Annotated in this window: 52 protein-coding genes and 2 pseudogenes (1 of these 54 running past the window's edge); 32 read left to right on the top strand and 22 right to left on the bottom strand. The window is 60.6% G+C overall.

The genetic code is table 11. The features are described from left to right. The 24 genes from AC2FLX_RS05070 to AC2FLX_RS04955 form a co-directional block, all read left to right on the top strand. A protein-coding gene (locus AC2FLX_RS05070) for a hypothetical protein (protein ID WP_040610017.1) crosses the window boundary here: on the top strand, positions 1-150 show its 3' portion. 336 nt of this gene lie to the left of the window's left edge; the window shows 150 of its 486 coding nt (coding positions 337-486); its start codon lies beyond the left edge, outside the window; the stop codon is at positions 148-150. Positions 151-189: 39 nt separating this feature from the next. Continuing rightward, entirely contained in the window at positions 190-1,128 is a 939-nt protein-coding gene (locus tag AC2FLX_RS05065) for an ArdC family protein (RefSeq protein ID WP_496809945.1), read from the top strand. 23 nt (positions 1,129-1,151) lie between these two features. Beyond that, entirely contained in the window at positions 1,152-1,361 is a 210-nt protein-coding gene (locus AC2FLX_RS05060) for a DUF6330 family protein (protein WP_496807612.1), read from the top strand. Between the two features lie 87 nt (positions 1,362-1,448). Continuing rightward, entirely contained in the window at positions 1,449-1,838 is a 390-nt protein-coding gene (locus AC2FLX_RS05055; protein WP_496807611.1) for a DUF3768 domain-containing protein, read from the top strand. A gap of 158 nt (positions 1,839-1,996) precedes the next feature. Beyond that, positions 1,997-3,979: a ParB/RepB/Spo0J family partition protein gene (locus tag AC2FLX_RS05050; protein ID WP_496807610.1), complete on the top strand. Its 1,983-nt coding sequence runs from the start codon at positions 1,997-1,999 to the stop codon at positions 3,977-3,979. A gap of 75 nt (positions 3,980-4,054) precedes the next feature. Then, entirely contained in the window at positions 4,055-4,648 is a 594-nt protein-coding gene (locus AC2FLX_RS05045; RefSeq protein ID WP_037911611.1) for a hypothetical protein, read from the top strand. Next, positions 4,648-5,304 (top strand): DUF6927 domain-containing protein, encoded by a 657-nt coding sequence (locus AC2FLX_RS05040; RefSeq protein WP_496807609.1) that lies wholly within the window; start codon positions 4,648-4,650, stop codon positions 5,302-5,304. The genes AC2FLX_RS05045 and AC2FLX_RS05040 overlap by 1 nt, the downstream gene beginning before the upstream one ends. A 918-nt stretch (positions 5,305-6,222) precedes the next feature. Further along, complete coding sequence (locus AC2FLX_RS05035; protein WP_496807625.1) at positions 6,223-10,485, top strand: strawberry notch-like NTP hydrolase domain-containing protein; 4,263 nt, start codon at positions 6,223-6,225, stop codon at positions 10,483-10,485. Between the two features lie 126 nt (positions 10,486-10,611). Then, positions 10,612-10,998 (top strand): DUF6878 family protein, encoded by a 387-nt coding sequence (locus AC2FLX_RS05030; protein ID WP_496807608.1) that lies wholly within the window; start codon positions 10,612-10,614, stop codon positions 10,996-10,998. 1 nt (position 10,999) lies between these two features. Further along, positions 11,000-11,461, top strand: a complete 462-nt coding sequence (locus AC2FLX_RS05025) for a DUF6915 family protein (RefSeq protein WP_496807607.1) — start codon at positions 11,000-11,002, stop codon at positions 11,459-11,461. Positions 11,462-11,560: 99 nt separating this feature from the next. Beyond that, positions 11,561-11,881, top strand: coding sequence for a hypothetical protein (locus tag AC2FLX_RS05020; RefSeq protein WP_496807606.1), 321 nt, complete (start codon positions 11,561-11,563; stop codon positions 11,879-11,881). Positions 11,882-11,988: 107 nt separating this feature from the next. After that, complete coding sequence (locus tag AC2FLX_RS05015) at positions 11,989-12,717, top strand: DUF736 family protein (protein WP_496807605.1); 729 nt, start codon at positions 11,989-11,991, stop codon at positions 12,715-12,717. Between the two features lie 154 nt (positions 12,718-12,871). After that, on the top strand, positions 12,872-13,408 hold the full coding sequence (locus tag AC2FLX_RS05010) for a hypothetical protein (RefSeq protein WP_496807604.1): 537 nt from the start codon (positions 12,872-12,874) through the stop codon (positions 13,406-13,408). Positions 13,409-13,556: 148 nt separating this feature from the next. Next, positions 13,557-14,138 carry a rhomboid family intramembrane serine protease gene (locus tag AC2FLX_RS05005; RefSeq protein ID WP_496807624.1) on the top strand — a complete coding sequence of 194 codons (582 nt, stop codon included), beginning with the start codon at positions 13,557-13,559 and terminating at the stop codon, positions 14,136-14,138. Between the two features lie 534 nt (positions 14,139-14,672). Further along, entirely contained in the window at positions 14,673-15,263 is a 591-nt protein-coding gene (locus AC2FLX_RS05000; protein WP_417281127.1) for a hypothetical protein, read from the top strand. Continuing rightward, positions 15,263-16,333 carry a helix-turn-helix domain-containing protein gene (locus AC2FLX_RS04995; RefSeq protein WP_288960400.1) on the top strand — a complete coding sequence of 357 codons (1,071 nt, stop codon included), beginning with the start codon at positions 15,263-15,265 and terminating at the stop codon, positions 16,331-16,333. Before AC2FLX_RS05000 ends, AC2FLX_RS04995 begins: the two co-directional genes overlap by 1 nt. Positions 16,334-16,394: 61 nt before the next feature. Beyond that, positions 16,395-17,105, top strand: a complete 711-nt coding sequence (locus tag AC2FLX_RS04990; RefSeq protein WP_496875387.1) for a toll/interleukin-1 receptor domain-containing protein — start codon at positions 16,395-16,397, stop codon at positions 17,103-17,105. A gap of 850 nt (positions 17,106-17,955) precedes the next feature. After that, positions 17,956-18,885, top strand: a complete 930-nt coding sequence (locus AC2FLX_RS04985; RefSeq protein WP_496807602.1) for a DUF2493 domain-containing protein — start codon at positions 17,956-17,958, stop codon at positions 18,883-18,885. 132 nt (positions 18,886-19,017) lie between these two features. Then, positions 19,018-20,034, top strand: a complete 1,017-nt coding sequence (locus AC2FLX_RS04980; RefSeq protein WP_241389327.1) for a nucleotidyltransferase family protein — start codon at positions 19,018-19,020, stop codon at positions 20,032-20,034. A gap of 539 nt (positions 20,035-20,573) precedes the next feature. Beyond that, positions 20,574-20,780: a hypothetical protein gene (locus tag AC2FLX_RS04975; RefSeq protein WP_007120662.1), complete on the top strand. Its 207-nt coding sequence runs from the start codon at positions 20,574-20,576 to the stop codon at positions 20,778-20,780. Positions 20,781-21,342: 562 nt separating this feature from the next. Then, positions 21,343-21,936 (top strand): helix-turn-helix domain-containing protein, encoded by a 594-nt coding sequence (locus tag AC2FLX_RS04970; RefSeq protein ID WP_496807601.1) that lies wholly within the window; start codon positions 21,343-21,345, stop codon positions 21,934-21,936. Continuing rightward, entirely contained in the window at positions 21,923-24,256 is a 2,334-nt protein-coding gene (locus tag AC2FLX_RS04965) for a relaxase/mobilization nuclease domain-containing protein (protein ID WP_496807600.1), read from the top strand. The genes AC2FLX_RS04970 and AC2FLX_RS04965 overlap by 14 nt, the downstream gene beginning before the upstream one ends. An 8-nt stretch (positions 24,257-24,264) precedes the next feature. Further along, on the top strand, positions 24,265-26,265 hold the full coding sequence (locus AC2FLX_RS04960; protein WP_496807623.1) for a type IV secretory system conjugative DNA transfer family protein: 2,001 nt from the start codon (positions 24,265-24,267) through the stop codon (positions 26,263-26,265). Positions 26,266-26,692: 427 nt separating this feature from the next. Further along, positions 26,693-27,007 carry an META domain-containing protein gene (locus AC2FLX_RS04955; protein ID WP_496807599.1) on the top strand — a complete coding sequence of 105 codons (315 nt, stop codon included), beginning with the start codon at positions 26,693-26,695 and terminating at the stop codon, positions 27,005-27,007. Positions 27,008-27,065: 58 nt separating this feature from the next. Here the strand turns inward: AC2FLX_RS04955 and AC2FLX_RS04950 are convergent, their stop codons facing one another. Beyond that, positions 27,066-28,742: an alpha/beta hydrolase gene (locus AC2FLX_RS04950; RefSeq protein WP_496807598.1), complete on the bottom strand. Its 1,677-nt coding sequence runs from the start codon at positions 28,740-28,742 to the stop codon at positions 27,066-27,068. 235 nt (positions 28,743-28,977) lie between these two features. On the opposite strand from AC2FLX_RS04950, the gene AC2FLX_RS04945 reads away from it, so the two are divergent. Beyond that, positions 28,978-30,027, top strand: a complete 1,050-nt coding sequence (locus AC2FLX_RS04945) for an alpha/beta hydrolase (protein ID WP_496807597.1) — start codon at positions 28,978-28,980, stop codon at positions 30,025-30,027. Positions 30,028-30,546: 519 nt separating this feature from the next. On the opposite strand, the gene AC2FLX_RS04940 is transcribed toward AC2FLX_RS04945, so the two are convergent. Together AC2FLX_RS04940 and AC2FLX_RS04935 are read right to left on the bottom strand one after the other, a co-directional pair. Further along, the gene (locus AC2FLX_RS04940; RefSeq protein WP_496807595.1) at positions 30,547-32,181 is read right to left on the bottom strand and encodes a M81 family metallopeptidase; all 1,635 of its coding nucleotides are present in this window, start codon (positions 32,179-32,181) and stop codon (positions 30,547-30,549) included. 71 nt (positions 32,182-32,252) lie between these two features. Further along, positions 32,253-33,599: a metal-dependent hydrolase family protein gene (locus AC2FLX_RS04935; protein ID WP_496807594.1), complete on the bottom strand. Its 1,347-nt coding sequence runs from the start codon at positions 33,597-33,599 to the stop codon at positions 32,253-32,255. Positions 33,600-34,062: 463 nt separating this feature from the next. Between AC2FLX_RS04935 and AC2FLX_RS04930 the strand changes: the two genes are divergently transcribed. Beyond that, positions 34,063-35,034, top strand: coding sequence for a helix-turn-helix domain-containing protein (locus AC2FLX_RS04930; protein ID WP_496807593.1), 972 nt, complete (start codon positions 34,063-34,065; stop codon positions 35,032-35,034). A 163-nt stretch (positions 35,035-35,197) separates the two neighbouring features. Here AC2FLX_RS04930 and AC2FLX_RS04925 read toward each other — a convergent pair whose 3' ends face one another. Both AC2FLX_RS04925 and AC2FLX_RS04920 read right to left on the bottom strand, forming a co-directional pair. Further along, entirely contained in the window at positions 35,198-35,572 is a 375-nt protein-coding gene (locus AC2FLX_RS04925) for a potassium channel family protein (protein ID WP_137702221.1), read from the bottom strand. A 69-nt stretch (positions 35,573-35,641) separates the two neighbouring features. After that, positions 35,642-36,196 (bottom strand): annotated as a pseudogene (locus tag AC2FLX_RS04920) (integrase core domain-containing protein); the annotation flags it as partial. A gap of 291 nt (positions 36,197-36,487) precedes the next feature. Here AC2FLX_RS04920 and AC2FLX_RS04915 point away from each other — a divergent pair. Beyond that, positions 36,488-36,964, top strand: a complete 477-nt coding sequence (locus AC2FLX_RS04915) for a hypothetical protein (protein ID WP_496807592.1) — start codon at positions 36,488-36,490, stop codon at positions 36,962-36,964. 165 nt (positions 36,965-37,129) lie between these two features. On the opposite strand, the gene AC2FLX_RS04910 is transcribed toward AC2FLX_RS04915, so the two are convergent. The 3 genes and pseudogenes from AC2FLX_RS04910 to AC2FLX_RS04900 all read right to left on the bottom strand — a co-directional run bounded on the left by AC2FLX_RS04910 (position 37,130) and on the right by AC2FLX_RS04900 (position 39,597). After that, complete coding sequence (locus AC2FLX_RS04910; RefSeq protein ID WP_496807622.1) at positions 37,130-38,167, bottom strand: alpha/beta hydrolase; 1,038 nt, start codon at positions 38,165-38,167, stop codon at positions 37,130-37,132. A 171-nt stretch (positions 38,168-38,338) separates the two neighbouring features. After that, positions 38,339-38,513: pseudogene (locus AC2FLX_RS04905) on the bottom strand (IS3 family transposase); the annotation flags it as partial. 64 nt (positions 38,514-38,577) lie between these two features. Next, entirely contained in the window at positions 38,578-39,597 is a 1,020-nt protein-coding gene (locus AC2FLX_RS04900; protein WP_274837732.1) for an AraC family transcriptional regulator, read from the bottom strand. Between the two features lie 175 nt (positions 39,598-39,772). Here AC2FLX_RS04900 and bla point away from each other — a divergent pair, with 175 nt between their 5' ends. From bla to AC2FLX_RS04875, 5 genes are all read left to right on the top strand, one after another. After that, complete coding sequence (bla, locus tag AC2FLX_RS04895; RefSeq protein ID WP_274837731.1) at positions 39,773-40,807, top strand: class A beta-lactamase; 1,035 nt, start codon at positions 39,773-39,775, stop codon at positions 40,805-40,807. Between the two features lie 112 nt (positions 40,808-40,919). Next, positions 40,920-42,425: a serine hydrolase domain-containing protein gene (locus tag AC2FLX_RS04890; protein WP_496875386.1), complete on the top strand. Its 1,506-nt coding sequence runs from the start codon at positions 40,920-40,922 to the stop codon at positions 42,423-42,425. 100 nt (positions 42,426-42,525) lie between these two features. After that, positions 42,526-44,289, top strand: coding sequence for an amidohydrolase family protein (locus AC2FLX_RS04885; RefSeq protein WP_496807590.1), 1,764 nt, complete (start codon positions 42,526-42,528; stop codon positions 44,287-44,289). Positions 44,290-44,752: 463 nt separating this feature from the next. Further along, positions 44,753-45,196 carry a DUF2541 family protein gene (locus AC2FLX_RS04880; protein WP_496807589.1) on the top strand — a complete coding sequence of 148 codons (444 nt, stop codon included), beginning with the start codon at positions 44,753-44,755 and terminating at the stop codon, positions 45,194-45,196. Between the two features lie 5 nt (positions 45,197-45,201). Then, positions 45,202-46,476: an MFS transporter gene (locus tag AC2FLX_RS04875; RefSeq protein WP_496807588.1), complete on the top strand. Its 1,275-nt coding sequence runs from the start codon at positions 45,202-45,204 to the stop codon at positions 46,474-46,476. Between the two features lie 340 nt (positions 46,477-46,816). On the opposite strand, the gene AC2FLX_RS04870 is transcribed toward AC2FLX_RS04875, so the two are convergent. The 14 genes from AC2FLX_RS04870 to AC2FLX_RS04805 all read right to left on the bottom strand — a co-directional run. Further along, positions 46,817-47,893 carry a TrbL/VirB6 family protein gene (locus AC2FLX_RS04870; RefSeq protein ID WP_496807587.1) on the bottom strand — a complete coding sequence of 359 codons (1,077 nt, stop codon included), beginning with the start codon at positions 47,891-47,893 and terminating at the stop codon, positions 46,817-46,819. Positions 47,894-47,905: 12 nt separating this feature from the next. After that, a complete protein-coding gene (locus AC2FLX_RS04865; RefSeq protein WP_496807586.1) occupies positions 47,906-48,319 on the bottom strand; it encodes a hypothetical protein in 414 nt (137 codons plus the stop codon). Then, entirely contained in the window at positions 48,316-48,510 is a 195-nt protein-coding gene (locus tag AC2FLX_RS04860) for a DUF4177 domain-containing protein (protein ID WP_012187154.1), read from the bottom strand. Before AC2FLX_RS04860 ends, AC2FLX_RS04865 begins: the two co-directional genes overlap by 4 nt. Then, entirely contained in the window at positions 48,507-49,493 is a 987-nt protein-coding gene (locus AC2FLX_RS04855) for an ATPase, T2SS/T4P/T4SS family (protein ID WP_138578398.1), read from the bottom strand. Before AC2FLX_RS04855 ends, AC2FLX_RS04860 begins: the two co-directional genes overlap by 4 nt. Positions 49,494-49,497: 4 nt before the next feature. Further along, a complete protein-coding gene (locus AC2FLX_RS04850) occupies positions 49,498-50,877 on the bottom strand; it encodes a TraB/TrbI/VirB10 family type IV secretion system protein (RefSeq protein WP_496807621.1) in 1,380 nt (459 codons plus the stop codon). Then, positions 50,874-51,569 carry a TrbG/VirB9 family P-type conjugative transfer protein gene (locus AC2FLX_RS04845; RefSeq protein ID WP_496807585.1) on the bottom strand — a complete coding sequence of 232 codons (696 nt, stop codon included), beginning with the start codon at positions 51,567-51,569 and terminating at the stop codon, positions 50,874-50,876. The genes AC2FLX_RS04850 and AC2FLX_RS04845 overlap by 4 nt, the downstream gene beginning before the upstream one ends. Before the next feature lie 2 nt (positions 51,570-51,571). Continuing rightward, entirely contained in the window at positions 51,572-52,225 is a 654-nt protein-coding gene (locus AC2FLX_RS04840; RefSeq protein WP_496807620.1) for a VirB8 family type IV secretion system protein, read from the bottom strand. A gap of 17 nt (positions 52,226-52,242) precedes the next feature. Next, on the bottom strand, positions 52,243-53,052 hold the full coding sequence (locus AC2FLX_RS04835) for a type IV secretion system protein (RefSeq protein ID WP_496807584.1): 810 nt from the start codon (positions 53,050-53,052) through the stop codon (positions 52,243-52,245). Continuing rightward, on the bottom strand, positions 53,049-54,206 hold the full coding sequence (locus tag AC2FLX_RS04830; RefSeq protein ID WP_496807583.1) for a lytic transglycosylase domain-containing protein: 1,158 nt from the start codon (positions 54,204-54,206) through the stop codon (positions 53,049-53,051). The genes AC2FLX_RS04835 and AC2FLX_RS04830 overlap by 4 nt, the downstream gene beginning before the upstream one ends. Continuing rightward, a complete protein-coding gene (locus AC2FLX_RS04825) occupies positions 54,196-54,363 on the bottom strand; it encodes a hypothetical protein (protein ID WP_496807582.1) in 168 nt (55 codons plus the stop codon). Before AC2FLX_RS04825 ends, AC2FLX_RS04830 begins: the two co-directional genes overlap by 11 nt. Continuing rightward, positions 54,360-56,723: a VirB4 family type IV secretion/conjugal transfer ATPase gene (locus AC2FLX_RS04820; protein WP_496807581.1), complete on the bottom strand. Its 2,364-nt coding sequence runs from the start codon at positions 56,721-56,723 to the stop codon at positions 54,360-54,362. The genes AC2FLX_RS04825 and AC2FLX_RS04820 overlap by 4 nt, the downstream gene beginning before the upstream one ends. After that, a complete protein-coding gene (locus AC2FLX_RS04815; RefSeq protein WP_008327373.1) occupies positions 56,713-56,991 on the bottom strand; it encodes a VirB3 family type IV secretion system protein in 279 nt (92 codons plus the stop codon). Before AC2FLX_RS04815 ends, AC2FLX_RS04820 begins: the two co-directional genes overlap by 11 nt. Beyond that, positions 56,984-57,277, bottom strand: coding sequence for a TrbC/VirB2 family protein (locus tag AC2FLX_RS04810; protein ID WP_496807580.1), 294 nt, complete (start codon positions 57,275-57,277; stop codon positions 56,984-56,986). The genes AC2FLX_RS04815 and AC2FLX_RS04810 overlap by 8 nt, the downstream gene beginning before the upstream one ends. Further along, positions 57,274-57,671, bottom strand: a 398-nt coding sequence (locus AC2FLX_RS04805) for a lytic transglycosylase domain-containing protein (RefSeq protein WP_496875385.1), incomplete at its 5' end; no start/stop codon positions are given. The genes AC2FLX_RS04805 and AC2FLX_RS04810, both read right to left, overlap by 4 nt.

Below are 57,671 nucleotides of genomic sequence, written 5' to 3'. Positions count from 1 at the left end.
GCGAACTTGCCGCGGGTGGCGCGGGACAGATCTGTCGACCCTGACCATTCAGGTGCCGGCCAGTCTGTCTCGCTGACCACCTACATCGACATGGTCGAAGCCCTCGGTGCCAGGATCGCCAACGATCCGCGGCCCTGTCGGTCAATCTGATCCCCAATCTTCTCACCACCACACGAAAGGACGCCCGCCATGGCCCGATCCCGCACGCCCAAATTCGATGCCTCCGAGGTCATCACGAACGAAATCATCCGCATCATCGAGCGCGGCGTCCTGCCGTGGCGCAAGCCCTGGACCGCAGGTGGCAGTTCTCGCCCCCTGCGCGTGGGCGGGGAACCCTACCAGGGGGTCAACAACTTCCTGCTGACCATGCGCACCGTCATGGCGGGCCATAGCTCGCCCTTCTGGATGACGCTGCCGCAGGCCAATGCGTTGGACGCGAAGGTGCGCAAGGGCGAGAAGTCCTCTGTCGTAGTCTACTACGGTCAAAGCCGGAAAGACGCCGGCGGCGAGGACGACCGCAGCGACGGCGATGATCACTCCGAGGAAGCCCGTATCTTCCGCTTCCAGAAATCCTACCGCGTGTTCAACGCTTGCCAGATCGAGGGTCTGCCCGACAGTTTCTACCCCGACCCGGAGCCAGTGCCTGAACATCCACCCTCCGAACCCATCCCGCATATGCAGGTGTTTTTCGACGCCATCGACATCACGACCGTCTTCACGGGGACGGAAGCATACTACCTGCCGCCCGTGGACAAGGTGTTCATGCCGTCGATCGCGCGTTTCGAGAACCCGCGGAATTTCTACGGGGTCTGGGCGCATGAGCTCGCCCATGCCACCAAGGCGCGCCATCGACTGAACCGCGACTACGGTCTGTCACGTTTCGGCAACACGGCCTATGCCCGCGAAGAGATCGTCGCCGAGCTGACCTCGGTGTTCCTTGGCCAGACGCTCGGCTTTACCGCCCATACGCTCGAGATGAACGCGGCGTATCTCTACAATTGGCTGCGCGTTCTGCGCTCGGACAAGGGCGCCATCTTCAAGCACGCCGCGGACGCGCAGCGCGCCTGCGACTACCTGATCGCACGGTCGGAGGCGGGAAGGGCAGGGCGCAGCGCCGAGGCCGCCTGACCACAGGGAGAACGGAGAAGCCCATGTCACGCAAGGAGCCCAAGACGCTGCGGGTGGCCTGCTTCGAAGATGGCCGCCGCAAGATCATCACCTTCAAACGCGGTGCCTATTGGTGGAGCCCATCCGAGGGCGCCTATCCACTCTCGGCAGCGCTCGAGACCATCAAGGAACAGGGCGGCTGGATCGAAACCATCCCCAACCCGAATTACAGACCCAAGGGGCTGTTCGGATAGGGCGCCTTCGGCCTCGATTCATCCGCCGTGCGGAAAAGGAAAAGTGAGCTTCGGATTGGGTGTTTCAACTTCTCAAAGGAGAACCCCATGTCCATGACCGCACAACCCCAAACAGACCGCCCTGATCCGAGTGTGATCGCGGCGCAGAACGACGCGTTTCGCAGGCTCGCATGCCTTGGAGTACCGCTCGCGCAGCCCATCCAGGGCCGAATGCATGTCACCCGCGCGCTTATGGAGGCCGGTGACGGCTTCATGGCCGAGGCGGTGAAGGCCACCGGTGAGTTTGCCACGTTCGAGCCTGAGAATGATCCCGAGGGCTGGCACGATTTCGGGGCGGTCGAGATCCGGGGAGAGACCGTGTTCTGGAAGATTGATCTCTATGAAGCAGACTCGGACTTCCGCTACGGGGCTGAGACCCCGGACAATCCTGCCACCACCATGCGCGTTTTGACCATCATGCTGGCGCGCGACTGGTAGAAGGGCAGGGGACGCCTCCCCCTGACATCTCAGACGATGAAGGCCCGCTGCCCCCAAAAAGGCAAAGCGGGCCTTTTGTCGTGGTGATCCCCGAAGCCGGGGATTGGTCACGCGCATGAACGCGCGGGCCGCTCCAAATCCATCGAGAAGGATATCCCATGACCGCAAGCTTCAAACCCGTCTCCGTCGCCATCGGCGATCTGGTCCCGCATCCCGCCAATGTGCGCAGCAATTCGCCGGAAACCTACGACCCCGAGAACATCGCACACCTGAAAGCCAGCATCGCCATGCTGGGACTGCTCCAACCGCTGCTGGTCCAGAAGCTCGACGGCAAATACGCCGTGCTGGCGGGTGGGCGTCGTCACGCCGCGCTGAAGGAGCTGATCTCGGACAAGGCCGCAAAGGGGTTCACCACGAAGACCAAGGTCGATTGCCGCCTCGTGCCGGATGATTGTGACGTCACCACGGCGCTGTCGCTCGCCGAGAACATCACGCAAGCGCCGATGAATGCCATCGACGAGTTCGAGGCCTTCGCGCGGATGATGGAGGTCGACGGCCAGACGCCTGGGACCATCGCGAAGACATTCGGCACGACCGTCGCCGCCGTGAAGGGTCGGTTGCGCTATGGCCTGATTCACCCCGACATCCGCGCGGCTGCCCGGGCCAAGACGATCACGCTCGACACGATGAAGGCCTTTGCGGAGCATCCGAGCCAGGAGGTGCAGCGCGAGGTCTTCGAGGCACTCACCAAAGAAGACAGCTATCTGCAGGCCTATACTGTCCGTCAGGCGCTCAAGTCCCGCGGCGTGCAGGTCAGCGACGATATCGGGGCCTTCGTGCGTGAAGACTACGAGGCGAGGGGCGGCGCTGTCGCAGCTGACCTTCTGGAAGAGCATTCGGTGCTCGAGGATGCGGCGCTGGTCGAGACCATCCTGCTCGAGAAACTTGGGGCTGCCGCTGAGGAGGCCTGCGCAAAACTTGGCTTTGCCTGGGCCGATGCGATGGTCCGCTATGATTACGCGACCATGGCGGACTATGGCCGCGTCTATCCCGGCCCAATCGAGCCGGATGAGGCTGCCCAGAAGCGCATCGACGAGATCACCGCCGCGCTCGAGCAACTCCAGCTCGAGATGGAGGATGAAGGGCTTGAGGACGACGCATACAACGCCCTCTACGACCGTGTGGACACGCTGGAGGAGGAAGCTCGCGACCTGCAAGAGGCCTATAGCGCCGAGGACCTCGCCCGCGCCGGCGTGATCGCGTCCTGGTCGAGTGGGAAGGTGATGCTTCATGTGGGCCTTGTGCGCCCGGAGGACACCGTGAAAGACGAGGGCAAGCGCGGCGCCTCGAGTACCCTGACCGGTGAGGAGACTCCGGACGCCGGCGAGATCAACTACCCGGCCTCGCTGGCCGAGGATCTCAAGACCGAGCGGGCAATGGCCCTTGGCGCCGCGATGGCGCTGCACCCCGAGACCACGCTCGATCTGACGCTCTTCAAGCTGGTCAGTGACGTTCTGGGCACCGGCATGAGCGTCACTCAGGCGATCAAGGTCGAGGCCCGCAAGGAATACCGCAGCCATGCCAAGATGGACGAGATCGACGAGACCTCGCTTGAGCAGGTGGCGGCGGCGCATGATGCGCTGGACCTCTCCTGGCTCGATGACACCCGGTCCCCTGCCGATCAGTTCGCGGCGTTTCGGGCGCTGGACGCCGGCGAGAAGGCCAAGCTCGTGGCCTATGCGACCGCCAGCACGACGCAGTCCTGTTTCGCGCGGGACCGGCAGCGTGACAGCCTGATGCATGACTTCGAGATCGAGATCATGCCCGATATCCGCGCCCACTGGACGCCGAACGCGGCGCTGTTCAATCGCTTCAAGAAGGCCTGGCTCCTGAAGGTCCTCGGCGACGATCTGGGCCTCGCCCAGGAGGCGGTGACGCTGGCCTCATCGAGCAAGAAGGAGATCGTCGCCTTCTGCGACAAGCTCTTCGCCGAGCCTTTCGCCACGCTCACCGACGCACAGCGTGCCGCCGTGGCCGCCTGGTGCCCGCCGATGATGCAGACCGCCGGTGTCGTCTGTGACGAGACGGCGCCCGCTGCGGAAACCGCCGAGCCTGACAGCGAGGTCGCGCAAGCGGCCTGAGCCATCACACGACCCGCGCGTGGATCTTGCACCCGCGCGGGTCGACCCTTCCACACCCAACGGAAAGACATCCCCATGGCTATTCTCAAGTTCTCTGCCTCCGCAGTTGCGGCGCAGATTGCGCATGCGCGCGCCTGCAAAACCTTCCTGCCCAACTGGAACGGGCCCGTGGACAGGCCGGCCCTGATCCTCATCGTCGGCAACGGCGTGCATCTGCGCTCGAACGGCATCGACGGCACAACCACCCGCATCGTCACGACCGAGCAGGCCGATCCCTCCTTCGCCTTCGCCGATGGCATGAACCCGTTTCGGGATACCGACTGGATGGCGCAGCGCCGCATGGCGTTTCGCGATCTGACCGGTCAGTTCTACACCGACATCCTGGATGACGTGCAGGTGCTCATCGACCGAGGGCGGGGTGCGATCCGGCTCGCCACCGATGGCCACAGCATCCGCGTCTTCGTACGCCGGGCCTCGGACTATCTCATCGGCGGGACCTACGAAGTGCCCTCGGGCCTCGGCGGCACCTTCCGGGTCATCCTCAAGGATGCCTGCGACACCTTCGCGATCGTGCAGAACTGCGGCAATTGCGAGGATTTCGACGCCATGCAGCCCTACCGCGTGCCGCTCGATGCCCTGATGGAAATCGATGACCGGAGGGTGGCGTGATGGGTTGGCTCTTCTACACCGATCGCCGCGTCCAGACCTACACGGACGAGAAAGCGGAGATTGCCCGGCTCTGTACCTTTGAGGGCGACACGCGCAAAACCGAACTGGTCAAGGCCTGCAAGGTCGGCTCCACCTGGTATGCGGCGGCAAGGGTCACCAATCTCGACGGCACCCCTGTCGAAGACTCGACCTATATGACCGATGCGGATGGCTCTGTCACTTTCGGGGCTGTCTTCCTCACCCGATACGATGACGGCTGCTGGGGCTACAAGGACATGGAGGAAAGCGCTGGCCCGAACGCGTCGCGCGCGCCCCTTGCGCTGATCGAGCTTCTCTCCGACCTGAAAGACCCGGACAGCTACGCCCAGGACTGGCGCCAGCGCTGCCGGGACTGGGCGTCGATCCCGGACTACGAGGAAGGCGACAAGATCAAGCTCGCAGCGCCTGTGACGCTCACCGATGGTAGCACCTGCCAGATTGTCACCGCGACCCACTACAGGCGCGGGCGTCAAAAGCGCCGCTGCTACCGCATCGAGGAAACCGGCGGCCTCGTGCGCCTGTCGAAAGCCTCGCTTGCCGGCTCGGAGCTGCTCAGCTCTGCAAAGGGCGAGGCCAGTCCTGTGCTGGCGGAGTATCTCGCGGGGCGGGACGCTTAGGGGCGCACTGCGAGGAGTGCGCGTACAGTCTCGATTTCTAGCACCCAGTTGCTGGTCGTTTCGTTGCGCCATCTTATGCAGCGGATGATCCGATCAAAATCATCCTGAAGGGCGCGCGGAAAAACAGGCTCATGGTGTGCGATTCTGTTGCGGAGCCTCCTCACGGCTTCAATGTCAGACCTTAATTCAGATCGGCGCTGGTTGGCAGCGACACCACGAGGCGCGTCCGGAAACACTGCGTAGAAATGATCGTCCCACAGTCTGCCTTGGTGCCTGTTTGTCAGCATCTTCTCCCAAAACACGAACTTCAGTTCGGCGACTACCTTTCCGGCAGTGGGTTGCTGTGCTGCGCAGCCTTCGAGGTCTCGTTTGGGGCTGTATGCCGGACCGCGCGGGTTCGGCAACGAACGGATGAAGCCTTGTGTCCAAGGCCATGTTCCTCCGTGGACAGCTTCGATTGCTTCCACGATCGCGTTTCGCAGCGCAACTTCCAAAACATGGAGTGGAACCATGAACGCGGCTGATACTTGAAGATTCCAGTGGTATAGGTGGAGAGCCCGCGTCCTATCATTGCCGGTTTCGCGCAGATAGGTCGCAAACCTAGGTGCGGATAAGACGTTCGGAAGGTGGTGTTCTTCATCAGCCGTGAACGGTGGATACATTGACAGTAAAGACTTTCGGTGCCATATAGAGCATGAGCTTTGAGACTGCGGGCACTATGCCTCCCCTCATTGCACAAAGAAAGCAAAAGCCCGTCGCATTGCGGCGGGTTTTTCAGTTTTCTAAACCAACTCCGACAAACCGTTTGATTGGCCGGTCGGCGATTGGATGCCTCTTGGTCTGACCTCATCACCCCGAAAAGCGAAAGTGGGCTTTTTGTCCTTTGGAACTCAGACCCTGATCCAAAGGAAAACCCCCATGACCAAGCCCAATCCGGCAAACCCGCCTTTCCCAATCTCCGACGCTGATCTCGCCTCTGCGCTAGCGCAAATCGGCGCGGAGATCGACTACCAACCCCTGCGCAGTTCAGCGCTCGCGCGCATCATGCGCGAGACGTTTCATGGCAGCGATGCCAGCGGCGCGTGGGACTGGCGCATGGCCTACGATCTGATGCAGGCGGCGGCTGTGCAGGCGCTGCTACGTGGCGACAACAGTGAGGATGATTACTCCGCCGCAAAACTCCTTGCGTCACGTCTCCTGACGGAAACGCGCCGGTCAGAGCAACAGATCCGGCTGCAGCAGTTTTCCACGCCGTTGCCTTTCGCGGCAATGGCCGTGCGGGCGGCAGCCATTCGCAAGGGCGAGACCGTTCTGGAACCCTCGGCTGGCACCGGCGCCTTGGCCGCTTTCGCCGCCCGGGCCGGTGCCACGCTTTTGCTCAATGAAATAGACCCCTTTCGCCAGAGCCTATTGCGCGCGGTCTTTGGCGGCGATGTGACGGGCCATGACGGTGAGCATATTGACGATCTGCTGCAGACGCCGGTTCTGCCCGACGTCGTGGTGATGAATCCGCCCTTCGCTTCCTCGGTCGATCGCTCGCGAGACAAGCACATCGCCGCCAAGCATCTCATTGCGGCAGCGAAGCGTCTCGCGCCCGGTGGGCGGCTGGTGGCGATCATGCCGCCAGGATTCACGCCCGAACGCGATACCGCGCATTGGTCCCGCGCCTGCGGTCTCCTGACGCCGCGCTTGGCGCTGACGATGCCGGGGCAGGTCTACCGCAAGCTCGGGACCTCTGTCGAAACTCAGCTGATAGTCTTCGAAAAGGTGCAGGAGGACGGCGAGATGATCCGCGCCAGTGTCCGGGACTTGGATGAAGCCCTTCCTTTTATCGACGCCGTGGCCGCGACCCGGCTCGAGATACGCCCCGGCCAATGGGCTGAAGCAATCCCTCATGCTCGAGCAACCGTTCCATCATCTGCCCCGCGCAAGACCGTCGCTGCGCCTGTCGCCGCCTCCAAACCACGGGCCAATGCCGTCCGCCCGCTCTGCTTCACAAGCTTCGATGTCCCGCGCGACAACACCCCCGTCTCGGACATCTATGCGCGCTACCGCCCGCAACGAATCGAGATTGCAGGCACGCAGGAACATCCCACACCGTTGGTCGAGAGCATCGCCATGGCCTCTGTCGCGCCACCCGTGCCTTCGGGTGGCGCCAGTGCGGAATTGCGCCTGCCCGCGCGACTAATCGAGGAGGGGCACCTCTCGGAGGCGCAGCTCGAGACCATCATCATGGCGCATGATGCCCATGGGCGCGACCTGCCGGGGCGTTTTACGATCGATGACGACCAGACCAAGCTGACGCGCTCCGATGATGACCCGGAGGCCCGAGCCTATCGCCTTGGCTACTTTCTCGGAGACGGCACCGGCTGCGGCAAGGGCCGCGAATGCGCGGGGCTCATTCTCGTGAACTGGCTGGCCGGGCGCAGGAAGGCCATCTGGGTCTCCAAATCCGCCACGCTCATCGAGGATGCCATTCGCGACTGGACCGATCTTGGCGGGTCGCCCGCCGACATCCAGCCGCTTTCCAAATGGAAACCGGACCAGCCCATCACCGTGACCTGTGGCATCCTTTTTGTCACCTACGCCACGCTGCGCTCGGCGGGCAAATGCGGCACCACGCGACTGAGCCAGATCCTCGCCTGGATGGGCGAAGACTTTGAAGGCGTCCTCGCTTTTGATGAGGCCCATGCGATGCAGAACGCTGCCGGGTCAGAGCAGGGCAGGGGGGTCAAACCCTCCCAGCAGGGCCTTGCGGGCCTCCAGCTGCAATTGGCCGCTCCGCGCGCCCGCGTCTTCTATATTTCAGCCACGGGCGCCACGAGCGTCCACAACCTCGCCTATGCCGCACGACTGGGGCTCTGGGGGCAGGGCCCCGAATATCCCTTCCCGAGCCGCGAAGGTTTCGTCTCGGCGATGGAGGCAGGCGGTGTCGCCGCCATGGAGGTGGTCGCGCGCGATCTCAAGACGCTCGGGCTCTACACGGCCCGCGCCCTCAGCTTCGATGGGGTGGAGTATGACGTGCTCGAACACGCGCTCACCCCGGCCCAGATCGAGATCTACGATGCTTATGCGACCGCGTTTCGGACGATCCACCACAATCTCGAGGCCGCGCTGACCGCGACCGGTGTCAACGATGCCTCGGGGGAGACCAATGCCTCGGCCGCACGCGCCTCGGCCAAGTCCCGCTTTGAGAGCACGAAGCAGCGCTTCTTCAACCATCTCCTGATGGGCATGAAAGCCCCGACCATCATCCGTGCCATCGAAGACGACCTGGCAGTGGGCAACGCTTGCGTCATCCAGGTGGTCTCCACAGGCGAAAGCCTTCTGAAACGCCGGCTTGAGACGATGGACCCGGCGGACGAGCTGGTCGAGGGCGCGCTAACGCCGCGCGACTACGTCCTAGGATACCTCGAACAGGCTTTCCCGATCCACGCGCAAAAGCTGGTCGAGATCGACGGCACTATGGTGGCCGAGCCGCTCAGGGACGAGACCGGCGCGCTCGTTGTCTCGCGCGAGGCGCTCGCCCTACGAGATGCGGCCATGATGGAGTTGATGACGCTCGCCCCGATCCCCTCGGCGCTGGACCAGATCCTCTGGGCTTTCGGTGACGATGCCGTGGCGGAAGTGACCGGACGCTCGATCCGACCTCTCAAGGCGGACGATGGCCACCTCTTCATCGAGAAGCGCGCCGCCAGCAGCAATTCCTCCGAGACCCAAGCGTTCATGGACGGCGAGAAGAATATCCTGATCTTTTCCGATGCAGGTGGGACGGGCCGGTCCTACCACGCGGCGCAAACGGCGAAAAACCAGAAACGGCGGCGGCACTACCTCTTGGAGCCAGGCTGGCGTGCGGATGCGGCCATCCAGGGGCTCGGCCGCACGCATCGCTCTGCCCAGGTCAGCGCGCCCTACTTCCGGGTCTGCACCTCGGATGTGCATGGCGAAAAGCGCTTTACCTCGACGATTGCCAAACGCCTCGACCAGCTGGGGGCCTTGACCAAGGGCCAGCGCGAAACCGGCTCGCAAGGCATGTTCCGCGAGGAGGACAATCTCGAAAGCCCGATCGCGCGGGCGGCATTGCGCGGGTATTTCGCCGATCTTGCCGTCGGGCGAGCCGAGGCGATGAGCTACGAGAGCTTCACCGACTGGACGGCCCTGCGGCTGATCGACAAGGACGGGGTGCTGCTCGAAGAGCTTCCGCCGATCCAGCGGTTTCTGAACCGGGTGCTGGCCCTTCCCATCCACATGCAGAACGCGCTCTTTGTCGAGTTCATGCGCCGGATCGCCGATCAGACCGAGCGGGCGCGGGCCGCAGGCACGCTCGATCTCGGCGTCGAAACCCTGCGAGGCGAAAGGATCGAACAGGTCTCCACCGAAGATCTCTGGACCTGCCCGAAATCCGGCGCCGTGACGCGGATCATCGGGCTCGAGGTCACCGACCCGGTCCGTGTGCTGTCAGCGGATGACGCCCTGTCGCGCAATCCCGACAAGCTCCCCATGGTCAATCGCGCCTCCGGCCGCGCGGCGCTCATCTCGGCGCGGCCCATGCAGATGTATGACGAGGACGTCGTCACGCTGATGCGCAAGGCGGTGCGGCCAAACGGGTCGAGCTACCTGGAGGAGGCGCGGTTCGGGTCTTCTGCCTGGGAAGAGATCAGCAAGCCTGAGTTTGCGCGGCTTTGGGATGCCGAGGCTGCGTCCCTGCCAAAAACCACCACGACCAAGCTCTATCTGCTGACCGGGCTTCTGCTACCGATCTGGAAGGACATCCCGACCACCAATGAGCGCATCTATCGGGTCACGCCGGATGGGGCGACCGCCATGATCGGGCGCACGCTGAGCGAAGAAGGGGCGGCCGCGCTGCGCTCCCGCTTCCTCGTCTCCAACCCGCAAACACCGCAGGAGATGATGACCGTCGCTCTTGGCACTACAGCGCCTGTCGATATTGGCCGGGGTCTGACCCTGACCCGTCGCCGTGTCGCAGGCGAGATGCGCCTCGAGCTGGGCGGTGCGGATCGGGGTATGATCGAAAGCCTCAAAGCGCTTGGCTGTTTCACCGAGATCATCGCCTTCCAGTTGCGGGTGTTCCTCCCGCATGGGGACGGTGTCGACACGGTCAGCATTCTGGCACGGATCGTGGGGCAGGGAACCCCCAGAGCGGCGGACCAAGCCGCCTGAAAAGTCAAAGAGGGCTTTGGGTCGGGCGTCGCGGATCGGGATTTGACCGGTCTGCGCGTTCCTGGTGCGCGGGCAGGCCAATGGCACGCCTGCGCGCGCCCCAAATTCAGACAAGAGAACAGACCCATGACCAATCCCCAGATCGACTATGCCGCAATGGCGGCTCAGTGGCGCGCCGAGCGCGAAACCACCCTGAAAGCAACCCGAGTGGAACTGATCGCGCAATTGCGCGCGCTTGGCATCAGCGAGGTCACTGCCGAATACGAAGGTTATGGCGACTCCGGCAATGTCGAGGATGTGACCGTGCAGCCTGCGGAGGTCAAACTGACGGAACCGCTTGCGACAGAGGTGGGCGATTTCGCCTGGTCGCTCGCCTATCACCATCATCCTGGGTTCGAGAACAACGAAGGCGGCTATGGCACGCTGACCTGGGACATCGCAGCCGACAGCATCATGCTCGATCATGCGGACCGCTACGTTGAATGCTCGCACAGCTATGACGAGGGACTGTGAGATGGCACATCCGCTTCATCACGCTGAAAGCTCTGCCCAGAAATTCGGCGGGGTGCCGTCTGACTATCAGGCTGTGCACGATTGGTTTGACGCCTCGAAAGAGCACCTCGCGCTCTTCACGCACCGCGCCTTGCGTCACCATGCCCAAGGCCTGTTCGAAGCGGAGCGTGTCTTCGGCTTGACCCTGACCAATAGCGCGGGTCGGGACATTCCCGTGCGCTGGATCGGCGAGCAGCATGTCCGCGAAGACTGCCAGGGCCGTATCCCGAGCATGGCGGACTGGCTGCGGCGGATCCAGCCCGAGCCATGGATGGCCAATGGCCACATCGACCGACATTCCGGCGATGAGCCCTGCGGCGACCCAAGGGCCGCCTGGGCATCTGAAGTCGCCGCCGGCAGAACGGTTCTTGGTTTGAAAGATTGGATGGCGGCGCGCGCGACACAAGCCACGCAAGGTGCCTGACAGCCTCGGCCGTTTGCCAAACAAATGCTGCAGTGAAGCCCGGTTTGACGACCGGGCTTCCTGCGTAGTTTCCCCACCATTCTTCGTAAGGAGGTTCGCATGACACTCGATGACATCAAGGCGGCCGTCGATGCCGGCCAGACCGTGCACTGGGCCAATACCGGCTACGTTGTCCACAAGGACCGGCTCGGTCAGTACCTGATCAGCTTTCTGCCGAACGGCAGCTGCATCGGTCTGACCGACCGGGAAGGGCACCGGTTGAATGGCAAAGAGGCGGAGTTCTTCATCGCGCAATCGAAGGACGCTGCGGAAAATCCGGGCCGCCAATCAAGATCAGACGGGCAGGAGAGGGGCGCAGCACCCGGGGGCGCGGCGGCACACCTACTCAGACGGCATCGCGAAGCCGGGGGCGGGGCATAAAGGGAAAGCAAGCTTTCTGATTTGTGATCCCTCAAGGGGTCGAGAAAGCAATCCCGGATGCGCTGGCAAGGACGTCAGGCACCGGCCAATCCAAAAGGAACCATCCCATGTTCGCAGGAAACCTCACCCGCAATGCCGAAACCGCAGCCGCCGAGTACACCGGCATGATCCACTCGTCACGCTTTGACATCGCCATCCAGCTTGAGGCACGGGCCAAGATGTCCGCGCGCAGTCCGGATTACGACGTGACAGCAGTCAACAAATCGGGCCGCAAGGTCCGCATCGGCACGGCCTGGAACGAGACGGGCAATACCAGCGGAAACCCCTACATCTCGATGCAGATCGATGTGGGCCTCGGCCCGTTCCGGGTCAACGCGGTGCAGACGAAAGAGGCGCGCGCGGCCCAGAGCGGCGAATTCGAGATCATCCCGTTGGTCTCGAACGGTCTGATGAAATCCGGCTCGATCTCGGGCGAGCTCACCGCCATGGACGCTGACAACGCCTTCACCGGCTACATCGCCAATATGATGTTCGATCTGGAGTTCATGCTGATCGAGAACAGCTACAAGTCCGAGGAGACCCACCCAGACTACCGCATCGAGGTCAGCTCGCCCCGGGGCACGCCGATCCGCGTTGGCTCGGCGTGGATGGCCAAGAGCAGCCGCACGGGCAATGACTACCTTTCGCTGCTGATCAACACGCCCGATGGCGACCTGCGTGTCAACGCCGTCCAGAACGAAGAACAGCGCGGTGGCCAGACTTTCTCGATCATTCCGTTCATCGACAGCGGTGATCAAGCGCAAGACGCGGGCGCGGGGCTGTCGCTGGTTGCCTGATCAGCGCGCGAGGTGAGACGATCTGAACCGAAAGGGGAGCCGTGGAATCACGGTTCCCCTTTTTCCATGTCTGGCTGCACGAAGCACGCATCTGCTTGCGATCTGCTGAATATGATATACGATAATATATTATTGAATGTGCGAGGGTAGGCACATGGTGGCGAGACTGGGAAAAGCTCCGTGGTTCGAGAGCTTTGATGTAGACGCCGAGGTTGGAGGGCTTCTTGCTCATATCGAGCGTTGCACCGGATTTGCGCTGCCTGAACGACAGCGTGATGTCATCATGACCCATGCAAGGGCAAAGCTCGACAGGACAAGGCAGGCATATCTGGAGGCCAAGGCGGCGGGAAAGCCGGTGTCCACATCGCGCCGCGCCTATCTGACCGACCTGCAGGACACGATCTTCATGGCGATCCCGGAAGAGAACCTCGCGCGGATGCCCCTGAGCGATCAGGTTCTCAACGATCCATCATTTTACGCGGACGCCATGCACAATGCCGCCGCAATCAGCGGGGAAGAGCTCTTCATGGCGCTGTCCTCTTCGCTGAAGGACATGACCGTTCAAGACGCCCAGGCCTTTGTCTCAAAGCTCTGGCACGGCGCGATTGACGACAATGCCCGCAAATATGCCGAAGCGTTGAAGCGCCCCGAGCGTGAAATCATGCCGCTGCGGCCTGGGAACACCGTGTAAGATCGGAGCCATTCTCTTGGCTTGAGCCCTACCGAGGTTGGCCGCCGCGAATCCCCTTTCCCGGAGGTGGCACCCTGTGCAGCGCGCGAAAGCCGTTGAAGGCGCTGTGGGGACGACTACTGTCGCCAACATGATGAACCGGGATCACATGCGCGTCTTCTTCCGGCGCACCGCGGCGCTTGCCGCTTTTGTCGCGCTGCTCTGGGCGATCCAAGTCGTCAATTGGATCACCGGCTACGGCCTGAACCCGGCCTTCGGCCTGATCCCCAGGCACGGCAGCGGGTTGGATGGTGTCATCGCTATGCCCCTCCTGCATGGGAGCTTCTCGCACCTGATGGCCAATACGCCGCCGCTTCTGGTGATGGGTGGGCTGCTGGTGGCAACGACCACGCGAGGCTTGCTGTCGGTGAACGCCGTGGTGATCGGCCTAGGGGGCGGTCTCGTGTGGTTGTTCGGCGGCTCGGCGATCCATATCGGTGCGTCGGGGCTGATCTTCGGCTGGTTTGGCTTCCTCATCGCGCGCGGTCTTGTGGATCGCTCTCCGATCACGCTGGGCGCGGCGCTGGTGGTCGGTGTCCTCTATGGCTCTATTCTCTGGGGCCTTCTTCCGGGCCAACCCGGCGTGTCGTGGGAGGCGCATCTCTTCGGCGCTATCGCGGGCGCGGGCGCTGCGTTCCTAATCCGAACGCATGTACATGCGCCGCGCCTCGGCGGCGTCGATCTGGACTGAAGCGGTACGCCAGACGTGGTCGGCCCTCTCCGGACATTCGTTTGAGTGGCTTTTGCCGCGGTGCGGAATCCCCTGTTCTGCCATTCACACTGTTGCTCAACACGGCGGTGCAGCTTCACCCCGACACGAATGGCCGGGAGGTCTTGCAGGTGAAATTATCCACTAACCAGATCGCACTTCGGCCCCGAGGGAGCCCCTGTTCGGTCTATCGTTCGAACGGGGCGCTTCCCCGGGACCCTGCGCATTCCGCGGAAGGCTTCCGCCGGATCAGGGTCATCGGTTTGCTCTCCCACTGAACTCCCTGCGCCCGGTCGGAGGAGACTTCGCTCGCCTCCCCAAAACCCCCTCCATCGAGTGCGACTCGCACGGACAAAAGCGGAGCACTCAACTTGCCCGCCCTCTGGACACCCCAAGGCGCCTCCCGGCGGGGACCTTTGCCCCGAGGCTCAAGGAGGAAATCAACCAGTGAATAATTTGCTGTTGCATTTGTAAATGTCGACCGCTACAAAGTGATCAAACAATCGAGGCTTGAGCATGCCGATCCCCAGTGAAGTTTCAGTCCGTCCCATCTTGAACGAAATCCGCGAACCCATCATCTCAGCCATTCGAAGCGCTTGGGACGATTGGCTGTCCAGCGATTTCAACGGCGTGTGGCGTTGTAAACGTAGCCGCGCCAACTTTGTGTGGGAGCAGATCATTGAACGTGTGAACAGCGACCTGTTGGGACACGACGCGGTACACGTTATTGACGGGCATGAAACGATGAAGTTTCTTGTCCACGACAAAGTGCTTTTCAGATTCAAGAAGGCCGACGAAACGGGCCGCTCGTCAAACGTCGCCACGCAACTCGCTCTGGCATTTCACGATCATGATCAGGATTTGTTCAATCTTCCAGAGGTTCAACGCGTTGAGATTGTATACAAACTCAATCAGCTTGAAACGCAGATCGCGGATATTTGCGTAGTTGCAAGGGATAGCAATCGGGTTGCGTGGGAGTATAGCCTCTTGGATGCGGGTGAAGCGACCATGCCGCTGCCGCTTCCCGATCCGAAGCCAGTTCGCCCGGCCGCCTCCATCGTGAAACTCAAGGGCAGAGCTTCCGACCGCAAGAAAAGCACAGACTAATGACCGACAATTTCAATCAAGACCTGCTGCGGATAGCGCGGCAGGCCCGTGGATGGAGTCAATCAGAACTATCGTCAAAATCAGGTGTGTCGCAGGCCAATCTCTCCAAACTTGAGAACGGCCTGATCGGCCCGACAGATGAGGTTCTGGATAGTGTCAGTAAAGCGTTGGGCTTCCCCATAGAATTCTTTTTTCAACATGATAGGGTCATCGGCCTTCCAATGAGCGTGCAATATCGGAAGCGTGCCAGCGTTGGACAGAAAGCGATTGAACGCCTGGAAGCTGAACTCAACATAAGGATACTGCACCTCAGAAGACTACTGGATGCAGCTGATCTTGAGCCCGAGTTGTCACTGCCACGGATGGATGTAGATGAATTTGGTGGCGATCCAGAGCGGATTGCCGACCTCATCAGGCGTACTTGGCTTGTCCCCTCGGGGCCTATCCGAGATCTTGTCGAGTGGGTGGAGCGAGCAGGCTGCATTGTCGTGCATTGCGACTTTGCTGCCCTCAAAGTCGACGGGTTTACTGTTCAAATCCCGGATATGCCACCGTGCATATTCTTGAACCGCAATATGCCGGCAGATCGGCAACGTTTCAGTCTGGCGCATGAGCTCGGCCACGTCGTTATGCATCAAGTTCCATCTCCTGACATGGAGAATGAAGCAAACGTCTTTGCCTCTGCTTTGCTAATGCCCGCACGAGACCTTCGCCCCCAGCTTTCATCAAGGCGCCTCACGGTTCAAACCCTGGCTGCCTTGAAACCAGTGTGGCGCACATCAATGGCAGCGCTCCTCTACCGAGCGAAGCAAATTGGGGCAATCACCGACAATCAAAGCCAGTATTTATGGCGGCAAATGAGTTCCATGGGCTATCGCAAAGCTGAGCCCCCCGAACTTGATCTCAAAGTTGAAATGCCAACTGTTTTGCCTGAGATCGTGCGCCTCCATATCGAAGAGCTCGGATATGATGTATCTGATTTGGCCCAAGCACTTCGTTCGAGTGAAGAAGATCTTCGCTCACTTCATCCTTTGCCGCAAGCGTCGCAACGCCTGCGGGTGGTCAAATAACTTCACGTTCATCCCGTAAAGGATGTCCCTACACTTCTGAAAAGCAGGAGCGACAGAAAAGATGGCAAGGTGTACCGCTCCCGTTAGGGGGCATAGTTCAGCAGCTGCTGCGGCGAACTGCCCAGCGTGTCGCAACCGTTACGGCGGATATGGTCGCAGAACGAATAGCTACGGTTCGTTCTCGCCACCGTCCCGTATGTCTTTCGCCGCTGGTGGCAGCACAAGTACCGGAAGCGGAACAGGACGCAGCACCAAAAAACCGCGTTGGTCAGGAAGCGCGTCGACGGTTTCCTACACTCAAGCACAAGTACAAGCCCTCACTCCTATAAGGGACAATGTTGAGCAACTTGCGTCCTCCCAGCCAGACCTCCGTGACGCCTTTCTCTGCCATGCTTGGGACGACAGGCAAGGCGCGGCGAAGGAACTTCATGACCTTCTCGAAGCACGGGGTGTACGAGTTTGGTTCAGCGAAAAGGACCTTGGGCTGGGAGTGCCTATGATGCGGGCAATTGACAAGGGCTTGGTCAATTCCAGGGTTGGGATCGTGCTGGTCACGCCAGCAATGTTGCGGCGTCTACCCGCGGAAGGTGTAGCCGACAAAGAACAGTCGGCATTATTGAGGCGCGAACGGCTCATACCAATCGTGCACGAAACGACTTACGAAGAGCTCGAAAAGGTCAGTCTGCTATTGGCGTCACGAGCGGGCCTGAATACAGCTGATGAAAGCATGACCGACGTCGCGATCAAGATTGCCGAACTGGTCAAAGTTTAGCCGTGAGCAACGGTAGCCGGAACCGCTGGCCAACTTCTCCTATCGTTGCATAGTCGTTTTGGCCTCGCCGTCCCTTTGTCAGGTGCGTGTCTTTGTGACACGCACCCTTTCTGCTCATTGCTAACCTTGGCATCCATCGCAGCAAGAGGCTTCAGTTCCGATAGGGTTTGAATGGCTGCTTTCGCCAAGGTGGAGCTTTGGATTCGCAGCCGCCCCGAAAGACGGCTTTCCGCCCATCACGTCGCAAGCTTGGAGACGTAATCCGTATAGTCTAAAGCGTAGCCCCTGCACATTAACCTTGGCCAGAGCCTTGCGGCCTCCCCAGCTCGGCTTCGCGTGTCGCAGGGGAGAACGGCCCTTCGGTCCGTCGCGCATTCGGCCATGCGGCCTCACCGCGGCGTCGTACCCGGCATCCCGGTTTGCCCGCCTCGCGAGCACGTCGCTCCCCGGCCGCTCCGCCGGATTGCGCTCTGGTCTGTTTTGGCCTGAGGCCAAAACGATCCCGCCACTTCATCCGTCTCCCGCGTCCGGTCGGGCCGTTTGCCTGCTCGGGTCGGGCAAACCTACCGTCAAAACACACACACATGAGCGCGGAAGCATATCCTCCGGATGGCCCCCAAATCAGCCCGCGTCAAGGATCGCAAAACTTTTCGGCGAGGGCAGGGGCTGTGGCGCGGGATGGTCCCGTGCGTGAGGGCGCGCATGTGTCCGGTGCTGCGCGCAGAAAACTTTTGCGCCCGGCAAGCCGGCGGCTGCGCCGTCCCTGACCCGGGCAGATTCGGAAACCAGGCATTCGGCCATGCCCCCACACTCACGTGGTGGCCTAGGAACCGAATACTGGAGACCAGACATGGCTTACGACACCGCAAACACCTACGAGACCATCGAGCTTTTCGGACTGACCGAGAAGGACGCACAGCTGCCGATCCCGGAAGATCACATCCTGACCGACCACATCATCCGCGAGAGCTTCGAGGCTCTGCTCGGTCAATTGCGAAATACCGGGCTCGAGGCGGAAATCGAACCGCTGGCCCATGGGCTCGCGACAATCCTGCAGCGCCGCAAGGTAGCGCTTGGCAAGGAGGTCGACCGCACCGCCGACAAGATCGGCGCGCTGGCAAAATCCCACGATGGATCAGAGATCGCCGAGACCGCGCTCGAAGAGGCGCAGGCACGCTTTCTGCAGCTGCGCGAGATTGTCAGCGCCATCGAGGTGATGAGCGAGGCGGCGGCGGAATGCTACGAGGTCGAGACGGGCCACGCCTTCATTCCGGCAGCCGGGTCGCGCGCAAGCGTCCGGGCGAAAGAGACCGGCGCGGTGTTCGAGGCGCGGCAGCTCCTGGAGCAGCACGACCGTGAGACTGCCGCGAAGTCGAAAATCGAGGGGGTTCCCCTGATCGTCTCGGGCGCCACCGACTGGACCGATGTCGATGTCATCTTCAACACGCTCGACAAGGTTCGCGAACGGATCAGGCAGAACCGCAACCAGGAGATCTTCCTCTGCCACAAGGGTGGCAAGCACGGGGCGGAGATGATCGCGGCCCGGTGGGCCCGAGCACGCGGGGTCGCGCAGGCGCGCTTTGATCCTCGCTGGTCTGCGCATGGGCGGGCGGCACCGTTCAAATGCAACGACGAAATGCTGGACGACAAGTTCGCGGCGACGGGGGTTGTGCTCTTCGGCGGCAACGGGGTCGCGCTGAACCTCGGGCAGAAGGCGGAAGCGAAAGGCCTGACGGTCATGCGGGTTGCGGACCCGGCGAAGAAGGCGTCGCAGGATTGAAGAAAGAGGGTCGCCTTCGGGCGGCCCTTTCGTCGTTTCTTATGGGTGTGGACGTTCTCCAAATCACTTTGCCTAGCAATTTCCTGTTTTGATAGGTATATGTGTGCCAAGCAAAACTTGGAAATGATAGGCATGACCCCACTCAGCAGCATCGCGATGAGCGCCTATACCGACCTGGTGCGTCTTCTGAAGGACGACGCCTTGTCCGGTGTCGAAGGCAAGCCCACGCTCAAGGAGCGTGGGGATAAGGCCTATTGGTATGCCGCGCGCCGTGTCGGGACGGAGATGCGGTTCATCTATATCGGCGAAGACAGCGACGAGACGCGCGCGCGCATCGACCGGATCGAAGAGCTGCGCGCAACGGCCAAGGATCGGCAGGCGGAACGGTCGCGGCTTGTTCGGCTCTTGCGTGCGGAAGGCATGACGCCCATCGACCGGGCGACCGGTTCCATCCTGTCGGCCATGGCCGCAGCCGGAACCTTCCGTCTGGGTGGCACCATCGTCGGAACCAATGCATTTCGCCTCTATGAAGGCGAGCTTGGTATCCGTCTGCCAATTGGCGGTATGGCCAATACTGGCGACATCGACATCGCGCAGTTCGAGAAGCTCAGCGTTGCGTTGCAGGATCAGGTCGACCCGGGTCTTGCCGAGACGTTCTCAGCGCTCAAATTCGATCCTCTGCCAGCTCTTGACCAAGGTCGGACATGGCGATGGGCCCAGGGTGGCAGCGGCCAGTTGGTCGAGTTTCTCACACCGGCGTTCGGAGATGAGACCATCCGTGATCTGCCAGCATTGGGCGTGAACGCCCAAGGATTGAACTATCTCAACTTCCTGATCGCTGAGCCGATCCACGCGGCGGCGATCTATAGATCCGGCGTTCTGGTGCAGGTGCCCCGCCCGGAGCGTTATGCAGTCCACAAACTGATCATTGCCGACCGGCGCCGCGATGGGGCAGGGAGCCTGAAATCCGCGAAGGACCGCGAGCAGGCGGCTTTCCTTATCGAAGCGATGGCCGAGGACCGGCCCGATGATCTGGCTCGGGCCTATGCCACCGCAATGGAGGTTGGGCCGCGCTGGCGGGAACACATCGGCAACTCGCTGAAGCGAATGCCTGATACCAGGGGGATGCTCGACAGCTTGGGCGCGTGATGGCCATAACCGGGTCGCCTTCGGGCGGTCCTTTCGTCATATCTCATGGCGCGTGCGATCGGTCACACTTGATCTGCATCTCACGGCGTCCAGCACCGTCATCCCTCTACCCAGCCCGTCAGAGTTCGGCCCATCCGCATCGGTACGGGCTGGGGATGGTGCGCACCTAGCACATCGTCAGCAGCGCAAGACGCGAGGGGTCGAGACGTCGCACTTGAGGCTGAAGCCCTGCTCGACCCTCGGGTGGTGTCGCGGAACATCGCATCCACGCGGGCGGGCGTCATCAGCACCCCGGCCAGGTTCGGCAGGACGTGGACGCGGATGGTGGCGACTGCGTGATGGCACAGGTCAATCGGGTCCCTCCTTTTTGCTATGCATGTGGATCGCACGGGGTCGGCCCGTTCGTGCCCTCAGCTCACGCTTCGGCAAGCACAAATACGGCTTCCACGGCGGGGCCGCGGACCCTCCGCATTTGCGCTTGCGACCGGTCCTCTTGCCCCCGTGCTGGGTGATCCTCATCGCAATAAGGAGTAACCCAAATGACCAACCACTACGTCGCCACCGTTCCCGTCAAGTTCACCGATACCGATGGCCAGGAGCGCACCCGATTCCAACGCGTGGGCGCCATGTTCCGCAACACCCGCAACGGGGACGGCTCGGAGTTCTTCAGCCTCAAGCTCGACTTCCCGGTCGCGGTCTCGGAGCTGGTGATGTTCCCACCGAGCGCGAAAGATCCCCAGGACTAAATCCTCTGGCGAGGATGGGCCGCCCCAGGACGATCTTGGGGCGGCCCGATCCCTGTTCCAGGGATGCCGTGTCCGGCGGTCAGTTCGCCCGAAGTGACCTCCTCTTGGTGCCGGTCGCTGCGCGCGCAACGGACGATCGCCGCTCGGAATGATCCGGCCGCGACAGACCGGCCAGTCAGCCTCAAGGGGGCCATCCACAAAAACAGGCAGGCCAGGGCCTCCCGGTTTTTGCGGCAGAGATTTGGCGGAGCCAAATCTGGCCCTCCTTGACCCTGCCTGTCCGCCCTGTCGGTGGGGTTTGCGCCCGCCCGCGGTTCCGTCCGAACACGTGCGTGTTCGGCCAGACCCTCGGGCGGTGCTGGGGAAGGGGACCCATTGGACAGGTGGTCGCCCGATGGTGAGGGTGGCAGAGCCGCGTCCCTGCGGGCCGCGGCGCGAAGCGGACACCAAGGCTGACTAAGTCTGAATGCGACTTAAGTATATAATTGACAGTAGGGTATATTATCGTAAGGTGGGGTCAGCCTTGGTGGAAGGTGGCAGGAAATAGGAGGTCTTTCTTCGCATGTCGCGCTCAAAACGTCTCACAGGTGCGGACCGTATGGAGATCGTTCGCGAGGCTGCAGAAGGTGTGTCGACGTCTGAGCTTGCTGAACGGTTTGGCGTGTCGTCGCGAGCGATCCAGTACACGCTCAAAGCCGATGCCGAGCGCCAGGCCGATGCCGCCATCCCGGTCTCGGCGGTCAGTGTGAAGGTCACAGCTGCGGAGCTTATGGCGCTCGACGAGGTGTTGGCGAAGGCGGGGATCGAGAGCCGGGCCGAGGGGCTGCGGCGGCTGATCCAGGCGGCAGGCGGGGTGTTTGTGCCCGACGCGCAGATGGCGGCAGAGATGGCACGCTACAGGGGTTCTCTGCATGAGGTAGGCAACGGGGTTGCGCAGATCGCCAAGCAGATGACGCGGGCCAACCAGATGGGGCAGGGGGCTAATGGTGGCACGCGTGCGGAGTTCTCCGAATTGCGCCTCGCGCAGATGCGCGGACTGGCGCGGTTCATCCTCGACTCCGCTGACGAGATCGATCTGCTCCTGCGCCGCCGTCGCGACGCGATGCAGCTCGAGGCCACGGCCGCGCTGAGGGAGTTTGCGCATGCGGCTGAATGATGCTGTCGATGCCGTCACGGGCGAGGTTTTCCGGGACGGCTGGAGCCGGATCCGGGGCTCGATGCAGGGGCTGCATGTCGCCAAGCAGAGCCAGCTTGTGCGCGCGGCGGCAGGGTATCGGCCAGCCGTCTTCAAGGCGATCCGGGGCGGCGGTACGCATACCAAATCACAGCTCACAAACCAGCTCGAGTACCTCACCACCAAGTCCACCCATATCGTGGACAGCAGCGGGTTCTTCGATGGCAAGGTGAAGCTCGAAGCGAAGGACATCAAGGACCTCACCGAGCGTTTTGCCAAGCGGTGGGATGCGGGCTTCAAGCCCAAGCTTGGACAGACGACCCATATGCTCATGTCGTTCCCCATCGGCACGCGCGGGGAGGATGTGCGCGACATCGCGACGGATGTGGCCGAGCGGTTCTTCCAGACCGACGCGGGGCATTTCGACTACATTATCGCGGTGCATGAAGACCGCGATCACCCCCATGCGCATCTGGTGCTGAACCGCCGCTCGCAGGAAGGCGAGTTCTTCTTTCTGGGGCGCAACCACCGCTTCAACTATGACGACTTCCGCCTCGCCATGGTCGAGGAGGCGGAGAAGTACGGCGTGCGCCTGGAAGCCACGCGCCGGGTGGATCGCGGTGTCGTGCATTACCCCGCCACTACCCGCGAGGTCTATGCGGCGAAAGAAGAGGGCCGCGCGCCCCGCGAGCGCGAACGCGTGGGGGCCGACCTGACGCGTACGCTCGCGGAGATCGCCAATACCAGAACCGTCTACCACTCGCTTGCTGCAGAAGCTTCCCGGGAGGCCCGCGAGGATATTGCGGCGGCACTCTTCCGCGCGGGCGAGGTGCTGGCGCGCGGCGGACAGGTGGACCGAACAGGAGATGTGTATATGGCCGAGGATCAAAGCTTCGAGGATCTGAGAAGCCTCTATGCGGAGAAGCTCGCGCGGGTACAGGGCATGATCGCCGAGAAGTCCGATGCGGAGCGTCCCGTGCTGGAAAAGCGCCTCATCGAGATCCAGACGCAGGTCCAGCACATGCAGCCGCTCGGATTGCGTTCGAGCACGTTGTCAGAGGCGCCCTCGGAAGGCGGGATCTATTCTGAGGCCAATATCGACGCCAGCCGGCTGGACCGTCTGGCCGAGCCGGACTTGCGGTCGCGCATAGACACCGCCCTGCGCGGCACCGGGATCAGCACTTCGGAAGTGGTGGCCCGGATCGAGACCGGGGCTTCCAATGCAGCGCTTGAGCATCAATGGATTGCCGATGATCTCTCCAAGGTGGCCGAGGCGCGGGACCTGAACCTCGAACGCCGCGCCGACCTGGAACAGGCGCGTGACATCCTGAATGACGTGCATGTCGAGCTTGGCACGCTTCTGGAACGGGAGAACGTGCTGCGCCGGGATGGGGTCGTGGAGGAGAAAGCGGTCAGCGAGCGGTTCCACTATCACGGGGACGCTGTCCGGGCGATGGAAGGGACAATCCGTCAGGAGATGCGAGCAGACGGCCTGACAGCGCAGCAGATCGAGGACCGGGATTGGCAGGTCGTCTCGCGGGCGGAGCGCCGGATCGAGACGGAGCAGCGCGCGTATCTCGAGGCACACCCGGAGCTGCTCGCACGCCCCGGCGATGTGATCGACCGGTCTGAGCCCTACAGGGAGTCCATCACTGATGCAGCCCGCGCCAGCGAGATCACCCGCGAGGTCGACCGGATCATGGAGGGTCGCGATGTCCGCACCCAAGTTGCGGATGCTGTCGCGGATGACTTGCGCGCGCGCTATCCGGATATGCCCTCCCACCTCGCCCGCGGGCTCGGCGCGACCTATGCCGCTGTCGTCGAGATACGGGACACGGAGGCCATCAATCAGGTTCGCCGCGACAACGAGTTACGCGACGGGCTTGGAGTTGCCACGCGCGACGACCTCCTCGCGACCCGCGATGAAACTGCGCTGCGGACTGACCATACCGACCGCCTCGCTGACGAGATCGCGCGTGTCCTGGATCATGAACGGGCCGGAGAGCTGTCCGCGCCCTTCGAGACCGAGGCGGAGCGGGATGCATTCCGGAACGAGGTCGCGCGGGTGCTGGATGACCGTCAACTCGACCGGCTCACATCCGGCGATGCCGATGCGCTGGACAAGGTTCTCGAGGACCGTCTTGACCGGCTCTATGTCGCCAAGGTCTACCTGCAATCCGATGCCGCGACGGCCAACACGGAAGCCTTGCGCCAGGTGGTCGATGAACTCGCCGACGCCGAATACGAAAAACACCGCGCGACAGACGTGGATGGCGAGACCGAGCGGGGTCAGGTCCATTGAGCGCCGTCATGGGAAAAGCGCGGATCGCCACCGGTGTGCTTCTCGTTACGCTGGTGACTGCCGCCATGGGATACACCATCGCCTCGGCGGTACTGACCTATCAGGACCTTGGTTTCGGGGCGGAGATCGACTTCGCCTATATCGCGCAGAACTATCTGGCGATCCTGGACCGCCGACCGGAGGACGCGCAACTTATTCACTTGATCATCGGCAGCTTCGCCGCCGCCGGCATGATGCTGAGCCTCGCCCTCTCGGGCTCCGCCCTGACACGGTTTGGTCAGACCCATTGGCAGACCTCCCGCGAGATGAAGGCCAATGGCTTCTTCGGGGCGCCGGGGACCGGGTTCATCCTCGGCAAGCTCGGTAATCCAAAATCCCGCGCGAAATACATCTGCTCGAAAGTCTTCCCCCATGCGCTGATCGTAGCCCCCACGGGCCGAGGCAAAACCACGGGTTTTGTCATTCCGAACCTGCTGACCTGGCAGGGCTCCGCCGTCACCCTCGATGTGAAGGGCGAGTGTTTCGAGGCCACGGCCCGGCACCGCGCAGCCCAGGGCGACAAGGTCTATCGCTTTGCCCCCACCGATTGGGAGGGCAAGCGCACGCATCGCTACAACCCGCTCCTGCGCATCTCCGAACTGAAAGATCCAGCACGCCAGCAGATGGAATTGCAGCTTCTCGCGACGCTCTTCCTACAAAGCGACAATGACCGGGTGCAGGGCCTCCTGAAAGGCGGGATCGATCTCTTCGTGGCGGCGGGCCTGCTGGCCTTCCAGCGCAAGCGCCCGACCTTGGGCGAAATCTACCGCATCGCCGCGTCTGGCGGGAACAAGCAGAAGGAGTATTTCGCCCGCGGCCACGAGGTCGACAACAGGGCCGCCAAGCTGATCTTCACGCGGCTCGCTTCGACCAACAACGACACCCTGACCTCCTACGTTTCGCTCCTGATGACCTCGGGGCTCGATCAATGGCAAAACCCGGCCATCGACGAGGCGACGGCGGTGTCGGATTTTGATTTCCGGACGATCCGCAAGAAGCCCTTCTCGGTCTATCTCGTGGTCCAGCCACTGATGGTGAAACCCCTCGCGCCGTTGATCCGTCTCTTCTTCTCGGACCTTCTCTCCGCCATGCAGGAGAAGGACCCCGGGCCGGATGAGCCGTGGCCGGTGATGATCATGCTCGATGAGTTCAATCGTTTGGGCAAAATGCCCATCGTGGTCGAGAGCATCGAGACCCTGCGAACTTATCGCGGCCATTTGGCCGTGGTCACCCAAACCATCCCCGCTCTCGATGAAATCTACGGCGAAAACACCCGCCGTGCCCTGCAGGGCAACGCTGGCGTGAAGCTTTACCTGACGCCCGCGGATGAGAAGACCGTTGAGGAGCTGAGCAAGGCGGTCGGCAAGACCACGAAGACGGTCGTCACGCGGTCGCAATCCATCGGCAAGAACCCCTTCGAGGGCCGCAGCCAGTCCACACGGACCGAAGAAAGCTCCTTGTTGCCTGAAGACGAGGCGCGCCGCCTGCCGCTCGACGAGATTGTCATGGTGATCGATGCGCAAATGCCGGTCTGTGCAAAGCGGATCCAATATTTTGACGATCGGCTGTTCAAGGCAATCCACGCGGCACAGACGGGGGAGTTGCCGTTTCCGAAGCCGGGAGGAGGGGGATCGCAAGGCACGCTGCCGCTGAGTGTGCGCGCCATGCCGATGACGCCGCCGTCGGATGGGCGAGGGGGAACAGAAGCCGATGTGGAGAGGGCAAGCCAGGCTGGCGATGGTCAACCTTCAGGCCAAGCCGACGCCGCTCCAAAGAAGACCGCGCCTGTCGTTCAAGCCGTCATCGCCGAGGAACAGCGCCAGATGGAGATGGATTTTGGCAGCAGCGTCGTGGATTCTGAAGCTGCGAGCGTAGCTGATGAGGCGCAGATGCGCTCTGCAGTCGATGGCTTGGACGACATGGAAGCGATGCTGCGAGAGGAGGATGGTGAAAAGTTGATAGCTCGATAGGGTGGCGGGCATGGCTTGTTTGTAAGGCAGGGTGGAAAGTGAACTTTCTTTTCAGGCGCGAGCGGATAATGCCGTGAAATAGAAAGCCAACATCCGGATGACTCCAAATCGAGAGGGTATTCTGCACCGCCGCAGGTTGGCTTGCAGCCCAAACTACTGAAAGCTGCAATCTTCACCGTGCCTCCAATGCGAATAACTACCGCTGTGAAAAGAGACTGTTGAGCCAGTCCAGTGATGGATGGTGACGATTTTGACGGGATTTCAAGAACTTGCGGAGCGTCGTGTGCGAAATATGTTCATGTTTCGATCGCGTGATTTCGCGTCCCGTCGCGCTCTTTAGCAATCAACCGTCGTATGCGAGTTCCCTGACGATCATATGGTCAACATGCCAGTGAATTGATCTCGCCTTAGCGGTGTGGCTTAGGCCGTGACGGAGGTCTTCGGCGAAGCCTGGCCCAATGATGATCCGGCTACGCTCGTGATCGACGACGCGATGAATGTCTCAGCCTTTGAAGGGTGCAATCGGTTCCGGGGACAGTTGCAGCCATCCGGCCTCGGGCTTGCCTTTCCCGAGAACATGGCTGGGACCATTGTGGCCTGCCCCGATGAGATCGAGGCGCAGGAGCGGCGTTTCCTCGCCGCGCTCGCGCAGGTTTCGGATTATGTGCGCTTTGGTGCGGGCCTTGTGATGGAGGATTTCGACGGGCGCGGCGTCTTGCATTTCGTCGAGACCCCCGAGTGACAGGGTGGCCGTCGCGAAGCGTCGCGGGAGCCGGCCACCTGCGCCATGACGCTCCCGATCACCGCTGACCGGTGGCGCAACCGAGCTGGTAGCCGACGTTGCAATGCGCCTTGAGCCGCTGCGTATCTTCGGGGGTCCAATCCGAGGGCGCCGTGACCTGAACCCAAGGCCCTATATAATCCTGCGCGAAGTAGGCATGGCCGCGGCCGGGCGGCGCGCCGAAGGACAGGGCCATGTCGAGCGCCAGCTGGAACTGCGTCACGACGGGCATGAAGATGAAGTGCTCCGTCATGTCCTCGGCCGGCGGATCCCGCATCCACGGCGGCGCCCGCCAGAGCGACCGCGGGTCATAGAAGACGACCGGGTCGCTGGAATATTGCAGGAAGACGATGCGCATGTTTCCCCAGTCCGCCGCGGCCTCTGACGCATCCGCCGTGTGGGATGCATAGCGGACCAGCGACCCGTCCCCGATCTCGGGCATGACCCAGGCTGTGCCCGGATTGCGCTGGTTCTGCACATGGTTCCAGAAGGCAGAGGGAAAGGGCGGCCCGACCCAGAACGCGCCGTCGATGGGATCGTCGAGCAGTCGGAACATGTTCGTGGCATGCATCGACGACCATGCGCCAAGGCTCAGCCCGTGAACGTATAGACGGGGCCGCGCATCGACGGGCAACGTCTTCCAGTACCCATGCACCACGTCCTGAAGCGCGGTCGCCTGTTCCAGTCCCGTGCGTGTCTCTAGGATTAGCGCCAGCGGTGATTGCAGGTAGGAATACTGCGCGGCGACCGTGGCGATGTTCCCGCCATGCATGTATTCGACCGGATCGTGGGATCCCGGGTCCATCCAGCCGGTGCCGGTGGGGCTTGCCACGACCAGAACGTCGCGCTCGAACGCGCCTTGCCGGATCAGTTCGGCAAGCGCCAGTTCGGCCCGCGCCTCGGGCGTCTCGCCATTGGCGCGCCCGACATAGACGCGTATCGGATTAAGCGCGGGCCGACCGGTGAAGGCCGAGATATCCTCGGATGTTGGGCCGGAGGTGGTGAAGTCCCGCCCGGGCTTGCCCATGGATGCCCAATCGATCAGGGACTCTGCGCTGCCGGTCATGCGTGGGTCGCCGGGCGGCGGCGGGGCATTCTCGAAGAGCTCCTGCGCGGTTTCGTAGCTTTCGTCGAGGCCCGTCACGACCCCGTCGACGATGCCATCACGCGTGACTACGAACAGGATGAGCGCGACCGCGATGAATCCGAGCACATTGGCGCGCCGCGGTGGCATGACGTGATAGAACCTTGACCGGATCAGGCGGAACAGCGCGGCGACAACGCGTCCAAGCGCGAAAGCGACGACAAAGGTCGCAAAGGCGATCAGCAGGATCGTGGCGAGTTGAAGCGCATCCGCTTCTTCCATGCCCATCTTCCCGCGGATGTCGTTCTGCCACCGCAGGCTGGACCCAAGGACCCAGAGAAAGAACGCCACGAGCGGTAGCACGATCACCGTTGTCAGGACCTTTGCCGGCCGCCCGGACAACTGCGGAAGATCGGCCGCCCGCCAGAGCAGCGCAACGATCTGGCCGATCAGATAGCCGATCGCCATGACAAGTCCGCCGAGAATACCTTGCACAGCCGGTCCGCGCGGGATGAGCGACGGGGTCAGCGAGGCCGCGAAGAAGAGCAGCCCGAGAAGCAAGCACGGTACCGAGACCTTGCCGATGATCTTGGCTATTTGCCCGTTGTTCATTTTGCCTCTTTGACTTTGGGTTCGACGTCTCGGTTAAGACCTTGTCACGAGGCCGCCCGATGCGCAAAAGACTTGCGAAGCGACGCAATCATTTATTTTCCCACTGCTGCATTCGAGAATGCCAGTGTGGTGCACCGCCTGTGCGAGAGCCTGTACCTTCATGGTGAAAGTGCATGGTGCAAACGCCAAGGTCCTTTTTCGGCAAGCGCGGCTGAGATACATATCGGGGATGAAAATGTGCGCACCATCCTTCGCCCGCCTGATGGCCGTCTTGCTCTGCCTCGGCGCTTTGTCATGCGCCTTCCCCGTGCCGTCGGCGGCCCAGTCGGAGATCCAGACCTTGGAATTCCCCTATTTCACAATACGCAACAGGACAGGATCGGATGATCCCGCTGGCTTTTACGGAGGAGAGCGCAGCGATCTGAAAGCGGGTGCATGCCGCGTCGAAGAGCTCGGCCTTGGCGTTCTGGCGCCCCTTGCCGAAATGGCTCCGAATTTCTTGCGCGAGGAGCTCCTCCGCGTTCAGACGGTGGAGGAAGCGGACCCGAGCGCCATCCTGGATCGGCTAGAAGGGACGGCCGGCGCACGTGGTCCGGCGCTCTATGTCCACGGATACTATATCAGCTTCGAGAAAGGCTGCCGCCGCGCTGCATTGCTGCAGCAGAACGCCGACCTTGTGGGGCGGTTCCTGTGGTTCAGCTGGCCTTCGGACGGTGCTCCGGCCTACTACACCCATGACGAAGCCGATCTTTACTGGAGCCTGCCGGACATTGCGGACACGATCATAGAGTTGGAGCGGCGCTTCGGCGCCGGGAACGTGGATGTCATCGGGCACAGCCTTGGTGCTCGGGGTGTCGTTCTGGCGCTGGCCGAAGTTGCCAATCGGCATCCCGACATCCGGCTCGGAAATGTTGTGCTGCTGGCGCCGGATATGGATTTCGGGATCTTCGAGCGAATTTTACCCCGGGTGCGTCCCATCGCGGAGAGCATGACAGTCTACGCGACGAGCGGGGACAGACCGCTGGCGCTATCCGCGCAATTGCATGGCTACCCGCGGCTTGGGGAGACGGGAAACGATGTTTCCCGACTTGCAGGCGTCGAGGTGATCGACCTCAGCGACCTTCCCAGCGAGGGTCCAACAGGTCATCTCGATCACATCTACAGCCGAGCCGTCGGCGAGGATCTGCGCCGCCTATTGCATGCGGGAGAACGCGCCGACGCGCGGCAAGGCCTCGTCGCGCAGGGTGAAAACCTTTGGCGCCTTCGACCTGCGACGAATGAATAGCCGCGCAGCAGGTCAGTGTATGACGTATTTGACAATCGACAGCAGCAAGTCGATCCCGCCCCCGAAAGGGGCCCCGAAGATCGCTGGGAATTCGCTGTGGTCCAGAACCCAACCCATTCTGGCACCGGGGACTGGCAGCAAGATCAAGCACGAGATCTGAGACAGCGCAACAGCCGCTTCGGCTCCTGTCTGATCCTGCCAGGCGGCCAGAGAAAGGGCAGAAGGCAACCGAGGAAATCGAGGCTCTGGTTCAACAACGGGTCCTGCATTCGTCCGAGGCCAGAGCGACTCAACCGTGTATGGTGTCCCGTTCGGTGCGGAACATGTGTGACGGGCGGTGTCATGAACCCGCGCGACCCGAGGCGCCCCACGAGTTCTTCGCCAAGATGACCTATTGGCTTTTTCCACTCTGTGGATTGAAGTGTGAAGGCACCCGGAGGAGTTCTCACCGAAGACATCGATGAGAATCCCTCGCAAGAGTAGTGCACGCCTTTTTAAGCGTGCTCTTGCAGATTTTTCCTAATTCGCAACAGTAAACGTTGTGTTCTTGTCGAGAGGGTAGATGGGTTCCGTCAACTGCGTGTGCTCGAAAAGAGTGATATCGCGACTGGTGGCTCCGGGAACATCAACGATCAGCACCTTGTCGGTGAAGTTTTCATAGAACGCTCGGAAGTGGTTTCCGCTTTTGACACCTATAACGTCATATTCTTGGATAGCGATACCATGCGGCCTCGCTTGTGAATCGTCATAGGTCTGGACCAGACCGGATATGACGATGACATCCACTGTATCCGAGATGACCAGCCTGACTGAGGGACCAAAGTTGTAAGGGATACCATAAGCGGTCCCCCCACGAACGAACTCGTAGCCATCCGAAATTGACTTGACATAGGCTTTGGTTTTAATCGGTTCGCCCGCTATTGGCTCAAACTTGCCCCCGAGGTTCACATCGATTGTCGCTCCGACACCGGCAGCGACTGCGGCCTGTGCGGTTTCCGGATCGTGTATGGAAATGAAGGCGACTTTACCCAAGCCTTCTGTTTCCAAAAGGGCGCGCAGCAGGTGCGTCCCCGAGCCGCCCGCCCCACCACCTGGATTATCCGCAGCGTCCCCAATCACAATCGGGGTATGTTCGATGATATCACCCTTCGTCGGCTGCTGACGCTCATAGCGGCCGTCTCTGTCGAGCATGGCTAGTACAGTGCTCATCGTTGAGTCCAAGTCATTCAGTGGATAAAAGGCCTTATCCTTGTGATCCCAAATCCACTGGGACAATTCGTCCACCAGATCTTGTGCCAACTCGGCGTTGTTTTCGGTGGTGACCATCGGGTACACGCCGATAAAATCGGTGTCCTGGTACGGGAAACCATGCATTACAGAGCAATTGAGAACACCGGGACGGTTTTCGATCTCAATACACTTTTCCTTGAGCTGATTTCCAAAAATGCCTTCCTCTTCGGTGTTACTGAGCGGAATCATCAGCGGCACTTTGCGATAGGCCGGGGTGGGATCCGACTCCCCTGCCAGGATCGCAGCCGCACGATACATCGCATCACGTGCAGCTTCATTCATATCCAGATGAGGATATTTTTTGCAGGCACTGAAGAAATTCATATTGTCCTTCATTTTGTCCGTGATCTTGCCATGCAAGTCGCCAGACCAGACAATCATCGTGTCCTTTCCCACAAGTTCCCGGACAGACTCCGCCAGATCTCCTTCAAGATCGGGTGTTTTATCCACAACGCCTGCACCGTGTAGAGCGAGATAAACGATGTCCAATGGCATCTGTGCTTTGAGCGTGTCGAGCATTTCTTTTTTCGCATCGCTCCAGAATTGTGCATTCACCAAACCAAAGCTCGAATCCGGTCCGTATATGAGACCTGGGAGCAACTCCCAGCCGTTTTCCTCGCACACATCTACTGCACCGCCCAAGGCTGTTCCTCTGAGTGCCTTGATTTCATCACCCCGAAAGATACGCATATTGTCCAGCGTAGTTTCACCCATGCCTTCGGTGAGATAAGTGTTGGTTTCATGGAAAAAACCGACACAACAGACACGTAATTTTCCGCTTTTTTTCGTTGACCCAAGCGAAGGTGACGATACTGCGGCAATAGCGGCAGAGGCCGCCAGAGTATTGAATGTTCTACGTTTCATGTTTCGTCCTGTTCTCCCAGAATCCTCAAAAAATGCTGCAGGCATTTTGGCTAAACGCCTGCAGAAAACGGTCAATCGATGGTATTCTTGTAGATCACGCCGTCCTTCATAATAAGGACGAAGTTCTTCCGCGGATCGGCAACCAGGTCGATATTTTCGAGCGGATTTCCTTCTACTAGAATCAAGTCAGCCAATGCGCCCGCCTTCACTACCCCTAGCTCCCCCGGATAGGGGTCGCGTGGACCGGACAGCTTTAATAACTGAGCATTGTCGTGTGTTGCCATTTTCAGCACTTCAAAGGGCGTGAACCAGCGCTTCATCTTGGCCAATAACTTGCCTTGTTTTTCCGCAAGTCCCGCATCGAAAAGCACGTCTGTACCCCAGGCGATTTTTGCGCCGTGTTTCTTGGCATATCCGTAAACGATGTCTGTGCCCGCAGTCACAGTTACAAATTTTTCCCTATTGAGCGAGCCCTCAGGAAAGGGAATGGCATCCTCATCATCGAGAATGGGTTGCATGCTGAGCCATGCACCTTTTTCAGCCAAGAGTTTGATTACGTCTTCACCCAACAGGTGTCCATGTTCAATGCTCTTCACACCTGCTTCCAAGGCCTGTTTGACGGCCGTGTCCGTAAAGGCATGTACCGCGATGTAGGTATTCCAGGTGTTGGCGACCTCCACGAGGGCGCTCATTTCAGCAAACGTGTATTGGGTTACATCTAATGGGTCGAAGTCTGATGACACCCCGCCGCCGGCCATCACTTTGAGCTGGGACGCGCCCTGGCGCAAGATTTCTCGCGACCGCTTAATTACCTCGGGCACCCCGTCCGCTATTATCCCTATACCTGCTTGCTGAAGATAATCCAGAGGTTGCCCAGGGTTCTCGGGCACAGCCAAAGGTGCACGATAGTCCCCATGACCCGAAGTCTGGGAAATCACCGCCCCGGAAGGGTAGATGCGTGGTCCGTTTATAAGCCCTTCATCAGTCGCCTTCTTGATTGAAAAGACATTTCCACCAATATCGCGAACAGTGGTAAACCCTCTCATTAAGGCGCCCTCGTTCGCTATAGCCCCTTTAAAACTCATGTAGGCCAGATCATTTGTCATCAACTCAGCCACAGAAAGCGTCGCAAACAACGAGTGCCAATGGGCGTCGATCAGCCCTGGCATCAGCGTGCGGCCGCCTCCGTCGATGACCGTGCCACCCGCGATCGCCAACGGTTCGGTCGACACTGCGGTAATCAGGTTATCCGTGACCACGACATTGGCGTTCATGATCAGGGCTTCATTGACGCCGTCAAAGACGTTCACATTAGTGAACAGGATCGGCCCATCGGCCTCCTGAGCCGCCGCCGGCAGGGCGACGCTCATGGCGACGGCAAGCGTCGCGGCCAAGGTCTTTAGATTTAGTTTCCTCATCGGACTTCTCCTGTTGTCGATGCAGCGCGTTCGGTGGAGAGTTCGATCTGCGCTGTGCGGGATCGACCCTCCACCGAATTCGTGGCTCTTACTTAGCCGGTTTGTCGAACACTCACTCGGAGAGGTCGAATTCGTCAACCGCCCTGTCGGACCGAATGAAGATCCGGTGGATGAATCGCACGTAGTTGAGTTCGCCAGAATGTTCTGCGCTTCATAAGCTTTACTCAATCTCGAGCAGGGCGACGGCACGCGTCGCGGTCAAGTGCTTCGGGTTTCAGTTTTGCATTCTCGACCGTACCTCTGTGGAGTCGATTCGAGCCTGGAAATGAGGGTCAGATCCTACTCTGGTGGTAAGGTGGGCCCAGAATCGAGGGTCAAATCCTACGCTGCCGGCGGCTACGAGTTCACTTAGGAGTTGACTGCGTTAGGTCTTGCGAGGCGCAAGCGGGGAGGGAGAGGTGTTATGAATGTCGGCCAACCGAAGCACTTGTCGCGCTTTCCCGCGAAGACAGACCTGACGCATCAAGAATTCTGGCGCGGCTTGCCCACCCTTCAAGCCGAATCGGCGCTACTCGGGCCGGGACGCCTGGAGTACAAGATGCTGCAAGTCACTGGACGGGATCTGCTCATCTTTCGTAGCAAGGTCACGCCGAAAATGACCAGCACCATCGTGCCTCACCCGGATTGGATGGTCTTGATGGCACCAGTAGACTGGCTCGGCGGCTATGTTTTCAATGGTCAAGTAGCAAGACCGTTCGATGTTTTTGTTTCTGGCGGTCCTGACGGCTATTCCACCACTGGCGAAAAAAGACACAATTTGGCATTGGGTGTGCGAAAATCTAGACTCAAGGATGCATGTGCCAATTTGAGTGGTCGCTATATCGAAGATGTCGCCCTCGACGATCAACAGATAGCCCTTGGTGCGGCTGTGGGCACAAGGTTTCACAGGCGGATTCTGGAGACGATAGCAGCGTCACTGGAAAAGCCTCTGGGCTCCGGTAAGTTTGCACTCGACGCTGTCGCTGAAAATGATCTGTTTTCTGAGATTGCAAACCTCGTCATGGCAGAGACAATCGAACAAAATTCTGTATCTAGTATTAATCTTGACCCGGTACGAGTTGTCAGGCGCGCAGAAGAACTGTTTGAAGACCGCACGACCAATCCACCAAGCATAGCTGACCTTTGCAAGGCGGCTAACGTCGGAACAACAACATTGCACTTGTGTTTCAATGAAGTTTACGGCGTTTCGCCAATTGCGTACTTGCAAGCGAAGAGAATTACCCAAGCGCGCTGTATATTCCTTGCGGCGGAAAGGGTACCACCTTCGGTCAAAGATGTTGCCCTGTCGCTTGGCTTCACCCACAGCGGTCGTTTTGCCAAACGATATCGCTACTTTTTTGGGGAATACCCCTCAGAGACCCTCAACAAGCGATGAATTTGCCGGAATCTCAGATTTGCCTTCTTTAAGACTTAGCCTTAAAATATTTTGTGGGTGAATTTGAACACCACCGCCCTGGTGTATGCCGACCGGTCGCATCAGCATCCTGCAGGAAGCAAGCGCTGGGGATACTCTTCGTTTCGGAAATGGTTTTAGATTTTCACGCATCATCAGACTTAGTCAGTTGCTTTTGGGAGGGCGGCTCTTTGTTATCGCCCTCCACCTTCAACAAGGCGCGCGCGAATTGAGCGAACAGCGCGACGAAAACGCCAACGCCAACGAAGATATAGATGATCGTGAAGAGCTTGCCTAAATCGGTACGCGGCGACAAATCACCAAGACCCACAGTCGAAATTGTCGTTACGCTGAAATACAATGCGTCGATCCACGACCATCCTTCCACAGAGTGGTAGAACAGAGTTGCAGAAAGCAAGATAAGCACGGCCAGCGCGAAATTGGCCCGAAACATCGGAGCACTCCAAGAGTGCACGATCGCTTTGAGAAGTCTTACGAATGTGATGGCGAAAGACAGCATAGAAGACACTCCACATTAACGCGGCTTGGGTTGGCTGGCCTGCCCCTACCGGGTGGTCCGGTTTCAATCTTAGTGCAGGACGGGTCTTGGCGCTACGCTCGGGGTGGTCAGCGAAACGGGGCCGGATGGCGAAGCCGGCCACTTCAGGACCTCCGGGGTCGGTGGCCCAGCGATGAGTGCGGGCGTTTGGTGGTGTAGTGCCGGCGCCAGCTCTCGATGGCGATGTTAGCCTCGGCGCGGCTGAAGAAGAACTCTCCGTTCAGGAGTTCGTCGCGGATCTTCTCGGTGAAGCTCCCGCAGTAGCCGTTCTCCCACGGACTGCCAGGCTCGATTTCGGCGGTTTTTGAGTCGATGGCAGCCATCAACTCTCTCACGGCCTTGGCGATGAACTCCGGACCGTTTTCGGGACTGATATGATCGGGCACGCCCTGCAGGATGAAAAGGTCGGACAGCACGTCGATGACATCCGTTGAGCGGAGCTTCCTTTCAATGCGGATATCCGTAACGTCTGTATTCAGAGGCAAGTGCGATGATGTCCGCGGTTAGCGTGCCATCATTGGCGCGGCCTTGCCGCACCTTCCGCAGGGTTGACCGATGCTGACCGAGAACTCGACAGGCGAGCCGAACGGTACCCGACCACGATGCCAAACGCACCTGGCGGATTTCGCCAGCGTAGGAATTGGATCTTGTTTCCCGGCTGCAGCGCGTCAAAATTTTGCCTACTATAGTCTGTCAGCCGCTGTTAGTCGTGGCTTGGATCTATACATTCTTTGCCGTTCCAAAGGCATTCGGGGGGCGTGGTGTGAACATAACTGTACTACAACGACGTCATAAGTTGCTGCGAATCAGCAGCTCTTGATGTCGGGCGACGCAAAAGCGGCGGTGAAACGGGTTTAACTTCAGGAGGATCCAGTCATGACACAATCGAAAGCTTTGGTCCTCTGTCTGGCGGTTTTACCGATGCTTGCCACGACCGCGTGCAACGCGCAAATCCAGTCGGATCAAGCCCAGAGCGAGCGCGAAATGTCTTCCTCGACGCCAACCGATGATTGCCCTGTGATCGAAAGCAGCAACTGGGTCGTAAAGCTCACCCCGGCTCCGCATGATGGGGCATCGCCCCTCCTTTTCGTGAGCGGCGATCTCACGCTGCCCACACCAGGATATACTGTCGACTTGAAAATCGGAAAGGCAGATCGTTCTGCAGTGCCAACGGTCTTCGCGGTGATTTCCGCGACACCGCCGGACGGAATGGTTGCACAGGTGCTGGATACCCAGACGGTTTCAATGACAGCAGATGCACCAGCCTCGCGCCTGCGGTCCGTCATCGTGATCTGTGGCAACACGCGCGTTTTCGAAATAAGCGACGTCATGTTGGCAAAAGACGGAGAGTGAAATCGCTCTTTTGTCTTGGTCGCGTGCTCCCTGGTGATGTCCAATGACTAAACAAGCACGAATTCAGGTTCTTACGTTGGAAGATGCTATATCGCAATCCTTGTGCTTAAGAATCGACGCAGAGTGCCCCAAGGTTTCATTATTCAGGCACAGAACTTGCTTTGGTCACTGAGCCAACGTCGCTGCGGTGACTGTAATTGGCAGCCTCAGCACCGATGACAGCAGCGACTCCGAATCGTTCCTAGATCCCACGCCATCGATGCTCAGTCTCTTGCCAATCAACTGCACTATCTCGGGCGAGCTTGCGAACCTTGAGTGGCTTGAACCCTCCGCGTGGACCTCAGACAGATCTAAGACTATCACGCCAAGTTCTGCCAGATCTTCAACGTCATCATTGCCGACCCGCGGCACGCCTCGCGCAAGAAGCCGGGAAAAACTCAAAGCCCGGTCGTCGCGAGAGATAAGAATGTAAAACTGCCGTTCATTGTCGGCAAACGGTGCCAGCTGCTGCCGGAACAGATCGGCGTCAATGTCGGGTGCCGCCAAAATGACATGACGAAGCCGACCTGTCCGATTCAAGGTGCCGTTAAGCTTTGCCTGTCGCATTGCTTCGACCGTGAGCAGATTGCCCATGGAATGCGATAGGACATCAACGGCCTTTGCGTTGGTTTTCGAAATGAGATTAGCACCGAGCAACAGGTCGTCCCGCGCGATCAGGACGCTGTTCATGTCATAAACGTAGTCCAACAAATGGCCACCGGAGGCCCAGCTGAACAAAACTGGAACGCCCTCAAAGCCGGAATCCTCGACGAATTGACCCATCCGAAGAACTGCTTCTGACAAGGTTGTGTTGTAGCCATGCACAAAGACCAAAACGTTTCGGTTATGGACAGAGCGCCGGTTCAATTCCGCCTGCAAGGCGGAGACGAAATCGCTTTCGGACGCAAAGATTGCTGGATCAGTTGCGGTGAAATGTTCCGCTGGACGTGGGATGCCGGCGCGGGGTATCTCTATCTTGCCGGGTGTGTGGTTCGGGGGCACACTGACCGTCAGTTTCGCCAACCCAATTTCGGACGATCGTTTTCCCGAAAACAAAATGGTTGGATCACTTTCCGGAGCACGTGACGTCAGGATGAAGATCTCGTGTTTTCTGAGACCTTTGACCGCATCACCATCCTGAGGCTCGGCTGCCAGGCCGATCATACCACGTTCCGCCTGACCGCAGCCGACAATCGCAAAACTTGTGACGATCAATAGAAGAAAGGCCTTGAACTTCACCTCATCTACGCCAAAAAACAACGGAAGATTTCTCCCCAGTTTATAGGTTGAGCGTAAACACGCGACGCGACCTCCCGCCCACTGGTCCCTCAGTGATAATGAAGGTCTGCAAGTTGGGTCTGGGTATACGGGTTGCCCGTCTTGCGCAAGCGCCGGGCGCAAAGACTTCAGATTGCTCAAGCGTCCGGCACACTTACAGCGGTGTCTGGTTGCCCAGCGATGATTGCGGTCTGACCGTGTTGTAGTCATAACGCCAGAAACGGCTCTTCCGCATTCGTCTGCTCCTTCAGGTGCACTTAACATACATCACCGTGAGGGATTTTTGCGGGGGCAGATTAAACCTGTTCGGGCTTCGATTCTGCCCTGAATTGTGTCGGCGTCATACCGGTCCACCGCCTGAATGCCCGATCCAGGGCGGCGGGGCCTGAGAGGCCAACTTGCAAGGTGATTTCCGTGATCGGCAGTGTCGTGTTCGACAAGAGGTCTTTGGTAATGCTCTGGCGCACGTCGTCCTTCATCTGACTGTAAGAGGTGCCCTGTGCCCACAATATGCGCTGGATCCGTCGTGGATGCTGGCGGCAGATCGAGGCAAAATCGTTTAGTGTCAGATCCTGATAGGCGATGTTGTCCCTCAGAATGCCGCGAAGATAGGAAAGGGTCGCTTCGCTGGCGCCATCTGTGGTAAACTCCCCTCGTGACGTCGTCACCAAGTCCCAGTCCAGCGAGAATGGTGCCCAAAGCCAGTGCGGCGGAAATGAAATCCGCATTCCGTCGATCTGGGATGTCACGAGCGCCTGTTTCGGAAGAAAACCCGGCAGAAGCCCCTGGGTAGTCGGTACAGTGATAAGAATATCTTTTGGGTCGAAGGCTTCTCCGATCCCTTTCTTTATCAAAGTCACATAAAGTGCGACGCCGACTGCATCCAACTGTTTTGACGGCTTGGTAACCTTCACTGTGCGGTGAATGTCGAAGTTTACAATGCCGGGTGTGATGGAAACGGAGTACCGCACGTTATCTACCTGCTTTGAGACTTCCACCACCAGTCGGGACAGAAAGTCTCCCAAATTGAGAGCATGGGTCGCTGAGTCCCGGAACGCGGGCGTTCCTTTCCTCGCTGTTTCGATTGCCACCTTTGCGCCAAAATACGGATCGCCGAGAGTGTCCGCCATATCCTCTATCGCGGAATAACAGGCAGACGCGTCAACCAGCATCGCAGGGTCGGTCAGCGTGCCGACGGGAATGCCGTTTCGGACCAGGAGCGCTTCAATATCGCCGCCCCGCAAGGTGAAGGCCTTTGCGAACGGGGGCAAAATCAACATCCCGCGCGTGAATCTCGGGCTAGATTTCTTGCTCATTCTTGCTGCTCCCTCAACGTCCTGAGGTTAACCTTGTGGCACAAGTTTATGACAAAGGTGGCATGAGCTGCAAATAGGTTGCGGCTCGGTCATGTTAATCAACAAGCCGTAAACCATGAGACTCGGGCGATGGCCACGCGGCCCTGGCGATCTCGGAAAGCATTGGAGCCTGAAAATGTCGAGGAAAAACACCGGAAAACCCAAAAAACCCCTTTTGGTAGCAATACTTATTGCCGGGCTGATGACAGTCTCGGCGGCGACCTTCGGCCCGGCATACGCCCAGACAGCGGACGGACAGTCCGTTGGAGCCGCGATCGAGCGGGTCGCGGCGAAACTTGCCGGGCGCATCGGCTTCGCGGCACAGGAAATCGGCGGCGACGACGTCATCGCTTTCAATGGCGATGAGGCCTTTGTCATGGCCAGCACCTACAAGGTTGCGATCGCGGCTGCCGTACTGGATCGCGTGGACAGGGGGGAACTCAGCCTCGAGCAGATGGTCGACGTCACACCCGACATGATGATGATCGGGGATGCGGCGCTGAGCGACACATTCGTGCACCCCGGGCTCCAGCTTTCGGTGGCGAACCTGATCGAGATCATGATCACGGAGAGCGACAACACGGCGACCGACATCTCGATGGGACTGGCCGGCGGACCCGCGGCAGTGACCGAATATCTGCGCAAGCTCGGGATCACCGGCATCAGGGTCGATCGGACGACTGGCGAGATCATCGGGGATTTCTATGGCCTGCCGGGACCGGCCACGATGAAAGTCGCCACTGAGGCCTTTGTGACCCGACCGGAGCTCATGACGATCATGGGTGACCGCAATCTGGACTTCGAGGCGGATCCGCGCGACCAAGCAACGCCGCTTGCGATGCTGCAACTCCTGCTTGCCATCGACAGCGGCGCGGCGACAAGCGCAGATAGCCGCGACTTCCTGATTGACGTCATGTCGCGCACGCGCACCGGCGCTGGCCGGCTCAAGGGCCTGCTGCCCCGTGGAACGCCCGTGGCGAACAAGACCGGAACCATCGGGGGCGTGGCCAACGACGTCGGCTATATCACGCTCCCCGACGGTCGTCGGTTTGCAATCGCCGTATTCACCAAGAGCAGCGAGACATCCGAGGCGGACAGGGATCGGGCAATTGCCGAGGTCGCCCGGTCTCTGTTCGACTACTTCCACGTCGGGCAAATGGCGAAGCAGTAAACGGGGAAACTTCGCCGTGCAGACTCTGCCAGCGCGATCCTGCCCGGCGAAGACAGAATTCTCTGGGAAGAGCCTTCGTTATCCCGTCAGAAGAAATCCAGTGAAACATCCAATGCAAAGGAAAAACCCGGTGAAGAACCTAATGAAACCACTACCTGCTCTGCTTGTTTCGTCGCTACTGTGCGTCACACCGGCACTCGCACAGCAGGCCATGACACAGGAAGAGGGCCAGGCGACCTTTGATGCGGTCCTCGCCGAAACTGCTGAGCTGATCAAGGAAATGAACATCCCGGGGCTTGGTGTCGGGGTCATCCATGGGCCCAACACCTACAGCGCCGGCCTCGGCATCACCAAGGTAGGCACCGACGAGGCCGTTACCCCTGATACGCAATTTCAAATTGGCTCGGTGACCAAAACCTTCCTGTCGACGGTGGCCCTGCAGCTGTCCGAACGGGGCGAGCTGGATTTGAACGCGCGTGTCGTCGACCTCCTGCCTTGGTTCAGGGTCGCGGATCCGGACGCAACGGCGAAAGCCCGGGTCGTTGACCTGTTCCACCATCGCGCTGGCTGGTATGGCGACCATGGGTTCCTTCGTGTTCCTCCGGGTGGATCGATCAGCGAGAAGGTCATGCTCCAGGCGTCTTACGTCGAGCAGATCTATCCGTTCGACCAAACCTGGATGTACAACAACACTAGTATCACCTTCGCCACCCATGTGGTGTCGCATGCCGGCGGAGAGCCGATCGAGACCCTGATCGATGAGAACCTGTTGGCTCCACTCGGCATGGAGTCGTCATCCTTTAACTACGACCCCACCCCGCCGGCGGAAAACTACGCATGGGGTCACCCGCCGATCTATGGCGAAGGTAACATCAGCGATCTCAAGCCGTACTACATTCCGTTGATCAGAGAGTCCGCAGCCTCCGGCGCGCTCCGGTCGACGATTAACGACATGCTGAAATACGCCCGCTTTCAGCTGGACGGCAAGGACGCCGCCGGGGACCAGCTGCTGTCCAAAGAAGCGCTGGACTATGCCCACGCTCCGGCAGTGGAGGCTGCGGCCGGCGACTTTACCGGGTTGACATGGTTCATCCACGATTACGACGGGGTCACCAGCCCCAGCCACGGCGGGAATTGGCCCGGCACGCGTTCCTTTCTGCAGCTGATCCCGGATCGCGAATTTGCCGTGGTGGTTTTGGTCCACAGCGATCGCGGATCCGAGGCCTACAAAAAAGTTGCGAATGCAATGGTCAAAGCCTTCACGGGAATCGAGGCCGACTCTCCTGTCGCAGCGGGTGTTGATCCGGCTGTGCTCGAACCCTTCGTCGGCGTCTTCAAGGGTAATTCCCAAAACATCGAGATCCGCAAAGAGGGCGACAAATATGTGTTTGTGCAGTTCTCCGCATTGACAAGCGGATCGGATCCCGCGCCGGCCAATGTGGCCAACACGGCTGATGGCTATTTTATAATCACCGAAGGCCCGAACGAGGGCGCTATTGGCGAATTGCTCGAAGATCCTTCCGGCGAACTCAACTACGTGCGCTTCAACCACCGGATCTTCATTCGGGGCGAAGGGGCCGTCGATGAATTCGACCTCTCCGGATCGGTCTTCGAATAACCGGGGCGATCCCAGCCACGGATCAGGTGGAGGGTCGATCCTGCACAGTGCAGATCGAAGCCTCCACCGAACCCGCTGCATCGACACCATGAGGCGTCCAATGCAGCAACTAAACCTAAAGAACCTGACTGCGGCGCGTGGCGTCGCCGTCAGCATCGCACAACCGAAATGGGGAGGAGAGAACAACATGAGCGAGAACGAGATCACCCGCAGGGAGTTCAACCTTGGTGTTGCCGCGGGTGCGGCCGCCATTGGGTCCGCCGGTAGAGCCTTGGCGCAGACGAGGGAGCCATTCGACCTCGTGATCCTTGGCGGGCGGGTGATGGACCCCGAGACCGGGTTTGACCAGGTCGCAAATGTCGGCGTGCGCGCAGGTCGGATCGCCGCTATCACAGTCGAACCGCTCGAGGGTGGCCGCCAGATTGACGCCGGCGGCCATGTCGTTGCGCCCGGCTTCATCGACACGCATTTTCACTGGCCCCGGCCCATGGGCAACAAGCTCGCACTGCTCGACGGGCGAACGACGGTTATGGACCTCGAGATCGGGACGCTCGGGACGATGGTGGATGACTGGTACGCAGAGCGCGCCGGGACCAACCAGATCAACTACGGCTGCGCCAGCTGCCACGAGTTCGCGCGTACCTTGGTGCTCGACGGCATCACGACGATCGATGCGCCCGAGGCCATGAACCATCGCGGCTCGGACAAGTCTGGCTGGTCCCATACCCGCCCGGACCTCGAGAAGGGCAACGAGATCCTGCGCGTGCTCGATACAGGTCTCGCCGCGGGCGCGGTCGGCATCGGCTCGACGCTCGGCTACATGCGCGACGGCGCATCGGCACGCGAGGTCTTCGAGATCCAGCGCATCGCCGCGGCTTATGGAAGGCCCTGCGCCTTCCACTTCCGCTACACGCCCGGCACGGACACGAGCGAAGCGAACGGTATCCAGGAGATGCTGGCCAACGCCGCCGCGCTCGGCGCGCCCGCCATCGCCTGTCACTTCAACAACCCCGGTTACAACCTCGTGCACGAGCTGCTGGTGCGGATGCGCGCGCAAGGCCACAACATGTGGGGCGAGCTCTACCCCTACGCGGCGGGCTCGACGGCGCTGAACGCCGTCTTCCTCGAACCGGAGATCTGGGTAGATCAACTCGGCTACAAGTACGAGGAGACCATCCAGGATGCGCTGACCGGGGAGTGGTACACGCAGGAGAGCCGCACGGAGATGATGGCGCGTGAGCCCGCGCGGCTGGTGCTGGCCTACAAGATGCCTGAGAGCGCCATCCTCGACTGGCTGCGGCTGCCTGACGTGGCGATCGCGTCAGACGGAATGCCGATCCTCGACGACAGCATCACATGGGATACGCCCTTCGAGGATCTGCCCAACAGCCACCCACGCGGGGCCGGCAGCTGCGCGCGGACGTTGCGCATGGGGCGCGAGAACGGCATCCCCCTGATGCAGAGCGTCGCCCAGCTCAGCTGGAACTCGGCGCGCCCGCTCGGTCTTACGGGGCTGAAGGCGATGCAGGAGCGCGGGCGGATGCAGGAGGACATGATCGCCGACATCACGATTTTCGACCCGGAGACGGTGAGCGACAACGCCACCTACGCACAGGGCAATCTGCCGTCCTCCGGCATTCCCTTCGTGATCGTCAACGGCGTGGTGGTGGTCGATAGCGGCGAGGTGCTGCGCGGCGTGAACCCAGGCCAGCCGATCCGCAACGAGCCGCAGGAAAGCTTGTTCGAGCCACTGGACGTCGATGCATGGACACAGGCCTTCTACGCTGTTCCGCAGGACTTCGGTGGCGGCGTGCCGAACTCGCAACCGGCCTACGACCCGCGCGTGATCCCGTGCTGCGAGTGACGCTGCATAGGGCGAATTGCTCGAAGATCCGTCTGGCGAACTCAACTACGTGCGATTCATCCACCGGATCTTCATTCGGTCCGACGGGGCGGTCGACGAATTCTCGCTCTCCGGAACTGTCTTCGATTAACCGGGGCGACAACAGCCACGGATCAGGTGGAGGGTCGATCCTGCGCTGTGCAGGATCGAACTCTCCACCGAACCCCAAGACCGTGACAGCGGCGGCTTTGCCGCCGGCGTCGGATTGCGCGTTCGGATGTCCCGGAAATTCGGCCTCGATTATGCGACCGACTGCGCGCGAAACGACGACCAAGAGGATTTCCTTTACGTCACATTGGGCCAGCGTTTCTGATCGCAGGGATCAGGACCATTCCAACCGGCGCGTGGCACAGTTCGATACTTGCTGAATGCAAGACGGTGATGCAGAACCTCAAGAGATGAGCCAGCTCGAAGGGATAGAGGAATGACTCAGACACCCATCAACAGTCTCGGTTCTCCGGCGAAAATCCATCGCCGCGGATTTATTGCACTTGTCTTGGCTTTTCCATTGGCGGCTCGCGCAGATTCGTCGTTGGGGGAGGGTTGGATCCTGCTTGGAGAGAGCAGGGTCAACCTTATCAAGAATTTCAGCATTGTTCCGGTCACGTTGGCAAAAGGGCTCTTTACGGGCCTTGTTGTCGAAGCCGTAGACAAGCCGATCTTCATCGAAAGCATAGAGGTGACGTTCACCAACGGGGAAACATCCGAGCTTCGTGTCCGGTCGATCATTGCGGCCGGAAGCCGGACCCGCAAGATGCTCCTGCCCGGCCTGGTGCGCGGCATTCGGACCGTGAAGATCATCTACAAGCGCATTCCGACGGGTGGCAGCGCAACGGTCCGAATCTACGGACGAAGCAGCGGCGCCTGATCTCGATGAGAGTAATCAATAAGCAACTGCTCACACTTCGCGCGCTTTTCGCCGCGATGGCCTCGATCCAGTTGGTCACGGCAGCGTCCGGAACGCTTGTGGCCCTCGACTTCGCAGAGTCCGGCGCCTCTCAGGAAGCTGCGGCGCTCGCGCCGGCATTCTACTCGCTCGGCTTCCTGGTCGGCTGTTTTCGTACGTCCAAGTGGATCACACGGATCGGCCACATCCGATCGTTCGCTGCCGGCGCGGCGATCTGCATAGCGTCGGCATTGATCTTCGCCTTGACCGAATTCGTTCCGGTTCTGCTTGGCGTGCGATTCACCACTGGCCTTGCGACGGCTGCGCTATTCGCCATCGGAGACGCCTGGGTCAGCCAATCGGCGGATGGAAACAGCCGAGGGCGCTTGCTGGCCATCTATGCAATGCTGCTCGGCGCCCTTTCCGTCGGCAGCCAGATCATGATCCCTGTCCTTCCCGACGATATCAATGTCGCGTTTGTGGTGGTTTCGTTACTGTACTGCCTTGCGATCGTCATTCTGACAGCCGCCCGGACTGATCCGCCATCGGCGCACGCTGATGCCTCGGTTCGTCTCAAGGCGGTGTTCCGGGATTCCCCGACCGCCTGGCTCGGTTCGTTCACGGTCGGCATGGTCGCAACCACTCTTCTCAATGTTGGTCCCTATCGAGCGGCCACCCAAGGTATCGACGCCGAGGAGATCGCGCTGGCCATAGGGGCTCTTTATCTGGGTCGCATCGTTTTCATGTATCCGTTGGGATGGGCGTCAGACTTCTACGATCGACGCAGGATAATCGTAGCGAACGGCTGCGTGGCATCTGCCGTGTTGTTGTACCTTTCAATCGCCGGTTCCGGAGACGGCTCGGGTTACAGGGCCGTCTTGGGGACTAACCTGCAATTGGTGCTTCTTGGCTTGCTCTTTGTCCTCGGAGGCGCACTTCTTACTGCATACTCTTTGCTTGTTGCTCATGCCATGGATCGCACAGTTCCAGTTTACGTTGCGTCGACCACAGTCACCTTGCTGTTCGTCTGGACAATGGGCGCCGTCGCCGGACCCCTGCTGGCGAGCCTGGTTTCGGCTGCATTCGGAGACGAAGCCGCGAGTTGGCTGCTCACTTTTCTGATGGTGAGCTACACGAGCTACGTCCTCTTCAGGCTCAAAAGAGCGAAGGCCTCGGACAGAGCCGAGAAGACCGCCTTCGTATCGACCGAGACGAGCAGTCTGGAAGTTGCACCGAGCCAGAAGAAAAAGGCTAAGACATGAGCCTGCGGGCCCCGCCTTCGATCTCGTTCGGGCTCACATCAAGGGGTCTTGGCGGTCGGAGCCACCGTGATGCCTGGCGGATGTGGCGTCTCAATGTGGAGAAGGTTCGACGCCAGACCTATCCCCTTCAACAGTCGCCTGTCAAACCTCTGTTTGTAGGGAGCTCTCGGATTTCTTCTGGAGGAACGGTCAGACAGTCCTACGAAATCAGGCCTATAACCAGTGAGAATGTGCAAATCGTGTGCAATTCGAATTCAAGGATCGCAAAGCGTTATGAACCGGACATTGGTGCAAGTGCAGCAAAATAGTAGTTTCTCACACGTTGTGGCCATTAGACACGTCACCGTCGTCCAAGCCGTCCCAATCTCGCCAGCTGCGCCAACATTTTTGACCCTGAGTCTGCGGACCCTGTGCCGCCTGCGGAACTCGTCTGCCCCATGCCTTGCCTTGCAGGCATCTGCTGCACGCCAAAGAACTGCCGCGCCCTGAGGGCTGCGTATTCTGCGCCGCTCGCACCGCCGATCAGATAGCGGTTGTAGGCTTGCTGGCTGCCTATCGCTGCGCGAGCGAAGCTGTATCCGCCACCAAGGCCTCCGGAGAGGGCAGGCATCATGATGTTGCCGGAGATCGCGCGGACGATGAAGGGTGTTGCGATTATGAACCCTTTGGCCATGAGCACCATCATAAAGAAGGGTATGAGCGCGCCGATGTTGGAAGCCCCTTCCGGATCACCCAACTCCCCGATGAGAGCCGAGGCCACCCCGGTGATGGTCGCGAAGACCCCTGCGATCACGATAGGGTAGATCGCGAAGGAGATGAGTGCGGATAACCAGCGCGCGAAATAATCCTTGGTCACCTCGAAGAGGGTCAGGAAAATCATCACCGGGGCAATCCCGATCAGAAGCGCGATCATCAGTCGGGAGGCCACGAGGATGAAAGCGGCCAGTCCGCCGAGGATCGAGAGCAGAAGCACACCGACGATGTCGAGCATGGCGCCAGCCATCCAGTTCAGCTCGGACCCGGCGGCATTCAGGTAATCGCCGAGCTCGGCGATCAGCCGGTCGAATTCTTCAGCGAAAGTTCCAGAAGGCCCCGGGCTGCCGCCGCCGACGGAGGCCACGAGCGCGCCCGCGATACTGTCGATCCCATAGAGAATGGCAGACGAGAAGGCGTTGAACTGCATCCAATTGGTCGCGAATATCCCGATGAGCCCGATCTTGACCGCGAGCCAGAAGGCTGTGTGCCCATCCATGGCCCGATATTGATAGATCATGTTGATGCCAACGAGGATCACCACCAGCGTTGTTCCCAAAACCAGGAGCGTGCCGACCGTTGCCGCAACCGCACCAAACTGGGTCTCAGCAGCGGTGTCGAGATATGCTTGGGAGGTTTCAACGAAGTAGGTGATGACACTCATCGCGGCGCTGCCTTACCAATTGCCTGCGGCGTCGCAGATGGCCTTGGCGGCAGTTCGGGCGGCGTTGGCGCGGCGGTTGTAGCTATCCGAGGCTTCGAGCATCTCCCATCGTTCGTCGCTCGCGTGGCGCTCATGAAACACGGCCTCGGCCGCGTCCCAGGACGGGAACCGGGTCGCGCAGTCGCAGTTGCCGATCTCGACGACCCGCTCGAGATTCTGGGCGCGATAGATGTCCTGAACCAGAACCCGCTGATAGGCTTGGCGCCGGGGGATCTCCTGCATCCACACGGGTTCAGCGGGCCGGTCCGGACAGACGTCGAAACTGCGATCGAGGGTCGGCACGAGATTGCGCTCAGCGAAGCCGGGTGCCGGCGTCAGGCCCAAAACCAGCGCGGTCAGTACGAGGGTACAGCCCGCATGCCTCATGCCGTGGCTCCAGCGGGTGTGGTTTCGCGCTTCAGGAAAACGGTGTGCCCGATATTGGCGAATTCCGAAGTGCTGATCGACACCACCTCCCACCCGTCTGCGCCCTTCTCGTTCAGGCTGGCCTGCATGTCGGAGAGGCTGGTCTTACGGGTCATGGGAAAGGACAGGATATTGTATTCAAACGTCTTCATGGGGAAGTTCCAATCTCGGTTGCGCCGGGGAGGTAGAATTCCGTGATGCCGCGTTTGCCGTCATGCCGACCGGCCTGGATGATCACGTCGATGGAATTCTCGATGTACTGGATCATGTCGGCATAGGTCATCGGGATCTCGGTCTTTAGTGCTGCGATCGCGAGGCGCTGCACGGCCAATTGCGGGGTTTCGGCATGGAGCGTGGTCATGGAGCCGCCATGGCCGGTGTTGATCGCCTCGAGGAAGGTCATGGCCTCCTTGCCGCGCACCTCGCCCAGGATGATCCGGTCGGGGCGCATGCGCAGCGTGGCGGTGAGAAGCACATCGGCGGTCTGGAATTCCGCGTCGCGATTGGCGATGAGGGTCACGGCATTTGGCTGGGTCGGAAGAAGCTCGGCCGCTTCTTCGATGGTCACGATGCGTTCCTCGGCCGGTACGTGAGAGAGGATCTTGCGCGCGGCGACGGTCTTGCCGGTGGAGGTGCCACCCGAGACGATCATGTTGAGTTTGTTCTCGACGCAGAAGGCCAGCGCATCATCGATCAAACCCGCGGCCACCACGGCGCGCAAGGCGCGCTTTTTTTCGACGCGCAGGTCTTCGAGCTTGCGCTCTTTTCCGTAGAGGAAATCGAGCGCAATGCCCTCGAGTGGCAGGCTTGAGAAGAACCGCAGGCTGATCGACATGGCCGAGAGCACGGCGGGCGGGGTGATGACCTGTGCGCGGATCGGGCGCCCCTTGTAGGTGATCGAAACCGAGACGATGGGGCGGTCCTTGCTCATCGTGGTATTTGCGGATGAGGCGATCTGGTTGCCGAGGTCCCTGACCTGAACGCCGGTCAGCCTCTGGTCCAGCGCGCGCATGAAATGATCGCCCTGGAATTCGCCCCAACAGGTGCCATCAGGGTTGATGCAGATCTCGATGACATCGTCGCGAGCGGCGGCGTTGATCCGGTCGAGCGAGGTTTCGAGATAGCTCAGCGACATGGGCTCAGAATATCTCCAGATCGCGGTCGACCATGACCGTGACGCGGGCGCCCTGGTCGACATAGATGACGGGGCCGATGGAGAGGTAATCGCCGATGACGCTGTCCGTGGCATCTGCCAGATCATCGCCAACGTCTTCGAGAGCCTCGGCGGCAGTCTCATCCTGGGCTTCGGAGGCGGCGGCACTGGGTGCTGCGGAGATCAGCGAGATCAGGGCGGCCGACCCGAAACGCTCGGCGAAGCGTGTGTCCACGAAACCGGTGACGCCAGAACGGCCCAGTTCATCACCTCCGAAGGAGCTGATCTGGACGGTCTGGTTGTCGGGCAGGATGATCCGGTCCCAGGCGATCGTGACGCGGCGCTGCGCGATATCGACGCCAGTGCGGTAGCGCCCGACGAGACGGGATCCGCGGGGGATCAAGAGGCGCACGCCATCGACGCTGTAGACATCCTCGGACACCACGGCACGGGTCTGGCCGGGCAGGGAGCTGTCAAGGGCAGTTTCCATGACGGCCTGGATCATGGTGCCCTGTAGAATCGTGTTGGAGGGATTGGCGATCACCTCGGCCTGCGTCACGGTGGAGGGCAACGCACCGTTCAGCACGAAATCCGTCACCTCGCCAAAAGTGCGTTCGGTCAGAGCCGTTTCATTCGCTCCGGACGTGCCGCCAAACGCGATGGTGGGCGAGGCGATGCGCCGCTCCTGGAAGGCGCGTTCCTCCGCGGCGCGGCGCTCCAGTTCGGCCATGCGCCGGCCTTCTTCCTCCCGGCGCAGTCGCTCTTGCTCGCGTGCGCGCAGCTCATCTTCCGTGGGGCCCGCTGGCGCGGCTTGGGGTCGGCTGGCCTCGAGTTGGGCCAGTTCCAGATCCATGCGGAGTTGCTCAAGGCCGCGATCCCGCGCCGTCAGTTCGTCCTGGAATCGTTGCTGTGCGGCTTCCGAGGCGGCTTGTAGCGCAGCGATCTGAGCGGTCAGCGCGTCGATCGCCTCTGCGGCGGCGGTGTCTTCCTCGACGACCGGTTCGGGGGCGTTGCGCAACTCCTCGATCTGAGCCTGCAGGGCGGTGATCTGCGCCAGAAGCTCCGCGTTGGGCTCGACGGGGTCTGGTCCGACGAACACAACCTCGGGCTCGGGCGGGGGCAAGGTCTCGATGGCGCCGAACCCGTCGCCTTCGTTCTGGAACACGTCCGGTGTCGCTGTGGGCAGGGCTTCCTCTTCCTCGGGTTGGGACAGGTGATAGAGTAGGGAGCCGCCAGCGGCTATCACGAGGACAACGGCCAATGCGAGCAGTGGCGAGCGCCGAGGGGTAGGGGGCGATGCTGCGCCTTTGCCTTGCTCGAGAGCAGCGAGGCGTTTCTCAAGTTCCGCGTTTCCAGTGTCGCTCATGATCCCACCCCCGCAGGCGGCGTTGCCTCGATGCAAACCACCTCGTCACCGATCCGCAGCACCCATTGACTGTTCACCCCGGAAACCCGGATCACGCCGTCCTCGGTAGCTTGTGTGTTGACCGTCCGTTCTCGGCCATTCGCGTAGCGGAAGATCGCAGGCACCGGCGCGTTCTGCGGAAATTCGAAATACGTGAACGTCCCGTCATCCCAGATGCGGGTTGGCGTGAACTCGGTCCGCGCGCTGGCACCGTAATTGTAGTTTGGTGCTTGGGCGGCGATGGCCCGGGTCGGGCGCGCATTGTCGTCCGGATAGCGGAACTGCACCACGTAGAAGGTTGGGCTGCGGACCTCCTGGACGTTGAAATAGTAGCTCCGCCTGTTCGTGTAGATGGTAACGTTTGTATGGACACCGCGCGCCACCGGCTTGATCGCGAAGGCCTGACCGCCGGGCACGCCGTCAATCTCGAAGCCTTCCGTGTCGCCGGCGATGATCGAACGGATGCTCTCGCCTTCGCCGAACTCGATGGTGGTCACATGCGTGAGCGAGACATTGAGGCGATAGACCTGGCTCTCCTGATAGGTTGCCAGCCGCACACGGTTGTCATTGGGTCCACCGCGCGGGATGGCTTCGGCGGAGGCAAGGCCGGGCAACAGGGCAATGACAAAAACAAGCGATCTTGTGAACAACAACGTCAGTTCTCCAATCTGTCGGAGCGGATGGAATACTCGAGGACCGTGAAGCCGAAGGGGTTGGTCCAGACCTCATCGATGGAGCGACGGGTTTCGGGGCTGAACTCGAAGAGAAGCGTGGCGGTGAAAAGGCCTGTCTGGACGCCGTTGATGGAGGTCAGGCGCTTGCGCAGGCGCACGGTGGCGCGGTTCGTACCGATCCGGTTGATGCTGAGGATTTCCACATCAAGCCGGGCATTGGGGCCATAAACTGTCGGCGGGTAGTTCTCATTGGCGCTGTTCCAGATCTGGCGCAGCCCGCTCTCGGCAGTACCATCCGAGCGGCGCAAGACGCTGCGGATGCGCAGATCGTTGTCGAGCTGGTTATAGACCTCCCGGTCGGCCACATAGCGGAACACCTCCGCCTCGATGATCGCCTGGTTGGCTGTGACCGATGTCGCGCCCACCGAGGCCTCCGGCAGGGCAAAGCCGGTGGCGGGATCATAGGGCACGACCACAGGTGGCGGATCTACATCGAGGATCGCGACAGCCGCCGCGCTCAGGCATCCGAGAATGCCAAAGATGAGCCCGATGAGACCAAGGCGCTGCCAGAGCCGTTCGCGGCGCAGCGCGCCATAGACCAGCTCTTCCTCGATGATTTCATGTTCAGTCGCCACCACTCATGCCTCCACAATCAATCTGCGCGCAGATCCGGCAGCGTGAAGTCCATGAAGCGCTGCTCTTCGGCAATGGTGGCAGCATCGATCACGCCACCGGTGCCATCGCCCACGGTCTGCACCGCTTCGAGCTGCCACATAGCGACAAGCGCGATCGCGAGTTCCGCCGTGACGCGCGTGTTGAGATCGATGCTTTCCTTGAGTTCGTCCATGTCATCGATCAGCCCGACCAGCCGGTCGACACGTTCCAGCGACTGGCCGGCGTCCTCATAGCTGTTCTGGGCGGCGGCCGAGACGAGTGCGCCGGTTGTGGCTTGGGTTGCCACGCGATTGGCTCCGGGATTGCCGCTCGTGGCCATTTTCGAGAGGGTGTCCTCGTCAAAGCCGAGATCGGCCAGCACCCGGTCCATCTGTGTTTCAATCTCGCCCGCGCTGGAACCAGAGAGGCCAGAGAAGTCTCCGGTCTTGATGGCTTCGATCGTCGCAAGGATGTCGCCGAACTCCTGATCGAGCAAGCCGTTCAGCTCGTCCTCCATCTCGGTGCGGATGATTTCCGGCAGTTCGGCGAGGCGGGTGAGGGCTTCATAGGTGCGTTGCAGCTCCGCGAGTTGGTCCGTGAGAGTGGCAAGCTGTTCACGGAGCTGCGTCAGCTGCTCGTTTTGCAGGATCTCGTCTTCGATCATCTGCCGGAGCTGCTGGATGTTTTGCGCGATGTTCTGAGTGTCGACGACGGGCACACCTTGCGCCTGGGCAGGGGACAGGGTGCCGACATGCAAACCGATCCCAAGCGTCGTGGCCAAGGCCGTTCTCACGAGCAAATCTCTCATCGGTCTATCTCCCTGATCGTGAATTCCATGAACGCGCCCTCGGCCATGCGAGCGCTGGCCTGGGCCAACTCTTCGGCGGAGAGCACGCGGGTCCGCGCCGCCTGTAGCCGGATGCGCGCGGCGACGAGACGCACGAGTTCAGCGCGGGCATAGGTGTTGAGCGCGATGCTTTCTTGAACATCTTCCGTCTCGGAAATCTGCTCGACGATATCCGCAATGCGCAGGGCGGCCTGTCGGATCGCGGCGGGGGAGTTGTTACCATAAAAGGCGGCCCCATGCCCGGTGATCGAGAGGTTGGCATTGGCCAGTAACGCCGGATCAATCGTGCCGAGCGCTTCGATCCCGCCGATACGGCTCAGGTACAGATTATAGCGTTCGGGGATGACCTGAACGTAATGCAGTGTCTCGGCGAAAGGCGGCACGCCCCCATATTCGAACACGCGGCCTGGTCCGGCGTTATAGGCGGCGAGTGCATTGATGATATTGCCGTCGAAGGTGTTGAGCTGGGCCGCGAGATAGCGCGCGCCGCCATGCACCTGTAGGTAGGGGCTGTCATAGTATTCCGGATTGATACCGAGATCGCTGGCGGTGCCAGGCATGATCTGGGTGAGACCGAAGGCGCCGACGGGTGAACGGGCACCGATAGTGAAGCGGCTTTCCTGCCAGATAAGAGCCTGCAGCAGAGCCCGCCATTGAACCGGGGAGAGACCAGCGCGGCCAACACCGGCAAACCCGCTGGTCTCCTGAGCGACGCGGATGATGAGCTGCTCGATATTTTCTGCCGCATCCCCGAACATCTGCGCGCCGCCGGGATTGGGATCGATTTCGGCATTGCCATAGACGGCCTCGACGGAACGGTTCGGGTCGCCGCTGCCACTTTCCAGCCGGGAGACCATGGCCGGCAGGCCCTGACCGCCAAAGCTGGTCTGGGCATCGAGGATGCGCTGCAGTGTTTCCAGCTGCTCCCGTTCGATCTCGGCGATGAGTTCGCGCACGGCAAGCTTGTCCGCCTGAACGGCCAAGTCGGCCTCGCGATCGCCGGTCTCGACGATATCGCGCGCGGTCAGCCCACTGTCATTGGTCGGCACGCCTTGGGGCGAGGCGAGACCGGGCAGCAGGCAAAGGGCCAAGATATGGGGCAGGCTAGACTTCAATGTCGTCCTCCGGTGCGCCGAGGGGCGTGAAAGTGCAATCCGGCGCGACGGGGGCCGTTGAGGCGAGGAAGGTGAAGCAATTGGCCTGCGGTTCCTGATACTGGGCGCAGGAGGCCAAAGCGCCGAGGGCGGCAAGCAATAACAAGATACGGATCATGAAAGCCTCCAGAAGTCCGGGCGGTTGCGGTAATCGGCGCCGACAAGCGCCTCGCCTTTTTCCATGCCGCCGAGGATGGTGAGATTGGGCCCGAGGGCGCTCAGATCGGCATCGACGACGATCGAGCCCTGGTCGTCGCGGATGAGCGCAAGGCGGCTGTCGCTGCCGGTGTTGAGAAGCACATCGAGTTCCTTCTCATAGAGGTTCAGCATCGCGTAATCGGCGGCATGGGCGCGGATGTTCGGAAGCAGGATTTGTGTGGGCACCGCTTCGACGATGGTCTTGCCGGTTCGGGTGCGCTCGAGCTGGCTGGCGTATTGCGTCATCATCACCGCAACGGTGTTCTGCTTGCGCGCGGTCACGAGCCAGTTCGACAGCCGCTCGGCGAAATACGCGTTATCGAGCGCCTTCCAGGCCTCGTCGATGACGATGATGGTGGGGCGGCGATCCTCGATCTCGCGCTCAACCCGGCGGAAGAGATAGGAGAGGACCGCCATGCGTTCCTTCTCGGCCTCGCTGTCGAGAATGCCGGTCAGATCGAAGCCAACCACATCGCCCTTCAGCGAGAAGGTGTCTTCCAGCGTCTGTCCGAAAATCCAGCCGTAGCGGCCCTCTTCGGTCCACTCGAGCAGGCGCTGGTGCAGATCGCCGCCATCATCGGTGGACACAAAGAGCGATGCGAAATCCCGCCAGTTGCGCAGGGCCGGGTTCGTGGCTTGTGCGTTCTGGCGGACGACTTCCTGGATGCGGTTGGTCTGCGCCGGCGTCAGCGGCTTGTCGGAACGATAGAGTAGGGTGGCGAGCCAGTCCGACAGCCATGCTGTGCCGCGACTATCGGTTTCGGTCCAGAGTGGGTTAAGGCCCGTGGGCTGCCCTGCTTTCAAAGATGCATAGCGCCCGCCATTTGCGCGGACCGCCATCTCCATACCGAGACGGTAATCGAAGACGAAGATCCGCGCCCCTGCTCGACGGGCCTGTGTCATGAGGAATGCCGACAGCACCGATTTGCCAGACCCGGGCCGTCCCATGATGAGCGTATGCCCGCTGGTCGGTTCTTTTTCGGGGCTACCCTGTTCGTGATAGGAAAACCGGTAGGCGCTTTGTTCGGGTGTGGGCAGATAGGTGATGACCTTGCCCCAGGGTGTTTTCCCTGCCGGCTTGCCGAGTTGGGTCCGATGGAACGCCGCGAAATCCGCGAAGTTGCGATTGGTGACGGCGCTTGCGCGCACCCGTTTTGGCTGGTTTCCGGGATGCTGGCTGAGGTAATGCGCCTTGGCAGCGACGCGCTCACCGATCATCTTAACACCTTCGGCGGCGGCGGCGTTTACGATCTCGGCGCTAAGAGTCTGCAATTCGTCCAACGTATCGCAGAAAATCGTCACGACCATGTGGTGCTCGCCGAAGCTCTGCCGCTTGGCCTCCAGATCATCGGCAGCGATATCGAGGGCTTCCATGAGCGAGAGGGCCGCGTCCTGGCTGGCCTGCATCTGGCGCTTCTGGCGCTTGATCCGGCCCGCCATGAGGTTCGAATTGATCGGCGTGAAGGAATGCGTGACGATCATGTCGACCGGCAGGTTCAGCATGTCGAACATGGTGCAGGAGGTGCCTTCCGAGTATTCCCCGATGGTGAAACTCTTGCCGTAGCGGTGTCCCACGACGCCTTCGGAGAGTTCGAAGTGATCGCCTTGAAACGTCACTCGCGTGTTGGCGACGTTGAAGGACAGGAAGCCATAGGTGTTCGCCGGATAGAGCGGCAGTTCCTGGCCAGTGTTGAGGGCCCCTAGGAAGCCAATCAACTCGCCGGACTTGGCCGAAAGCACACGTGGGTTAAGCTCCGTCAGGCCAGACAGGAACACGTTCACGGCCTCGCCCAATCGGCGAAGGCGCTTCTCGGTCGCTTCCTTGAGGCGATCCGGCGCGCTGCGGTTCAGGAATGGCAGGACGCTTTTTGGAGGCGGGCGATGGATGATCGTAAGGGTGAGCGTCTTGTCGCGCAGCCCGCTGGTCTCTAGCTTCTTGCGCCAGAGCCGGTCGACTTCTCCCGCGAAACTGTCCTCGCGCAGCGGCTCGAGGTCCGGCGTGATCGCCTTCGAGACCTTATGGACGTAATAGCTGAACTCCGGCCCCAATTGCGCAATGATCCGGGCAAAGAGCGCGGTCACCTTGTCGAGATAGGCGTCATCGGTCGTATAGCTATTGACCCCGTCGAGCCGGATGCACTGGAAAAGCTCGTTGACCCGGGTCCGCACGGTCTGGTGATCGACGAGGCTCACATAGGGCAGCATGTGCGCGAGGCGGGTCTCGCGCGCATACCACTCCGGCGTCATCGTGCGGAGATCAAGCGCGGCTTCACGGGGCATAGCTGTCCCCGCCGTGGATGGAGCGGTTCCGCGTGGGCGGCGTCTCTTGCAGCGCCGTCATCATCACGTCGATGAAACGCGGATCCCAGTCCGCGGCCTTCCAGAGAACCGGGTAGAGCAGGGCGGCTACGCCCAGCACCGCAATGTGCTGGACCCAGACGAACAAGAGCACCGAGCCGAAAAGCCAGACCATCGCGTACATGATGGGCAGGCCCAGAAGCTTCGGCGGGCGCACGAGGCCCAGAAAGAGAGGCGAGCGCTCAGCCACCGGCGAAAACCGCGGCGACGATGGTGGGAGCGGCCGCAACACCAGCGATCCCGACGAGGACCCAGAGCGCCTGACGCAGATCGATGATATTGAAGAACCAGCTCAAGAAAACGCCCAGCACGGCAAGCGTGGCGATCACCACACCAAGCGGGCCGGTTAACGCATCGACGATGCCCTGCAACAGGCTCTGAATCGGTGAGAGATCGATGCTTTGTGCGAGGGCCGGTTCGGCAAGGAGCAGGAAGATCGCCAGTGAGGCGACGAATAGGTGTGAGATCTGTCTCATGAATTTGATCCTTCCAATCGGGCGACGACGGCCATGACACGGGCCACGTGGTTCTGGGTTTCTCGGTAGGGGGGAATGCCGCCATACTGGCGGACCGAATCCGGGCCGGCGTTGTAGGCAGCGAGGGCAAGACGCGGATCGCCGAACGTCTCCAGCATCATCGCGAGGTATCGGGCGGAGCCGTCGAGGTTTTGTTGAGGGTCACGCGGGTCAACGCGGAGATCGCGCGCGGTCGCGGGCATCAATTGACCAAGGCCAATTGCGCCTGCACTCGAGATCGCATCCTGCCGGTAGGCGCTCTCGACCTCGATATTGGCGCGGTAGAGGGTCAGCCAACCACGAACCGAGAGATCCGCGCGGCGCAGCCCGGGATGCCCGGCGTAGCGTAGCGCAG

The organism is Ruegeria sp. YKSF57 (genome assembly GCF_059612585.1).
Note: the sequence above shows the minus strand (reverse complement) of the source record. Positions and strands in the feature narration are given on the sequence as shown.

Bases quoted from the DNA above. Each gene is read 5' to 3' on its own strand.
- AC2FLX_RS05065 (WP_496809945.1), top strand. From the start codon at position 190: ATGGCCCGATCCCGCACGCCCAAATTCGATGCCTCCGAGGTCATCACG.
- AC2FLX_RS05060 (WP_496807612.1), top strand. From the start codon at position 1,152: ATGTCACGCAAGGAGCCCAAGACGCTGCGGGTGGCCTGCTTCGAAGAT.
- AC2FLX_RS05055 (WP_496807611.1), top strand. From the start codon at position 1,449: ATGTCCATGACCGCACAACCCCAAACAGACCGCCCTGATCCGAGTGTG.
- AC2FLX_RS05050 (WP_496807610.1), top strand. From the start codon at position 1,997: ATGACCGCAAGCTTCAAACCCGTCTCCGTCGCCATCGGCGATCTGGTC.
- AC2FLX_RS05045 (WP_037911611.1), top strand. From the start codon at position 4,055: ATGGCTATTCTCAAGTTCTCTGCCTCCGCAGTTGCGGCGCAGATTGCG.
- AC2FLX_RS05040 (WP_496807609.1), top strand. From the start codon at position 4,648: ATGGGTTGGCTCTTCTACACCGATCGCCGCGTCCAGACCTACACGGAC.
- AC2FLX_RS05035 (WP_496807625.1), top strand. From the start codon at position 6,223: ATGACCAAGCCCAATCCGGCAAACCCGCCTTTCCCAATCTCCGACGCT.
- AC2FLX_RS05030 (WP_496807608.1), top strand. From the start codon at position 10,612: ATGACCAATCCCCAGATCGACTATGCCGCAATGGCGGCTCAGTGGCGC.
- AC2FLX_RS05025 (WP_496807607.1), top strand. From the start codon at position 11,000: ATGGCACATCCGCTTCATCACGCTGAAAGCTCTGCCCAGAAATTCGGC.
- AC2FLX_RS05020 (WP_496807606.1), top strand. From the start codon at position 11,561: ATGACACTCGATGACATCAAGGCGGCCGTCGATGCCGGCCAGACCGTG.
- AC2FLX_RS05015 (WP_496807605.1), top strand. From the start codon at position 11,989: ATGTTCGCAGGAAACCTCACCCGCAATGCCGAAACCGCAGCCGCCGAG.
- AC2FLX_RS05010 (WP_496807604.1), top strand. From the start codon at position 12,872: ATGGTGGCGAGACTGGGAAAAGCTCCGTGGTTCGAGAGCTTTGATGTA.
- AC2FLX_RS05005 (WP_496807624.1), top strand. From the start codon at position 13,557: ATGCGCGTCTTCTTCCGGCGCACCGCGGCGCTTGCCGCTTTTGTCGCG.
- AC2FLX_RS05000 (WP_417281127.1), top strand. From the start codon at position 14,673: ATGCCGATCCCCAGTGAAGTTTCAGTCCGTCCCATCTTGAACGAAATC.
- AC2FLX_RS04995 (WP_288960400.1), top strand. From the start codon at position 15,263: ATGACCGACAATTTCAATCAAGACCTGCTGCGGATAGCGCGGCAGGCC.
- AC2FLX_RS04990 (WP_496875387.1), top strand. From the start codon at position 16,395: ATGGCAAGGTGTACCGCTCCCGTTAGGGGGCATAGTTCAGCAGCTGCT.
- AC2FLX_RS04985 (WP_496807602.1), top strand. From the start codon at position 17,956: ATGGCTTACGACACCGCAAACACCTACGAGACCATCGAGCTTTTCGGA.
- AC2FLX_RS04980 (WP_241389327.1), top strand. From the start codon at position 19,018: ATGACCCCACTCAGCAGCATCGCGATGAGCGCCTATACCGACCTGGTG.
- AC2FLX_RS04975 (WP_007120662.1), top strand. From the start codon at position 20,574: ATGACCAACCACTACGTCGCCACCGTTCCCGTCAAGTTCACCGATACC.
- AC2FLX_RS04970 (WP_496807601.1), top strand. From the start codon at position 21,343: ATGTCGCGCTCAAAACGTCTCACAGGTGCGGACCGTATGGAGATCGTT.
- AC2FLX_RS04965 (WP_496807600.1), top strand. From the start codon at position 21,923: ATGCGGCTGAATGATGCTGTCGATGCCGTCACGGGCGAGGTTTTCCGG.
- AC2FLX_RS04960 (WP_496807623.1), top strand. From the start codon at position 24,265: ATGGGAAAAGCGCGGATCGCCACCGGTGTGCTTCTCGTTACGCTGGTG.
- AC2FLX_RS04950 (WP_496807598.1), bottom strand. From the start codon at position 28,742: ATGAACAACGGGCAAATAGCCAAGATCATCGGCAAGGTCTCGGTACCG.
- AC2FLX_RS04945 (WP_496807597.1), top strand. From the start codon at position 28,978: ATGTGCGCACCATCCTTCGCCCGCCTGATGGCCGTCTTGCTCTGCCTC.
- AC2FLX_RS04940 (WP_496807595.1), bottom strand. From the start codon at position 32,181: ATGAAACGTAGAACATTCAATACTCTGGCGGCCTCTGCCGCTATTGCC.
- AC2FLX_RS04935 (WP_496807594.1), bottom strand. From the start codon at position 33,599: ATGAGGAAACTAAATCTAAAGACCTTGGCCGCGACGCTTGCCGTCGCC.
- AC2FLX_RS04930 (WP_496807593.1), top strand. From the start codon at position 34,063: ATGAATGTCGGCCAACCGAAGCACTTGTCGCGCTTTCCCGCGAAGACA.
- AC2FLX_RS04925 (WP_137702221.1), bottom strand. From the start codon at position 35,572: ATGCTGTCTTTCGCCATCACATTCGTAAGACTTCTCAAAGCGATCGTG.
- AC2FLX_RS04915 (WP_496807592.1), top strand. From the start codon at position 36,488: ATGACACAATCGAAAGCTTTGGTCCTCTGTCTGGCGGTTTTACCGATG.
- AC2FLX_RS04910 (WP_496807622.1), bottom strand. From the start codon at position 38,167: ATGATCGGCCTGGCAGCCGAGCCTCAGGATGGTGATGCGGTCAAAGGT.
- AC2FLX_RS04900 (WP_274837732.1), bottom strand. From the start codon at position 39,597: ATGAGCAAGAAATCTAGCCCGAGATTCACGCGCGGGATGTTGATTTTG.
- bla (WP_274837731.1), top strand. From the start codon at position 39,773: ATGTCGAGGAAAAACACCGGAAAACCCAAAAAACCCCTTTTGGTAGCA.
- AC2FLX_RS04890 (WP_496875386.1), top strand. From the start codon at position 40,920: ATGCAAAGGAAAAACCCGGTGAAGAACCTAATGAAACCACTACCTGCT.
- AC2FLX_RS04885 (WP_496807590.1), top strand. From the start codon at position 42,526: ATGCAGCAACTAAACCTAAAGAACCTGACTGCGGCGCGTGGCGTCGCC.
- AC2FLX_RS04880 (WP_496807589.1), top strand. From the start codon at position 44,753: ATGACTCAGACACCCATCAACAGTCTCGGTTCTCCGGCGAAAATCCAT.
- AC2FLX_RS04875 (WP_496807588.1), top strand. From the start codon at position 45,202: ATGAGAGTAATCAATAAGCAACTGCTCACACTTCGCGCGCTTTTCGCC.
- AC2FLX_RS04870 (WP_496807587.1), bottom strand. From the start codon at position 47,893: ATGAGTGTCATCACCTACTTCGTTGAAACCTCCCAAGCATATCTCGAC.
- AC2FLX_RS04865 (WP_496807586.1), bottom strand. From the start codon at position 48,319: ATGAGGCATGCGGGCTGTACCCTCGTACTGACCGCGCTGGTTTTGGGC.
- AC2FLX_RS04860 (WP_012187154.1), bottom strand. From the start codon at position 48,510: ATGAAGACGTTTGAATACAATATCCTGTCCTTTCCCATGACCCGTAAG.
- AC2FLX_RS04855 (WP_138578398.1), bottom strand. From the start codon at position 49,493: ATGTCGCTGAGCTATCTCGAAACCTCGCTCGACCGGATCAACGCCGCC.
- AC2FLX_RS04850 (WP_496807621.1), bottom strand. From the start codon at position 50,877: ATGAGCGACACTGGAAACGCGGAACTTGAGAAACGCCTCGCTGCTCTC.
- AC2FLX_RS04835 (WP_496807584.1), bottom strand. From the start codon at position 53,052: ATGAGAGATTTGCTCGTGAGAACGGCCTTGGCCACGACGCTTGGGATC.
- AC2FLX_RS04825 (WP_496807582.1), bottom strand. From the start codon at position 54,363: ATGATCCGTATCTTGTTATTGCTTGCCGCCCTCGGCGCTTTGGCCTCC.
- AC2FLX_RS04820 (WP_496807581.1), bottom strand. From the start codon at position 56,723: ATGCCCCGTGAAGCCGCGCTTGATCTCCGCACGATGACGCCGGAGTGG.
- AC2FLX_RS04810 (WP_496807580.1), bottom strand. From the start codon at position 57,277: ATGAGACAGATCTCACACCTATTCGTCGCCTCACTGGCGATCTTCCTG.